The 57,058-nt window shown below is 72.1% G+C and carries 54 protein-coding genes and 1 riboswitch (1 of these 55 cut by a window edge); of the genes, 33 read left to right on the forward strand and 21 right to left on the reverse strand.

The features are described 5' to 3' along the window. The first annotated feature begins 178 nt into the window (after positions 1-178). Positions 179-499, forward strand: coding sequence for a divalent-cation tolerance protein CutA (cutA, locus tag AB0A74_RS17365; RefSeq protein WP_358250468.1), 321 nt, complete (start codon positions 179-181; stop codon positions 497-499). Here the strand turns inward: cutA and AB0A74_RS17370 are convergent. After that, on the reverse strand, positions 480-3,230 hold the full coding sequence (locus AB0A74_RS17370; RefSeq protein ID WP_358250470.1) for an FAD-linked oxidase C-terminal domain-containing protein: 2,751 nt from the start codon (positions 3,228-3,230) through the stop codon (positions 480-482). The genes cutA and AB0A74_RS17370 overlap by 20 nt on opposite strands. A gap of 94 nt (positions 3,231-3,324) precedes the next feature. Between AB0A74_RS17370 and fabG the strand changes: the two genes are divergently transcribed. The 11 genes from fabG to AB0A74_RS17425 all read left to right on the forward strand — a co-directional run bounded on the left by fabG (position 3,325) and on the right by AB0A74_RS17425 (position 14,719). Next, on the forward strand, positions 3,325-4,029 hold the full coding sequence (fabG, locus tag AB0A74_RS17375) for a 3-oxoacyl-[acyl-carrier-protein] reductase (RefSeq protein ID WP_358250472.1): 705 nt from the start codon (positions 3,325-3,327) through the stop codon (positions 4,027-4,029). Positions 4,030-4,066: 37 nt separating this feature from the next. Then, on the forward strand, positions 4,067-4,834 hold the full coding sequence (gene fabI / locus AB0A74_RS17380; protein WP_358250474.1) for an enoyl-ACP reductase FabI: 768 nt from the start codon (positions 4,067-4,069) through the stop codon (positions 4,832-4,834). Positions 4,835-4,940: 106 nt separating this feature from the next. After that, positions 4,941-5,957, forward strand: a complete 1,017-nt coding sequence (locus tag AB0A74_RS17385) for a ferrochelatase (RefSeq protein ID WP_358250476.1) — start codon at positions 4,941-4,943, stop codon at positions 5,955-5,957. Beyond that, entirely contained in the window at positions 5,912-6,448 is a 537-nt protein-coding gene (locus AB0A74_RS17390) for a YcxB family protein (protein WP_358250478.1), read from the forward strand. Before AB0A74_RS17385 ends, AB0A74_RS17390 begins: the two co-directional genes overlap by 46 nt. Before the next feature lie 49 nt (positions 6,449-6,497). Beyond that, complete coding sequence (locus AB0A74_RS17395) at positions 6,498-7,295, forward strand: hypothetical protein (RefSeq protein ID WP_358250480.1); 798 nt, start codon at positions 6,498-6,500, stop codon at positions 7,293-7,295. 279 nt (positions 7,296-7,574) lie between these two features. Beyond that, positions 7,575-9,383 (forward strand): glycoside hydrolase family 6 protein, encoded by a 1,809-nt coding sequence (locus AB0A74_RS17400; RefSeq protein ID WP_358250482.1) that lies wholly within the window; start codon positions 7,575-7,577, stop codon positions 9,381-9,383. Positions 9,384-9,446: 63 nt separating this feature from the next. Next, a complete protein-coding gene (locus AB0A74_RS17405) occupies positions 9,447-9,902 on the forward strand; it encodes a hypothetical protein (protein ID WP_358250484.1) in 456 nt (151 codons plus the stop codon). A 90-nt stretch (positions 9,903-9,992) separates the two neighbouring features. Then, positions 9,993-11,378, forward strand: a complete 1,386-nt coding sequence (locus AB0A74_RS17410; protein WP_358250486.1) for a sigma 54-interacting transcriptional regulator — start codon at positions 9,993-9,995, stop codon at positions 11,376-11,378. Beyond that, positions 11,375-13,309, forward strand: coding sequence for a VWA domain-containing protein (locus tag AB0A74_RS17415; protein WP_358250488.1), 1,935 nt, complete (start codon positions 11,375-11,377; stop codon positions 13,307-13,309). The genes AB0A74_RS17410 and AB0A74_RS17415 overlap by 4 nt, the downstream gene beginning before the upstream one ends. Positions 13,310-13,370: 61 nt before the next feature. Next, positions 13,371-13,937, forward strand: coding sequence for a hypothetical protein (locus tag AB0A74_RS17420; protein ID WP_358250490.1), 567 nt, complete (start codon positions 13,371-13,373; stop codon positions 13,935-13,937). A gap of 122 nt (positions 13,938-14,059) precedes the next feature. Further along, the gene (locus tag AB0A74_RS17425; RefSeq protein WP_358250492.1) at positions 14,060-14,719 is read left to right on the forward strand and encodes a lytic polysaccharide monooxygenase; all 660 of its coding nucleotides are present in this window, start codon (positions 14,060-14,062) and stop codon (positions 14,717-14,719) included. Here AB0A74_RS17425 and AB0A74_RS17430 read toward each other — a convergent pair. Then, complete coding sequence (locus tag AB0A74_RS17430) at positions 14,716-16,224, reverse strand: NAD(P)/FAD-dependent oxidoreductase (protein ID WP_358250494.1); 1,509 nt, start codon at positions 16,222-16,224, stop codon at positions 14,716-14,718. The two genes, AB0A74_RS17425 and AB0A74_RS17430, sit on opposite strands and share 4 nt — an antisense overlap. 51 nt (positions 16,225-16,275) lie before the next feature. On the opposite strand from AB0A74_RS17430, the gene AB0A74_RS17435 reads away from it, so the two are divergent. Beyond that, positions 16,276-16,875, forward strand: a complete 600-nt coding sequence (locus tag AB0A74_RS17435; protein WP_358250496.1) for a TetR/AcrR family transcriptional regulator — start codon at positions 16,276-16,278, stop codon at positions 16,873-16,875. Between the two features lie 3 nt (positions 16,876-16,878). Here the strand turns inward: AB0A74_RS17435 and ctaD are convergent, their stop codons facing one another. Together ctaD and AB0A74_RS17445 are read right to left on the reverse strand one after the other, a co-directional pair. Continuing rightward, positions 16,879-18,660: a cytochrome c oxidase subunit I gene (gene ctaD / locus AB0A74_RS17440; RefSeq protein ID WP_358250498.1), complete on the reverse strand. Its 1,782-nt coding sequence runs from the start codon at positions 18,658-18,660 to the stop codon at positions 16,879-16,881. Between the two features lie 74 nt (positions 18,661-18,734). Further along, complete coding sequence (locus AB0A74_RS17445) at positions 18,735-19,547, reverse strand: SPFH domain-containing protein (RefSeq protein WP_358250621.1); 813 nt, start codon at positions 19,545-19,547, stop codon at positions 18,735-18,737. A 98-nt stretch (positions 19,548-19,645) separates the two neighbouring features. On the opposite strand from AB0A74_RS17445, the gene mshC reads away from it, so the two are divergent. Further along, a complete protein-coding gene (mshC, locus tag AB0A74_RS17450; RefSeq protein WP_358250500.1) occupies positions 19,646-20,884 on the forward strand; it encodes a cysteine--1-D-myo-inosityl 2-amino-2-deoxy-alpha-D-glucopyranoside ligase in 1,239 nt (412 codons plus the stop codon). 313 nt (positions 20,885-21,197) lie between these two features. Here mshC and AB0A74_RS17455 read toward each other — a convergent pair whose 3' ends face one another. After that, a complete protein-coding gene (locus tag AB0A74_RS17455) occupies positions 21,198-22,979 on the reverse strand; it encodes a S8 family serine peptidase (RefSeq protein WP_358250502.1) in 1,782 nt (593 codons plus the stop codon). Between the two features lie 247 nt (positions 22,980-23,226). Continuing rightward, positions 23,227-23,712, reverse strand: coding sequence for a MarR family transcriptional regulator (locus AB0A74_RS17460; protein ID WP_358250504.1), 486 nt, complete (start codon positions 23,710-23,712; stop codon positions 23,227-23,229). Between the two features lie 92 nt (positions 23,713-23,804). On the opposite strand from AB0A74_RS17460, the gene AB0A74_RS17465 reads away from it, so the two are divergent. The 5 genes from AB0A74_RS17465 to AB0A74_RS17485 all read left to right on the forward strand — a co-directional run bounded on the left by AB0A74_RS17465 (position 23,805) and on the right by AB0A74_RS17485 (position 29,903). Continuing rightward, the gene (locus AB0A74_RS17465) at positions 23,805-24,704 is read left to right on the forward strand and encodes an ABC transporter ATP-binding protein (protein ID WP_358250506.1); all 900 of its coding nucleotides are present in this window, start codon (positions 23,805-23,807) and stop codon (positions 24,702-24,704) included. Then, positions 24,701-26,293, forward strand: coding sequence for an ABC transporter permease (locus tag AB0A74_RS17470; RefSeq protein WP_358250508.1), 1,593 nt, complete (start codon positions 24,701-24,703; stop codon positions 26,291-26,293). Before AB0A74_RS17465 ends, AB0A74_RS17470 begins: the two co-directional genes overlap by 4 nt. A gap of 43 nt (positions 26,294-26,336) precedes the next feature. Continuing rightward, on the forward strand, positions 26,337-26,894 hold the full coding sequence (locus AB0A74_RS17475) for a helix-turn-helix domain-containing protein (RefSeq protein WP_358250510.1): 558 nt from the start codon (positions 26,337-26,339) through the stop codon (positions 26,892-26,894). After that, entirely contained in the window at positions 26,891-28,129 is a 1,239-nt protein-coding gene (locus AB0A74_RS17480) for an MFS transporter (RefSeq protein ID WP_358250512.1), read from the forward strand. The genes AB0A74_RS17475 and AB0A74_RS17480 overlap by 4 nt, the downstream gene beginning before the upstream one ends. An 82-nt stretch (positions 28,130-28,211) precedes the next feature. After that, positions 28,212-29,903, forward strand: coding sequence for a prealbumin-like fold domain-containing protein (locus AB0A74_RS17485; RefSeq protein ID WP_358250514.1), 1,692 nt, complete (start codon positions 28,212-28,214; stop codon positions 29,901-29,903). On the opposite strand, the gene AB0A74_RS17490 is transcribed toward AB0A74_RS17485, so the two are convergent. Beyond that, on the reverse strand, positions 29,896-31,014 hold the full coding sequence (locus tag AB0A74_RS17490) for an MFS transporter (RefSeq protein WP_358250516.1): 1,119 nt from the start codon (positions 31,012-31,014) through the stop codon (positions 29,896-29,898). The genes AB0A74_RS17485 and AB0A74_RS17490 overlap by 8 nt on opposite strands. Before the next feature lie 109 nt (positions 31,015-31,123). Next, positions 31,124-31,954 carry a PAC2 family protein gene (locus tag AB0A74_RS17495; RefSeq protein WP_358250623.1) on the reverse strand — a complete coding sequence of 277 codons (831 nt, stop codon included), beginning with the start codon at positions 31,952-31,954 and terminating at the stop codon, positions 31,124-31,126. A gap of 115 nt (positions 31,955-32,069) precedes the next feature. Between AB0A74_RS17495 and metH the strand changes: the two genes are divergently transcribed. Continuing rightward, complete coding sequence (metH, locus tag AB0A74_RS17500) at positions 32,070-35,609, forward strand: methionine synthase (RefSeq protein ID WP_358250518.1); 3,540 nt, start codon at positions 32,070-32,072, stop codon at positions 35,607-35,609. A gap of 25 nt (positions 35,610-35,634) precedes the next feature. Beyond that, positions 35,635-36,300: an HAD family phosphatase gene (locus AB0A74_RS17505; RefSeq protein ID WP_358250520.1), complete on the forward strand. Its 666-nt coding sequence runs from the start codon at positions 35,635-35,637 to the stop codon at positions 36,298-36,300. A gap of 54 nt (positions 36,301-36,354) precedes the next feature. Here the strand turns inward: AB0A74_RS17505 and AB0A74_RS17510 are convergent, their stop codons facing one another. From AB0A74_RS17510 to AB0A74_RS17520, 3 genes are all read right to left on the reverse strand, one after another. Further along, a complete protein-coding gene (locus AB0A74_RS17510; protein ID WP_358250522.1) occupies positions 36,355-37,107 on the reverse strand; it encodes a CbtA family protein in 753 nt (250 codons plus the stop codon). An 11-nt stretch (positions 37,108-37,118) separates the two neighbouring features. After that, positions 37,119-37,304 carry a CbtB-domain containing protein gene (locus AB0A74_RS17515; protein WP_358250524.1) on the reverse strand — a complete coding sequence of 62 codons (186 nt, stop codon included), beginning with the start codon at positions 37,302-37,304 and terminating at the stop codon, positions 37,119-37,121. 30 nt (positions 37,305-37,334) lie between these two features. Then, positions 37,335-37,519: riboswitch (cobalamin riboswitch) on the reverse strand. Between the two features lie 308 nt (positions 37,520-37,827). Next, complete coding sequence (locus tag AB0A74_RS17520; RefSeq protein ID WP_358250525.1) at positions 37,828-38,490, reverse strand: (2Fe-2S)-binding protein; 663 nt, start codon at positions 38,488-38,490, stop codon at positions 37,828-37,830. Positions 38,491-38,509: 19 nt separating this feature from the next. Between AB0A74_RS17520 and AB0A74_RS17525 the strand changes: the two genes are divergently transcribed. Continuing rightward, on the forward strand, positions 38,510-39,118 hold the full coding sequence (locus AB0A74_RS17525; protein ID WP_358250527.1) for a LysE family transporter: 609 nt from the start codon (positions 38,510-38,512) through the stop codon (positions 39,116-39,118). A 29-nt stretch (positions 39,119-39,147) separates the two neighbouring features. Here AB0A74_RS17525 and AB0A74_RS17530 read toward each other — a convergent pair whose 3' ends face one another. Beyond that, complete coding sequence (locus AB0A74_RS17530; protein WP_358250529.1) at positions 39,148-40,329, reverse strand: GNAT family N-acetyltransferase; 1,182 nt, start codon at positions 40,327-40,329, stop codon at positions 39,148-39,150. A gap of 113 nt (positions 40,330-40,442) precedes the next feature. Between AB0A74_RS17530 and AB0A74_RS17535 the strand changes: the two genes are divergently transcribed. Beyond that, positions 40,443-40,880, forward strand: coding sequence for an N-acetyltransferase (locus AB0A74_RS17535; RefSeq protein ID WP_358250531.1), 438 nt, complete (start codon positions 40,443-40,445; stop codon positions 40,878-40,880). An 84-nt stretch (positions 40,881-40,964) separates the two neighbouring features. Here AB0A74_RS17535 and AB0A74_RS17540 read toward each other — a convergent pair whose 3' ends face one another. After that, positions 40,965-41,591 carry a TetR family transcriptional regulator gene (locus AB0A74_RS17540; RefSeq protein WP_358250533.1) on the reverse strand — a complete coding sequence of 209 codons (627 nt, stop codon included), beginning with the start codon at positions 41,589-41,591 and terminating at the stop codon, positions 40,965-40,967. Positions 41,592-41,692: 101 nt separating this feature from the next. Here AB0A74_RS17540 and AB0A74_RS17545 point away from each other — a divergent pair, with 101 nt between their 5' ends. Together AB0A74_RS17545 and AB0A74_RS17550 are read left to right on the forward strand one after the other, a co-directional pair. Beyond that, positions 41,693-41,956 (forward strand): phosphoribosyl-ATP diphosphatase, encoded by a 264-nt coding sequence (locus AB0A74_RS17545; RefSeq protein ID WP_209619835.1) that lies wholly within the window; start codon positions 41,693-41,695, stop codon positions 41,954-41,956. Between the two features lie 16 nt (positions 41,957-41,972). Beyond that, on the forward strand, positions 41,973-42,881 hold the full coding sequence (locus AB0A74_RS17550; protein ID WP_358250535.1) for an AEC family transporter: 909 nt from the start codon (positions 41,973-41,975) through the stop codon (positions 42,879-42,881). On the opposite strand, the gene AB0A74_RS17555 is transcribed toward AB0A74_RS17550, so the two are convergent. From AB0A74_RS17555 to AB0A74_RS17565, 3 genes are read right to left on the reverse strand one after another with little or no spacing between them, the layout of a single operon-like run. Continuing rightward, positions 42,855-43,487, reverse strand: a complete 633-nt coding sequence (locus tag AB0A74_RS17555; protein WP_358250537.1) for a phosphoribosyltransferase family protein — start codon at positions 43,485-43,487, stop codon at positions 42,855-42,857. The genes AB0A74_RS17550 and AB0A74_RS17555 overlap by 27 nt on opposite strands. A gap of 20 nt (positions 43,488-43,507) precedes the next feature. Continuing rightward, positions 43,508-44,281, reverse strand: coding sequence for a thioesterase family protein (locus AB0A74_RS17560; RefSeq protein WP_358250539.1), 774 nt, complete (start codon positions 44,279-44,281; stop codon positions 43,508-43,510). Further along, a complete protein-coding gene (locus AB0A74_RS17565; RefSeq protein ID WP_343939546.1) occupies positions 44,282-45,151 on the reverse strand; it encodes a RecB family exonuclease in 870 nt (289 codons plus the stop codon). A 118-nt stretch (positions 45,152-45,269) separates the two neighbouring features. Between AB0A74_RS17565 and AB0A74_RS17570 the strand changes: the two genes are divergently transcribed. Then, on the forward strand, positions 45,270-46,397 hold the full coding sequence (locus tag AB0A74_RS17570; RefSeq protein WP_358250541.1) for a M50 family metallopeptidase: 1,128 nt from the start codon (positions 45,270-45,272) through the stop codon (positions 46,395-46,397). Here AB0A74_RS17570 and AB0A74_RS17575 read toward each other — a convergent pair. Both AB0A74_RS17575 and AB0A74_RS17580 read right to left on the reverse strand, forming a co-directional pair. After that, positions 46,394-47,023: a response regulator transcription factor gene (locus tag AB0A74_RS17575; RefSeq protein ID WP_358250543.1), complete on the reverse strand. Its 630-nt coding sequence runs from the start codon at positions 47,021-47,023 to the stop codon at positions 46,394-46,396. The genes AB0A74_RS17570 and AB0A74_RS17575 overlap by 4 nt on opposite strands. Continuing rightward, positions 47,020-48,123 carry a histidine kinase gene (locus AB0A74_RS17580; RefSeq protein WP_358250545.1) on the reverse strand — a complete coding sequence of 368 codons (1,104 nt, stop codon included), beginning with the start codon at positions 48,121-48,123 and terminating at the stop codon, positions 47,020-47,022. Before AB0A74_RS17580 ends, AB0A74_RS17575 begins: the two co-directional genes overlap by 4 nt. 110 nt (positions 48,124-48,233) lie before the next feature. Here AB0A74_RS17580 and AB0A74_RS17585 point away from each other — a divergent pair, with 110 nt between their 5' ends. From AB0A74_RS17585 to AB0A74_RS17595, 3 genes are all read left to right on the forward strand, one after another. Beyond that, the gene (locus AB0A74_RS17585; RefSeq protein WP_358250547.1) at positions 48,234-48,776 is read left to right on the forward strand and encodes a hypothetical protein; all 543 of its coding nucleotides are present in this window, start codon (positions 48,234-48,236) and stop codon (positions 48,774-48,776) included. Next, the gene (locus tag AB0A74_RS17590) at positions 48,777-48,980 is read left to right on the forward strand and encodes a hypothetical protein (protein WP_358250549.1); all 204 of its coding nucleotides are present in this window, start codon (positions 48,777-48,779) and stop codon (positions 48,978-48,980) included. 69 nt (positions 48,981-49,049) lie between these two features. Beyond that, complete coding sequence (locus tag AB0A74_RS17595; RefSeq protein ID WP_309110710.1) at positions 49,050-49,877, forward strand: tRNA (adenine-N1)-methyltransferase; 828 nt, start codon at positions 49,050-49,052, stop codon at positions 49,875-49,877. A 112-nt stretch (positions 49,878-49,989) separates the two neighbouring features. Here the strand turns inward: AB0A74_RS17595 and AB0A74_RS17600 are convergent, their stop codons facing one another. Beyond that, positions 49,990-50,769, reverse strand: a complete 780-nt coding sequence (locus AB0A74_RS17600; RefSeq protein WP_358250551.1) for a hypothetical protein — start codon at positions 50,767-50,769, stop codon at positions 49,990-49,992. A gap of 239 nt (positions 50,770-51,008) precedes the next feature. Between AB0A74_RS17600 and arc the strand changes: the two genes are divergently transcribed. Beyond that, positions 51,009-52,805, forward strand: coding sequence for a proteasome ATPase (gene arc / locus AB0A74_RS17605; protein ID WP_358250553.1), 1,797 nt, complete (start codon positions 51,009-51,011; stop codon positions 52,803-52,805). Positions 52,806-52,889: 84 nt separating this feature from the next. After that, the gene (locus AB0A74_RS17610) at positions 52,890-53,864 is read left to right on the forward strand and encodes a hypothetical protein (protein WP_358250555.1); all 975 of its coding nucleotides are present in this window, start codon (positions 52,890-52,892) and stop codon (positions 53,862-53,864) included. Here the strand turns inward: AB0A74_RS17610 and AB0A74_RS17615 are convergent. Both AB0A74_RS17615 and AB0A74_RS17620 read right to left on the reverse strand, forming a co-directional pair. Continuing rightward, positions 53,818-54,468, reverse strand: coding sequence for a response regulator transcription factor (locus tag AB0A74_RS17615; RefSeq protein ID WP_358250557.1), 651 nt, complete (start codon positions 54,466-54,468; stop codon positions 53,818-53,820). The two genes, AB0A74_RS17610 and AB0A74_RS17615, sit on opposite strands and share 47 nt — an antisense overlap. Beyond that, positions 54,465-55,571, reverse strand: coding sequence for a histidine kinase (locus AB0A74_RS17620; RefSeq protein WP_358250559.1), 1,107 nt, complete (start codon positions 55,569-55,571; stop codon positions 54,465-54,467). The genes AB0A74_RS17615 and AB0A74_RS17620 overlap by 4 nt, the downstream gene beginning before the upstream one ends. Positions 55,572-55,679: 108 nt before the next feature. Here AB0A74_RS17620 and AB0A74_RS17625 point away from each other — a divergent pair, with 108 nt between their 5' ends. Both AB0A74_RS17625 and AB0A74_RS17630 read left to right on the forward strand, forming a co-directional pair. Continuing rightward, on the forward strand, positions 55,680-56,582 hold the full coding sequence (locus tag AB0A74_RS17625) for an ATP-binding cassette domain-containing protein (RefSeq protein ID WP_358250561.1): 903 nt from the start codon (positions 55,680-55,682) through the stop codon (positions 56,580-56,582). After that, a protein-coding gene (locus tag AB0A74_RS17630; protein WP_358250563.1) for an ABC transporter permease crosses the window boundary here: on the forward strand, positions 56,579-57,058 show its 5' portion. The gene runs 288 nt beyond the window's last position; only the first 480 of its 768 coding nucleotides appear in the window; its start codon is at positions 56,579-56,581; the stop codon falls past the right edge of the window. The genes AB0A74_RS17625 and AB0A74_RS17630 overlap by 4 nt, the downstream gene beginning before the upstream one ends.

The raw sequence follows: 57,058 nt of genomic DNA on the forward strand, positions 1-57,058 counted from the left end.
GCCAAGAACCCCAAAGGGTGGTTGCCTCCGGCAGGCCGTACGGGGAACGAACCGACGCCCTTCCACCCCCGGGGGCCTGCCGCGCGGCGAGCGCCTCTTTTAGCTCTTCGCTTTCGCTTTCGATCTTTTCGCTCTCCGCTTCCGAGAGCGCGACCCACCCGCCGGCTAGTCTGGCTGGATGACCGACAACCACGTAGTCGTCATCACCACCACCGACCGCGAAGACGCCGCCACCACCCTCGCCCGAGCCCTGGTCGAACACCGCCTGGCCGCCTGCGTCCAGATCAGCTCCCCGGTCCGCAGCATCTACCGCTGGAACGATGAGATCCACGAGGACCGCGAGTGGCAACTCTGGATCAAAACCACCTACGACCGCCTCAACGACCTGACCGACTTCATCCAGGCCAACCACTCCTACGACACCCCCGAGGTCCTGGCGCTCCCCGTCCTGGCCGGCAGCCCCGACTACCTCACCTGGATCACCGAGCAGACCCGTTGAACCACCGAGCAGACCCGTTGAGCCACCGAGCAGACCCGCTGAGCCCCAACGCCCGAGCCACCAACGTCGCCGTGTGCACCGGCTCCACCCCGGCCCCCTGCCGCACCTGCGTCCGACAACTGAACCCGTCCGCCACCACGGCCGCACCCTCCGCGGCCCCTCCCTCCGCGGCCCCACCCTCCGCCGCCCCACGCACAGCCGGCAGCAACTCCAACTCCGCCACCGCCATCGACACGTCGTAGTGCCCCTTCTCGAACCCGAAGTTGCCCGCCAACCCACAACACCCGGACACCATCGACGCGCTCACCCCGGCCCGCTCCAACAACTCCCGATCGGCAGCCGTCCCCGACTCCGCGTACTGGTGACAGTGCGGCTGGACCACCGCAGACCCTTTACCGGACAACGGTTCCAACAACGGCGACACATGCTCGGCGAACGTGCGCACCGACCGCGCCAACCGCCTCACCTCCGGATCATCACCCGCCACCTCCAACGCGTCCGACCGCAGGAACGCCGTACAACTCGGCTCCAACCCGACCACCGGCACGTTCGCCCGCGTCCACGGCCGCAACACCCGCGCCGTCCGCCGGACAACCCGACGCGCCACATCCAGTTGCCCGGTCGAGAACCACGTCAACCCGCAGCACACCGCCCGACGCGGCACCTCCGCCGCCTGCCCCACATGCCCGAGCACAGCCGCCGCGTCATGCCCGATCCCGGGCTCGAAGAAGTTCGTGAACGTGTCCGGGAACAGCAACACCCGATCACCTTCACCACCACCACCACCGAACGTCCGCTGGAACGTGCGCCGAGCGGGCGTCGGCAACGGCCGCTCCGCCGCCACCCCGGCGAACCGGGCGAACCGCGCCGTCACCCCGTTGACCAGCCCCATCCGCAGCCACAGCGGCAACCACCCCATCGAGTAGTGCGACAACGGCCGCACCCGCCGCTTGTAGTGGTGGTGCAGGAACTCCGCCTTGTACGTCGCCATGTCCACGTCCACCGGGCAGTCCCGCTTGCACCCCTTGCACCCCAGGCACAGGTCCAGCGCGTCCCGCACCTCCTCCGAGCGCCACCCGCCGCGCACGACCTGTCCGCCCAGCATTTCGAACAGCAATCGCGCCCGCCCCCGCGTCGAGTGCTTCTCCTCCCGCGTCACCCGGTAGCTCGGGCACATCACGCCGCCAGACGTGTTCAGGCACTTCCCCACCCCGACACACCGCCGCGTCGCCGCCGCCAGGTCACCGCCGTCGGCACGCAGCGCCAGGGCGGCCCGCGTCGGGATCACCGGGGGAGCGACCACCACCCGCAGGTCGGCATCCAACGGCAACGGGTCCACCACCCGCCCCGGGTTCATCAGGTTGTCCGGGTCGAACGCCCGCTTGAACCGCCCGAACGCCTCGATCGCGGCCTTCGGGTACATCCGGGTCAACAACTCCGACCGAGCCTGCCCGTCACCGTGTTCCCCGGACAACGACCCGCCATGCGCCACAACCAGGTCAGCCGCCGCCTCCAAGAACTCCCTATACCCCCTGGCCCCGCCAGATCCGCTCCCGAGATCAAAGTCGATGCGGACGTGCAGACACCCCTCCCCGAAGTGCCCGTACGTCACGCCCCGCCGCCCATGACCAGCCAACAGCGCGTCGAACGAACGCAAGTACGCCCCGAGCCGATCCGGCGGCACCGCCGCGTCCTCCCACCCCGACCAGGCCTCGCTGCCATCGGCCATCCGGGTGGCCAACCCGGCCCCGTCCTCCCGCACCCGCCACAGCGCCCGCTGCCGAGCCGGGTCGGTGACCACCACCGAGTGCGGGGCCAGCGCCGCCGCCGCGTGCGCGCTCTCCTCGTCGGCGGTCTCGACGAACAACCAGCTCACCCCGCGCGGCAGCAGGAACCGCGAGTCACCCGCCGCTTCCGCCAACTTCACATCGATGCCCTCGACGGCCAACACCGGCAGCGAACGCACCATCGGCGCGTGGTCGGCAGCGTCATAGGGCCCGTCGAACCCGAGCACGGCGAGCACCCGTCGCTCCGGCGCGTCCACCAGCTTCAGGGAAGCGCCGAGCACGGTCACGCACGTGCCCTCGGTGCCCACCAGCGCCCGGGTCAGGTCGGGCAGGGCGTCCAGCCGGTACCCCGACACCCGGCGGTCCAGCGCGGGGAACCACGACGGGTCCACCGGGGGCAGGTCCAGCGCCGGCGGCGTCCGGGTGTCGAACCGCCGGCCGTCGGGCAGCAGCACGTCGAGCCCGGCCACGTTGTCGCTGGTCTTGCCCCACGCCACCGAGTGCGCGCCGCACGCGTCGTTGCCGATCATGCCGCCGACCGTGCACCGCGAGTGCGTCGACGGGTCCGGCCCGAACACCAGGCCGAACGGGCGGGCGGCGGCGTTGAGCCGGTCCAGCACCACGCCCGGCTGCACGACGGCCACCCGGGCGTCGGGGTCGATCGAGATCACCCGGTCGAGGTACCGGGAGAAGTCGATGACCAGCCCCGACCCGGCCGAGTTGCCCGCGACCGAGGTCCCCGCGCCCCGGTTGGTGATCGGCACGCCGAACTCCGCGGCGACCCCGACCGCCGCCACCACCGCGTCCACCGTCCGGGGGCGCACGACCACGCGCGGCACGTGCCGGTAGTTGGAGGCGTCCACCGAGTACAGCGCGCGGGTGGCGGGGTCGGCGAGGACGTCGCCGTCGACGGCGACACGCAGTTGTTCCACGAAACCGGTCACGCGGCCGATTGTGATCCACCCCGGCCCGTGGTGGGCTACCTGGCGGTAGGGGATAGCCTCGCCCCGCACCAACCAGCAGCGATGGGAGCAGGGCGTGTCGAGGTCCGTACTGGTCACCGGCGGGAACCGGGGAATCGGTCTGGCGATCGCGCAGGCGTTCGCCGCACAGGGCGACAAGGTCGCCGTGACCCACCGGGGCTCGGGCTCCCCCGAGGGCCTGCTCGGCGTCAAGTGCGACGTCACCGCCGCCGCCGAGGTGGACGCCGCGTTCGCCGAGGTCGAGGCCGCGCACGGCCCGGTCGAGGTGCTGGTCGCCAACGCCGGCATCACCGACGACACCCTGTTGCTGCGGATGACCGACGAGCAGTTCACCCGCGTCCTGGACGCCAACCTGACCGGCGCGTTCCGGGTGGCGCAGCGCGCGTCCAAGGGCATGCTGCGCAAGCGCTACGGCCGGATCGTGTTCATCTCCTCCGTCGTGGGCCTGATGGGCAGCGCGGGCCAGGTCAACTACGCGGCCAGCAAGGCGGGCCTGGTGGGCGTGGCGCGCTCCATCGCCCGCGAGCTGGGTTCGCGCAACATCACCGCGAACGTCGTCGCGCCCGGCTTCATCACCACGGACATGACCGACGCGCTGCCCGAGGAGCGCCGCAAGCAGATCCTCGCCCAGGTGCCCGCCGGCCGGTACGGCACCACCGAGGAGATCGCGTCCGCCGTCACGTTCCTGGCCTCCGACGCCGCCGCCTACATCACCGGCGCGGTGCTGCCGGTCGACGGCGGCCTCGGCATGGGCCACTGACCCACCCCCTTTCGCACAACTTCCGGAGGAAACACACGTGACGGGTCTGCTCGAAGGCAAGCGGCTGCTGGTCACCGGGGTGATCACCGACGCGTCGATCGCCTTCCACGTGGCCAAGGTCGCCCAGGAGCAGGGCGCCCAGGTGGTGCTCACCGGGTTCGGCCGGCTGAGCCTGGTGGAGCGGATCGCGAAGCGGCTCCCGCGGCCCGCGCCCGTGGTCGAGCTGGACGTGCAGAACCAGGAGCACCTGGACACCCTCGCCGACCGCGTCCGCGAGCACGTGGACGGCCTGGACGGCGTCGTGCACGCCATCGGCTACGCCCCGCCGTCGTGCCTGGGCGCGCCGTTCATGGACGCGCCGTGGGAGGACGTCGCCACCGCGATGCACGTCTCGGCCTACTCGTACAAGTCGCTGGTCCAGGCCACGCTGCCGCTGCTGGGCCGGGGCGCGTCGGTCGTGGGCCTGGACTTCGACGCCCGCCAGGCGTGGCCCGCCTACAACTGGATGGGCGCGGCGAAGGCGGCGTTCGAGTCGATCAACCGCTACCTGGCCCGCGACCTGGGCCCGCAGGGCATCCGGGTGAACCTGGTCTCGGCCGGCCCGGTGCGCACGATGGCGGCGAAGTCCATCCCGGGCTTCGCGGACCTGGAGGCGATGTGGGGCGAGAAGGCCCCGCTGGGCTGGGACGTCAACGACCCGACGCCGGTCGCGCAGTCGGTGTGCGGCCTGCTGTCCGACTGGTTCCCGGCCACCACCGGCTCCATGGTCTTCGTGGACGGCGGCGTGCACTTCCTCGGGCTGTAGTCAGACCGGCCCAGACCGGTCCGGGATTCGCCCGACCGGGTCGGCGTGCGGTTGATCACGCCGACCCGGTTGTGCACCGTCCAGCGGGCAGCGCGAGGATGGGCCCGTGAGTTACGACGCGCTGCTCTGGCTGTCCTTCGGGGGACCGGAAGGGCCGGAAGACGTACGGCCCTTCCTGGAGAACGTGACGCGGGGCCGCGGTGTCCCGCCGGAACGGTTGGACGAGGTCGAGCAGCACTACCTGCACTTCAGCGGCGTGTCGCCGATCAACCGGCTCAACCGCGAGGCCATCGCCGCCGTGGAGCCGCTGGTGGACCTGCCGGTCTACTTCGGCAACCGCAACTGGCACCCGCTGGTCGAGGACACCCTGGCCGAGATGAAGGCCGCCGGGGTGCGGCGGGCGCTGGTGTTCCCGACCAGCGCCTACGGCGGCTACTCGGCCTGCCGGCAGTACGACGAGGACATCCTGCGCGCCCGCGCCGCCGTCCCCGACGCACCCGAACTGGTGAAGCTGCGGCAGTTCTTCGACCACCCGCTGTTCATCGAGTCCTTCGCGGAGTCGGTCCGGGTGGCGGGCGAGGCGTTCGAGGACTACCGGCTCGTGTTCACCGCGCACTCGGTGCCGGTGTCCGCGGACAAGGCCGCCGGGCCGCCGGCCGAGGGCGGGCACCGGTACTCCCGGCAGGTCGAGGAGGCGTCGCGGCTGGTGGCCTCCGCCCTGTCGATCGCCGAGTACGACGTGGTGTGGCAGTCGCGGTCCGGGCCGCCGCAGATCCCGTGGCTGGAGCCGGACATCGTGGACCACGTCGAGGCGTTGCACGCCAAGGGCGTCGCCAACGTCGTCGTGTGCCCGATCGGGTTCGTCAGCGATCACCTGGAAGTGGTGTGGGACCTCGACACCGAGGCCCGGGACCGCGCCGCCGAGCTGGGCATGGGGTTCGCGCGGGCGGCCACGCCCAACGGCGACCCCCGGTTCGCGCGGTTGGTGGCCGAGCTGGTGGCGGAGATGACCTCCGGCGTCCCCGCGCGCAAGTTGTCGTCCTTCACCGCCGCCGGGTGCACGGTGAACGGGGAGCCGTGCGCGCCGCTGTGCTGCGAGCCCGCGAAGAGGCCGGCGCGGTGAGCGCGGAGACCGGCGCGACCAGTGTGGACTTCGCCTGGTCGCCGCGGCCGTCGGACTGGCGGCACGCGCTGCGCACGGCCGTTCCGCTCTACCGGTGGGCTCCGTGGTTCGGGTTGGCGCTGGGCGTGTTCGGCGCGGTGGTTCTGGCGATGGGCATGACGTGGGCCGGCGTGTTCGGCTTGGCGCTGGCTGTGATCATCGTCGCACTGGTGCCCATCGGCACCGCGGTCAACTTCCACAACCACCCGTTGGCGGCCAAGACCGTCACCGGGTCGGCGGACGCGCACTCGCTGCGCATGTCGGTGGGGGAGGCGGCGCGCAGCGAGGTGGACTGGTCGGACCTGCCGGGCTGGTCGGAGACCGGCGGCGTGTTCGTGCTGAAGACCGCGACGACCGCCATGTACGCCGTGCCGCACCGGGCGTTCACCGGTTCGGACGACGTCGACCGGTTCCGCTCCCTCCTGGTGGACCACGTCGGTCCGGCCGCCTGAGCCGGCCGGCTCACCGGATTGTCGGGGGGCGCGCGTAGTGTTGAGTGCCGTGTCCTGTGCGAGTGCGACGATGGTCGTGTGGACGTCCGCCTGGCTGAACGGCTCGGCGGCGGCCGACGACGTCCTGGACGCCCTGGGGTTCTGGGCGGAGCTGCACGAGGTGGTCGCCGACGACGACGGCACCGCCACCGCCCTCGACCTGCCGGGGCCGGACGAGTCGCCGGTGGGCGCCGCCCTGTTGCTGGCGGCCCTGCGGCGGGCGTCGGTCCGCACGGCGCGGCTGGTGCTGCCGGTCGCCGGTGACGTCCGGGGCCTGGGCGGGCGCGGTCCGCTCAGCGCCGGCGCCCTGCGCGCGGGGCAGGCGGTCGTGCTGCCCGAGGTCGGCGTCGGGCTGGTGCCGCGCCTGGTCGCCGAGGGCGTGCTGCGCTGGACGGTGTTCGACCTGCCCACCGCGACCCCGTCCGAGCACGTGCCGATCGGCGAGGCCGAGCACGGCCTGGCGTCGGCGATGCGCGAGGCGGCCACGGCGCTGGTGACCCTCGACGTCGCCCGCCACCGGCCGAACGTGCGCGAGGAGATCGCCGAACTGTCCAACCTGCACACCAAGCTGCGCTGGCCGTCGGGCATGCCGCCGCGCGCGTTGCGGGTGCTGCAGCGGGCGGCCGAGGTCGCGGCGATCCTCCAGGTGGCCGCGTCGGACGCCCCGGGCGGAGCCGTGTCGGCCTCCGCGCAGGCCGCGCGCGACGAGGCGCTGCGGCCGTTGTCGGAGGCGGTCCGGCGGGCGCGGCACGCGGCGGTCGACGAAGCGGTGCGCGTGCTGTCCGACCAAGCGGCTGGACGGCACTAGTCCTTCCGCGCGTCCGCCTGGGCTTTTCGGTCGCGCGCCATTCCGGTGCACCATCCCGACACTCGTCTAACGGTCCGTGAACAACCCCTGGTAACGGGCTCGTAACCGGCGCAGTCGCGCACGCACTGTGAATGAACCCCTCGTCAACGTGATGTGTCGTGGGTTACGGTATTTCTGGGAGCGCTCCCAGTCCTCATCCCCGGTTCCGGCTCACCGTTGAGCGCGGACACCCATCTGGGAGCGTTCCCAGACGACGATTTGCTCGCAAGGAGGCGATGCATGAGTCCGCGCACATTCCTCCGGTCCCGCAAGACGGCCGGAGCGATGGCGATGGTGTCGGTGGCCGCCATGTCCGCGGCGGCGGTCGTGGCCGGAGGCACCACCGCCAGCGCCGCGCCCGGTTGCCGGGTCGACTACACCATCACGAGCCAGTGGCAGGGCGGTTTCGGGGCCACTGTCACGGTCACCAACCTCGGGGACGCGATCTCCGGCGGCTGGACGTTGGACTGGGACTTCGCCGCGGGGCAGACGGTCCAGCAGGGGTGGAACGGCCGGTTCAGCCAGTCGGGCGCCAAGGTGACGGTCCGCAACCCCGAGTGGTCGGCGGCGCTGGGCACCGGCGCCTCGGTCACCCCGGGCTTCAACGGGTCCTGGAACGGCTCGAACCCGAAGCCGACCCAGTTCCGGTTGAACGGGACGGTCTGCACCGGCACGGTGACGACCACGACCACGACCACCACCACGACGACGACCACGACCACGACGACCACCGACACGAACCCGAACCCGGGTACGCGGGTGGACAACCCGTACGTGGGCGCCGGCGTGTACGTCAACCCGCAGTGGCAGCGGCAGGCCGCCGCCGAGCCGGGTGGTTCGCGCGTCGCCAACCAGCCGACCGGCGTCTGGATGGACCGGATCAGCGCGATCGACGGCAACGGCTCGCCGACCACCGGCAGCATGGGCCTGGCCGACCACCTGAACGAGGCGGAGCGCCAGCGCGCCGCGTCGCCGACCGGTGAGCTGGTCTTCCAGGTCGTCATCTACAACCTGCCCGGTCGCGACTGCGCGGCGCTGGCGTCCAACGGCGAGCTGAAGGCCGACGAACTGCCGCGCTACAAGGCCGAGTACATCGACAAGATCGCGGGCATCCTGGCCCGGCCGGAGTACGCGCGGCTGCGGATCGTGGCGGTCATCGAGATCGACTCGCTGCCCAACCTGGTCACCAACGTCACGCCGCGGGCGACGGCCACGCCCAACTGCGACGTGATGAAGCAGAACCAGAACTACCAGAACGGCGTGGCGTACGCGGTGTCCAAGCTCGGCGACATCCCGAACGTCTACAACTACCTCGACTCCGGCCACCACGGCTGGATCGGGTGGGGCGACACCGTTCCCGAGTACGACAACTTCTTCGCCTCGGCGAAGATGATGGCCTCGATCCTGGGCCGCGAGGGCGCGACCAAGTCCGACGTGCACGGCTTCATCACCAACACGGCGAACTACTCCGCGCTGGAGGAGCCGTACTGGACGGTGGACGACGTGGTCGGCGGCCAGCAGGTGAAGCAGGCTTCCAAGTGGGTCGACTGGAACGACTTCAACGGTGAGCTGGGCTTCGCCACGGCGATGCGGGCCGAACTGGTCAAGCAGGGCTTCGACAGCGGCATCGGCATGCTGATCGACACGTCCCGCAACGGCTGGGGCGGCGCGAACCGCCCGACCGGCAAGTCGACCTCGACCAACGCGGCCGAGTACGTCGACCAGTCCCGCATCGACCGCCGCTTCCAGAAGGGCAACTGGTGCAACCAGGCCGGTGCGGGCCTCGGCGAGCGCCCGAAGGCCGCGCCGAAGCCGAACATCGACGCCTACGTCTGGATCAAGCCGCCGGGCGAGTCCGACGGCGCGAGCACGGAGATCCCGAACAACGAGGGCAAGGGCTTCGACCGGATGTGCGACCCGACGTACACCGGCAACCCGCGCAACGGCAACAACATGTCGGGCGCGCTGCCCAACGCGCCGCTCTCGGGCCACTGGTTCTCGGCCCAGTTCCAGGAGCTGATGCGCAACGCCTACCCGCCGCTGTCCTGACGGGTTGAGCGATCTCCCGTGGGCGGTGTCCTCCAGGCACCGCCCACGGGCTATAACGGGGGCGTGACCGACGACCGCACGAACTGGTGGCTGGGCCTCGCCCAATCGCTCAACGCCCGCGTCTACGACACCAAGCGCGACCCGGTGGAGCGGGTCGTGTGGGCGGACATCAGCGCGGGCGCGCTCGACATCGCCCTCGACTCGGGCGGTCTCGACGAGCGCGAGGTCACCCTCCGGCTCATCTCCCTCTGCCACAACGCCGCGGCCCTCGCCGACCCACCTGCCAGCCTCGACCCGGACACCCTGGCCCGCCGCGGCCTGGCCCTGATCCCGCTGGCCCGCGACGAGGCGGTGCGCCGGGCGGCGAACTGGCGCGAGCGCCCGATCGAGGAGATCCGGATACTGCGCACCGCCAAGAACGTCGCCGGCCGCCTCGACCTCATCGCCGACCACATCCGCGACCCCGACCTCCAGCGCGAGGTCCGAGCCTGGGTGGCGGTCCGCGACCAACTGCCATGACCTCGGAAGTTCGGCTGTGGGCGAACAGGGAGCCGTTCTGGAGGAACTCCACGTCGACACGGTCGTGTGGACTTGCGTAGCGTCGAACGGGTGACGATCGGACTCCCCAAGACCGCGGGTGAGCTGAGGACCGCCGGGTACCTGCCGCGCAGCGTCAAGGTCGAGCTGCGGGACAACCTGGTGGCCGCCCTGCGGGAGAAGCGGAACCCCTGGCCCGGCATCGTCGGGTTCGAGCGGACCGTGTTGCCGCAGCTCGAACGGGCCATCCTCGCGGGGCACGACGTGGTGTTGCTCGGGGAGCGGGGGCAGGGCAAGACGCGGCTGCTGCGCACCCTGGTGACCCTGCTCGACGAGTGGACCCCGGTGATCGAGGGCGCGGAGCTGCACGAGCACCCGCTGGACCCCATCACCCCCGAGTCCAAGCGGCGCGCGCGCGAGCTGGGGGACGACCTCCCGGTCGCCTGGAAGCACCGGGACGAGCGGTTCGCCGAGAAGCTCGCCACGCCCGACACCAGCGTCGGCGACCTGGTCGGCGACGTGGACCCGGTCAAGGTCGCCCAGGGGCGCAGCCTCGGCGACCCCGAGACGATCCACTACGGCCTGCTCCCGCGCAGCCACCGCGGCATCATCGCGGTCAACGAGCTGCCCGACCTCGCCGAGCGCATCCAGGTCTCGCTGCTCAACGTGATGGAGGAGCGCGACATCCAGATCCGCGGCTACACGCTGCGCCTCCCGCTGGACGTCCTGCTCGTCGCCACCGCCAACCCCGAGGACTACACCAACCGCGGCCGGATCATCACCCCGCTCAAGGACCGCTTCGGCGCGGAGATCCGCACGCACTACCCGCTGGAGGTCGCCGCCGAGGTGGACCTGGTGCGCCAGGAGGCGAACCTGGTCGCGGAGGTCGGCGACCACCTGCTGGAGGTCATCGCCCGGTTCGTCCGCCACCTGCGCGAGTCCTCCGCGATCGACCAGCGCTCCGGCGTCTCGGCGCGGTTCGCGGTGGCGGCGGCCGAGACGGTCGCCGCGAGCGCCCTGCGGCGCGGCGCGCTGATCGGCGAGTCCCCGGCCATCGCGCGGCCGGTGGACCTGGAGTCCGTCCCGGCCGTGCTGCGCGGCAAGCTGGAGTTCGAGGCCGGCGAGGAGGGGCGCGAGCAGGAGGTGCTGACCCACCTGCTGCGGCGCTCGATCGCCGACACCGCGCGCTCGGCGTTCGCCGGGCTGAACCTGCGCCCGCTGGCCGAGCTGGTCTCCGACGGCCACCCGGTGGCCACCGGCGAACGCGTCCACGCGGGCGACCTGCTGGCCGCGCTGCCCGAGCTGCCGCTGCTGCACGAGGTCGCCAAGCGGGTCGGCGCGGGGCCGAAGGACCCGGTGGGCCGCATCGCCTCCGCCGTCGAGCTGGCGCTGGAGTCGCTCTACCTCACCCGGCAGCTGTCCAAGGACGACGACGACGACCGATCGGTGTACGGATGACCGGTTACCGCTACGGCCGGTACGTCGACGGCCCGGACCCGCTGGCCCCGCCCACCGACCTGCGGGCGGCGATGGACGAGCTGGGCCGCGAGGTCATGGAGGGCGCGTCGCCGGAGTCGGCGCTGCGCGAGCTGCTGCGCCGGGGCCTGCCCGGTCAGCGCGGGCTGGACGACCTGACCTCCCGGCTGTGGCAGCGCCGCGCGGCCATCCAGCGCCGGCACCGCCTCGACGGCACGCTCCAGGAGATCCGGCGGCTGCTGGAACGGGCGCTGGAGGCCGAACGGGCCGCGCTGTTCCCCGACCCGGACGACGAGGCGCGGTTCCGCGAGGCGCAGTTGGACGCGTTGCCGCAGGGCACGGCGGCGGCGGTCCGCGAGCTGGCCGAGTACGACTGGCGGTCCCCGCAGGCCCGCGAGGCCTACGAGCAGATCCAGAACATGCTCGGCAAGGAGCTGCTCGACCAGCGGTTCCAGGGCATGAAGCAGGCCATGCAGAACGTCCAACCGCAGGACGTCGAGCGCATCAAGGACATGCTCAACGACCTGAACGGGCTCCTCGCCGCGCACGCCCAGGGCCAGGACACGCCCGAGCAGTTCCAGGACTTCATGCGCAAGCACGGCGAGTTCTTCCCGGAGAACCCGCGCGACGTCGAGGAGCTGATCGACGCGCTGGCGGCCCGGTCGGCGGCGGCGCAGCGCATGATGAACTCGATGACCGAGGAGCAGCGGCAGGAGCTGAACGCCCTGTCGCAGCAGGCTTTCGGCAACTCCGGCATCGGGCGGCAACTGTCCACCCTGGACTCGCTCCTCCAGGGGCTGCGGCCCGGCGAGGACTGGACCGGCTCGGCCCGCTTCCGCGGCAACCAGCCGCTGGGCCTGGGCGAGGGCGCGCAGGCCATGGCCGACCTCGCCGAGCTGGACGCGCTGGCCGAGCAGCTCGCCCAGTCCTACCCCGGCGCGCGGCTGGAGGACATCGACCTGGAGGCCCTGGTCCGCCAGCTCGGCGACGAGGCCGGGGTGGACGCGCGGCGGCTGGCCGAGCTGGAACGCGAGCTGCGGCAGCAGAACCTGCTCGAACGCGCGCCCGACGGCTCGCTGCGGCTGACCCCGAAAGCGTTGCGGCGCTTGGGGGAGACCGCGCTGCGCGGGGTGATCGACAGCGTCCGGGCGCAGGGTCGGCGGGACAACACGCGGGCCGGCGCGGCGGGCGAGCTGCTCGGCAGCACCCGGCCGTGGGAGTTCGGCGACACCGAGCCGTGGAACGTCCCCCGGACGGTCACCAACGCGGTGCTGCGCGGCGGGACCGGCGAGATCGGCCTGGACGTCGTGGACGTCGAGGTCAGCGAGACCGAGCAGCGGTCGCGGGCGGCGGTCGCGCTGTGCGTGGACACGTCGTGGTCGATGGTGCAGGACGGCCGGTGGGTGCCGATGAAGCGCACCGCCCTGGCCCTGCACCACCTGGTCCGCACCCGGTTCCGCACGGACGCGTTGCAGCTCATCACGTTCGGCCGGCACGCCGAGGCCGTCGACATCGGGCAGCTCACCGCGTTGGAGGGCGTCTGGGAGCAGGGCACGAACCTGCACCACGCGCTGCTGCTCGCGTCCCGGCACGTCCGCCGCCACCCCGACGCCCAGCCCGTGGTGCTGGTGGTGACCGACGGCGAGCCGACCGCGCACCTGGAGGCCGATGGCGAGGCCGAGTTCTTCTACCCGCCGCGGCCGCGCACGCTGGCCAAGACGATCGCCGAGGTGGACGGCCTGGCCAAGCTGGGCGCGGCGATCACGGTGTTCCGGCTGGGCGACGACCCGCGGCTGGCCCGGTTCGTGGACATGGTCGCCCGGCGCAGCGGTGGCCGCGTGGTCGCGCCCGATGAGGACGGCCTGGGCGCGGCCGTGGTCAGCGACTACCTCCGGTCGCGCCGCCGGCGGTGATGCAACCCCCGGTGCTGTCGCTTCCGTCCTGGGAGCGACAGCACAAACGGGAGGTCGTGACGTGATTCGGGTCGTACCCGCGGTCCTGCTGGCGGTGGCGCTGGGCGGCTGCGCCGGCGCGGAACCGGGCACCCCGCCGCCGGCGTCGCCGACCACGACGTCCGCCGCGCCGGACGCGCGGGTCAACGACCCCGCGCTGCAGGCCGCCGCGCAGGCGTTGGAGCCGCTGTTGCAGTCGAAGTTCCGGGGCACCTACTCCGGGCTTGAGGTGGACAGCGCGAAGGGGGCCGTCGTGGTCCACCGGGTGCCCGACGAGGCGTTGGACGACGCCGCCCGCGCGGCCGCGCCGGACGTGCGGCTGGAGTTCGTGGACGCCGCGTACCCGCTGGCGAAGATGGAAGACGTGGTCGAACGGCTCAACGCCGACGCCGACCACTGGAAGGCCCAGGGCGTGCAGCTCACGACGTGGGGACCCGCGCCCGACGGGTCGGGCGTGAACGTCACGACCGTCGCGGGCGAGGTGGACCGGGCCAAGCTGGTCGAGCGGTACGGCGACATCATCCGCGTGACGCGGGCCGACTTCCCCGTCCCGGTGCCGAAGTCGATCCCGGCCACGCCGACGCGGTGACCAGTCCGGACGATCACGGAAAGTTTCGTTGAAGTTTCGTTCTGTAACGGATAGGCTGAACCTTGCTCTGGGAGCGCTCCCAGGATCCGCCGTCGAATCCTTCGGAGAACGGAGGCCCTTCCATGCGCGTGCGCAGTTCCTCCAGGTCCGTCCGCCCGCGGAACGTCATCGCACTGGTCGTCGGCATGTTCGCCTGCTTGGTCGTCTGGGCCCCGACGGCCTCGGCGCACGGCACGATCGTCGGTCCGCCGACCCGTGCCTACCAGTGCTGGCAGACGTGGGGCAGCCAACACACCAACCCGGCCATGCAGCAGCAGGACCCCATGTGCTGGCAAGCCTTCCAGGCCAACGCCGACACCATGTGGAACTGGATGAGCGCGTTGCGGGACGGCCTGCGCGGCAACTTCCAGGGTTCCACGCCGGACGGGCAGCTGTGCAGCAACGCGTTGTCCCGCAACAACGCCCTGAACACGCCCGGGGCGTGGAAGACGACCAACGTCGGCAGCAACTTCACGATGCGGCTGTACGACCAGGCCAGCCACGGCGCGGACTACTTCCGGGTCTACATCAGCAAGAACGGGTTCGACCCGACCACGCAGCGCCTCGGTTGGGGCAACCTGGACTTCGTCCTCCAGACCGGCCGGTACGCCCCCGCCAAGGACATCTCGTTCAACGTCCAGACCAACGGCACCTACCGGGGACGCCACGTGGTGTTCACGATCTGGCAGGCCTCGCACCTGGACCAGACCTACATGTGGTGCAGTGACGTGAACTTCGGCTAGCGGTGCGGCCCGGCGTCGATCCCGGCGCCGGGCCTCGTCCGCGGGTCCACCGGCTCCGGAGTCGCCGACGCGGTGAGGTAGTCGGCGGGGGAGAAGTCCTTGATGCGCTTGGTCATCCGCACCGTGGACCAGGGCCACAGCGTGCTGTTGCGGCCGTTCTTGTCGATGTAGTAGCTCATGCAGCCGCCCGCGTTGTAGACGGTGGTCCGCAGGGCTTCCTGGACCTCGGTGTTGAACACCTCCTGCACCGGCCGCCGCACCTCGACGCTGTGCCACCCGTTGCGGCGCATGGTCCTCAGCGCGTCGAGCAGGTAGCGGAGCTGGGCCTCGACGATGGTGAACGCCGACGAGTGGCCGGTGCCGAGGTTGGGGCCGAGCAGCAGGAACAGGTTCGGGAAGCCGTGCACGGCGGTGCCCAGGTAGGCCTGCGGGCTGCCCTGCCACACCTCGTCCAGGCTGCGGCCGTCCGCGCCGTAGACGTGCCTGGCCACCGGCGGGTCGCTGAAGTGGAAGCCGGTGCCGAGGATGATCGCGTCCACCTCACGCCGGGTGCCGTCCCGCGCGATGACCTCGTTGCCCTCGACGCGGGCGATGGCCTGGGCGAGGACTTCGACGTTCGGCCTGGTCAGCGCGGGGTAGTAGGTGTTGGACATGAGCAGGCGCTTGCAGCCCAGGACGAAGTCCGGGGTCAGCGCCGCACGGAGTTGCGGGTCCTTGACCGACCGGTGCAGGTTCCACAGACCGGCCTTCTGGACGACCTGCATGACCTTCGGGTGGCGGAACGCGAAGCTGAACACCTCCAGGCCGCCGTAGAACGCGTTGCGGTACCACCGTTGGGTGATCGGAAGGTACCGGAAGAGTGCTCGTTCGATCCACGGCATGCGGTGGTCCACTTTGGGCAGCACCCACGGCGCGGTGCGCTGGAACAGGTGGAGTGCAGCCACTTTCGGCTGGATCCTGGGCACGAACTGGATCGCGCTGGCTCCCGTGCCGACGACCGCGACCCGTTTGCCGGTCAGGTCGTAGTCGTAGTTCCAGCGCGAGGAGTGGAAGATCTCGCCGGGGAAGTCCGCTAGGCCGGGCAGGTCGGGCAGGAGCGGTTCGTGCCACGGTCCCGTGCCCGAGACCAGCACGCGGGCCGTGTAGTGGCCGTTCGAGGTGGCGACCTGCCAGTGCTCGCCGTCCCAGCGCGCCTCGGTGACCGCGGTGTCGAACCGGATCAGCGGCGTGAGCCCGAACTCCGCCGAGGTCCGTTCCAGGTAGGCCCGGATCTCGGGCTGCTCGGCGAACACGCGGCCCCAGTCGGGGTTGGGCGCGAACGAGTACGAGTACAGCGACGACGGGATGTCGCACGCGCAACCCGGGTAGGTGTTGTCCCGCCAGGTCCCGCCGACCGAGCCGCCCTTCTCCAGGACGAGCAGGTCGAACCCGGCCTCCTTGAGCTTGATGGCCGCCCCGATGCCCGAGGCTCCCGCACCCACCACCAGAACGTCCACCGTCATCATGGATACCGACGGTATTTCGATACCGGTGGTCTGTCAACGTAGGCTGAACGGGTGCCCAGACTGACCCGCGCCGAAAGCCAGGCCCGGACCCGCGACCTGCTCACCGACACCGCCCAGCGCCTGTTCCTGCGCGACGGCTACCACGCCACGTCGCTGGACAAGGTCGCCGAGGCGGCCGGCTTCTCCAAGGGCGCGGTGTACTCGAACTTCCGCAACAAGGACGAGTTGTGCCTGGTCGTGCTCGACCGGCTCTACGCGGAGCGGATCGCCGAGATCGGCAAGGCGTTCTCCGGCGGGACGCTGGAGGAGCGGTTCCGGGCGTTCGAGGAGTACGCGGAGGGCATGCTGGGTGACGCGCCGCGGACCCAGTTCGAGGTCGAGTTCGCGTTGCAGGCGCGGCAGAACCGGGAGCTGCAAGCCGACCTGGGGCGGCGGGACGTGCTGGTGGTGACGGCCCTGGAGCGGCTGGTGCAGTCCCAAGTGGACGAGTTCGGGCTCCGGCCGTTGCTGCCGGCCCGGGAGCTGGCGCGGACGCTGCTCAGCCTGGGCATCGGGCTGGGGGTGCAGCGGTTCGTGGTGCAGGACGTCCTGCCGGTGCGGGTCCTGACCGACACCGTGCGGGTCCTGCTGGGGATCGGGCGCGAGACCTGAGATCTACTCCTGGTCCTCCTTGTCGGTGGTCCTGACCTCGCGGTTCGTCGACGCCAGCGCCGCCTCGGTGGCCGCGTCGGGCTTGACCCGGTGCTTGCCGGGCCTGGTGATGGAGAAGTGGGCCTCGTCCCGCATCCGCTCCACCATGTGCGGGTAGTGCAGCTCGAACGCCGGCCGCTCGGACCGGATGCGGGGCAGCTCGGTGAAGTTGTGCCGGGGCGGCGGGGACGACGTGGCCCACTCCAGCGAGTTGCCGAAGCCCCAGGGGTCGTCGCGGTCGGCCGGGTCGCCGAACCGGTAGCTGCGGAACACGTTCCACACGAACGGCAGCACCGACGCGCCCAGCACGAACGCGCCGATCGTGGAGATGGTGTTCATCGTGGTGAAGCCGTCGTCGGGCAGGTAGTCCGCGTACCGGCGGGGGAAGCCGATGTTGCCCAGCCAGTGCTGGATCAGGAAGGTCAGGTGGAAGCCGATGAACGTGGTCCAGAAGTGCAGCTTGCCCAGCGGCTCGTTGAGCATCCGGCCGGTCATCTTCGGGAACCAGAAGTAGATGCCCGCGTAGGTGGCGAACACGATGGTGCCGAACAGGACGTAGTGGAAGTGGGCGACCACGAAGTAGGTGTCGGTGACGTGGAAGTCCAGCGGCGGTGACGCCAGGAGGATGCCGGTCAGTCCGCCGAGCAGGAACGTGATCAGGAAGCCGATGCTGAACAGCATCGGCGTCTCGAACGACAGTTGCCCCCGCCACATGGTGCCGATCCAGTTGAAGAACTTGATGCCGGTCGGCACGGCGATCAGGAACGTCATGAGCGAGAAGAACGGCAGCAGCACCGCGCCTGTGGCGAACATGTGGTGCGCCCACACGGCCACCGACAACGCGGCGATGGCGAACGTGGCGAACACCAGTCCCTTGTAGCCGAACAGCGGTTTGCGGCTGAACACCGGGAAGATCTCGCTCACGATCCCGAAGAAGGGCAGCGCGACGATGTAGACCTCGGGGTGGCCGAAGAACCAGAACAGGTGCTGCCACAGGATCACGCCGCCGTTGGCCGGGTCGAACACGTGCGCGCCGAGGTGCCGGTCGGCGGCCAGGCCCATCAGGGCGGCGGTCAGGATCGGGAACGCCAGCAGGATCAGGATGCTCGTGACGAAGATGTTCCAGGTGAAGATCGGCATCCGGAACATCGTCATGCCCGGCGCGCGCAGGCAGCACACCGTGGTCACCATGTTCACGCCGCCGAGGATGGTGCCCAGGCCACCCACGGTCAGGCCCATGATCCACAGGTCCGCGCCGACGCCGGGGGAGTGGACGGCCGAGGTCAGCGGCGTGTAGGCGGTCCAGCCGAAGTCCGCCGCGCCGCCGGGGGTCATGAAGCTGGCCACGACCATCGTGCCGCCGAACAGGAACAGCCAGTACGAGAAGGCGTTGAGGCGGGGGAACGCGACGTCCGGCGCGCCGATCTGCAACGGCAGGATGTAGTTGGCGAAGCCGAACAGGATCGGCGTCGCGTAGAGCAGCAACATGATCGTGCCGTGCATGGTGAACAGCTGGTTGTACTGCTCGTTGGACAGGAACTGCAGCCCCGGCCGGGCCAGCTCGCCCCGGATCAGCAGCGCCATCAGGCCGCCGATCATGAAGAACGCGAACGACGTGACCAGGTAGAGCAGCCCGATCTGCTTCGGGTCGGTGGTCTTGAACAGCGCGAGCAGCGCGGCGCCCTTGGGCCGTCGCCGGGCGGCGCCCGGATGGGTGATGACGGGTTCCGGCTTGAGCGCGGTCATGACCGCCTCCCTCGTCCGACGGTGTCCCGGGAGCCACGCTCATGGTCCACCCGCCGGGGCGCTCCGGCAATCGCTCAGCCGGGCAGCTGTTCCGCCGCCTCACCCGGTTGAGCGGGTTCGACCTGCTGCGTCAGGTGCGCCGACGCCCGTTCGAGGAACCTGAGCAGCTCGACCGGGAAGGGCAGGACCAGGGTCGAGTTCTTCTCCGCCGCCACCTCCACGATGGTCTGGAGCAGCCGGAGCTGGAGCGCGGCGGGCGTGTCCGCCATCCGGGCCGCCGCCTCCGACAGCTTCAGCGACGCCTGCAGTTCGCCGTCGGCGGTGATGATGCGGGCCCGCCGCTCGCGCTCGGCCTCCGCCTGCCGCGACATCGACCGCTTCATGCTCTCCGGCAGGGCGACGTCCTTGATCTCCACCCGGTCGATGTCGATGCCCCACGACACGGCCGGGTTGTCGATCATCAGCTCCAGGCCCTGGTTGAGCCGCTCGCGGTTGGAGAGCAGGTCGTCCAGCTCGCTCTTGCCGATGATCGAGCGCAGGGAGGTCTGCGCGACCTGGAGCATGGCGAACCGGTAGTCCTCGACGTTGACGACGGCCCGCACCGGGTCGACGACCTTGAAGTAGACGACGGCGTCCACCCGCACGGTGACGTTGTCGCGGGTGATGCCGTCCTGCGCGGGGATGGGCATCGTGACGATCTGGAGGTTCACCTTCTTGAGCCGGTCCACGCCCGGCACGATCATGGTCAACCCCGGCCCGCGCAGCTTCTGCCGCACCCGGCCGAACCGGAACACCAGGCCTTGCTCGAACTGCTTGACCACCCGGGCCGAGGACGCCAGACCCAGCGCGGCCAGTCCGAGGACGCCGATGACGATGTCGAGGATCATCGCGATCATCTCCCACGACCATCTCCCACGGCCCAGGGTACGCCCGCGGGTCCCGCCAGGCGGACGTCCGCTTGAGCGGTCGGGTTAGGGTCGATCCCATGCAGACCTGGTCATCGATCCCAGTCCCGCGCCTCGCGGGGGAGCCGCGCCCGCTGCGGCTGTACGACACGGCCACCGGCGAGGTCCGACCCACCGCCCCCGGTGACACCGCCAGGCTGTACGTCTGCGGCATCACGCCCTACGACGCGACCCACCTGGGCCACGCCGCGACCTACCTGACGTTCGACCTGGTGCACCGGGTGTGGCTGGACAACGGCCACGACGTGCACTACGTGCAGAACGTCACCGACATCGACGACCCGCTGCTGGAGCGGGCCGAGCGCGACCAGGACGACTGGGTGGTCCTGGCCATGCGCGAGACGGCGCTGTTCCGCGAGGACATGGTGGCCCTGCGCGTCCTGCCGCCGCGCCAGTACATCGGCGCCGTCGAGGCGATCCCCGAGGTGGTGGAGGCCGTGGCGAAGCTGCTCGCCGACGGCGCCGCCTACCGGGTGGACGACCCGGAGCACCCGGACGTGTACTTCGACCACACGGCGACCGGGCGGTTCGGCTACGAGTCGAACTACGACCAGGAGACGATGGCGAAGTACTTCGCCGAACGCGGCGGCGACCCGGACCGCCCGGGCAAGCGGCACCCGCTGGACGCCCTGCTGTGGCGGATGGCCCGGCCGGGTGAGCCGTCGTGGCCGTCGGAGCTGGGCGACGGGCGTCCGGGCTGGCACATCGAGTGCAGCGCGATCGCGTTGAACCGCCTGGGCGCGGGCTTCGACGTGCAGGGCGGCGGCTCGGACCTGATCTTCCCGCACCACGAGTTCAGCTCCGCGCACGCCGAGGCGCTGACCGGCGAGCACCCGTTCGCGCGGCACTACGTGCACGCGGGGATGATCGGGTTGGACGGCGAGAAGATGTCCAAGTCGCGCGGCAACCTGGTGTTCGTGTCGAAGCTGCGGGCGCAGAAGGTGGACCCGAACGCGATCCGCCTGGCACTGCTGGCCGGCCACTACCGCAGCGACCGGCCGTGGAGCGACGACCTGCTGGCCGGCGCGGTCGAGCGCTTGGGCACGTGGCGTCGGGCGGCGGCGCTGTCGACCGGTCCTTCGGCGGCCGAGACGGTCGCGCGCCTGCGCGACCACCTTGGTGACGACCTGGACACGCCGAAGGCGTTGGCGGCTCTGGACGCGTGGGCGGACGCGGCCTTGTCCTCGGGCGGTTCGGACGCGGCGGCCCCCGGGTTGTTCCGCGACGCCGTGGACGCTCTGCTGGGCGTGGAGCTGTAGCTCTCCCCTGTAGTTCCCCGCGTGGTCGGGTGGCGCGGCCGGTGCCACCCCGATCCGCGCACCGCGAGGCCCTCGCGACCGTCGTCCCGCGCGCCGCTGACCCGGCGGTCCCGGGTGCGCACTTCCGGCCCGTCCCGCCGCGCTCCCTGTTCACGGGACGCGCGAGGGGCGCGAATCGGGCCCGGGACGACGAAACACGATCGGGTGATCCTGGTTCCAGCCGCGTCCGGTGATCATCCTACACCGGCCACGACCTGCGGAAAGGCCGCCCGCGCGAGGAGCGGACGGCCTTTCCGGGTCGAGCTGGCTCAGGTCACGCGTCGAGCGTCCAGGAGTCGATGCGGCCCGTGTCGATGGCCGCCTGGTCGCGGACGCGCAGCTTCCACGTGCCGGCGGCCGTCTCCGCGGAGGCGTTCACCGTGTACGTGCGGTTGATGTTGTCGGCGCTGCCGCCCGAGCGGTTGTGCAGGTTGTAGACCGTGCCGTCCGGCGCCACCAGGTCGACGATCAGGTCGCCGATGTAGGTGTGCACGATCGCCACCGTCACCTGCGTGGTCGCCGAGGCGTTGCCCGCGCAGGTCAGCGCGATCGGGCTGTTGACGTCGGAGAAGTCGCCGATCGCCACGTCGGTCCCGTTGGTCACGGGGTCGCAGCCGGTGCCGGGCTCGCGGATCGTCCACGTGAACGAAGCGCTACCGGTGCGCGACGCCGAGTCCGTCACGGTCACGGTCACGTTGTAGGTGCCGGCGGTGGTCGGGGTGCCCGAGACCGTGCCGTTCGACGCGCCGGTCAGGCCCGGGGGCAGGCCGGTGAAGGAGAACGTGTACGGCGCGGTGCCGCCGGACGCGGTGACGGTCAGGTTGACCGCGGTGCCCACGGTGCCGGTCTGGTTGCCCGGGTTGTTGACCGTCGGGCCGCTGGGGGTGCCGGTGCCGACGAACAGCAGCTTGTTGGCCGAACCGGTGCCCGGGCTGGTGATCTTGTCCGACGTCGCCGCGTTGACCAGCGCGGTCTGGACGGCCGACGGGGTCGCCGACGGGTTGTCCGCCAGGTACAGCGCCGCCGCGCCCGCCACGTGCGGCGAGGCCATCGACGTGCCGGAGATCGTGTTGGTCGCCGAGTCGCTGGTGTGCCACGCCGAGGTGATGTTGTTGCCCGGCGCGAAGATGTCGGTGCAGGTGCCGAAGTTCGAGAACGACGCCCGCGCGTCGGTGTTCGTGGACGCGTTGGTGCTGATCGCCTCGGCCACGCGCGCCGGCGAGTAGTTGCACGCGTTGGCGTTGGAGTTGCCCGACGCGACCGCGTAGGTGATGCCGGAGGCGATGGAGTTGCGCACCGCGTTGTCCAGCGTGGTGTCCACGCCGCCGCCCAGCGACATGTTCGCCACGGCCGGCTTGACGGCGTTCTGGGTCACCCAGTTCACGCCGTTGACCACACCCGCGGTGGTGCCCGAACCCTGGCAGTTGAGCACCTTCACCGCGATGAGCTTGACCTCCTTGGCCACGCCGTGAGCGGTACCGCCGACCGTGCCCGCCACGTGGGTGCCGTGGCCGTTGCAGTCGGTGTTGTTGCTGTCGACGGTGTTGGTGCCCCAGGTGGCGCGTCCGCCGAAGTCGGCGTGGGTGGTCCGGATGCCGGTGTCGATGATGTAGGCGCGGACGTTGCTCGCGGTGTTGGGGTAGGTGTAGCTGTTGTCCAGCGGCAGGTTGCGCTGGTCGATGCGGTCCAGGCCCCACGAGGGCGGGTTGGTCTGCGTGCCCGTGGCCTGCACGGGCAGGTCGGCCTGCACGTACTGCACGCGCGGGTCGGCGGCGAGGCGGCGCGCCTGGGTGGCGGACAGGCCGGTCGCGTGGAAGCCGTTGAGGGCGTGCTGCCAGGCCACCTGGACCTTGCCGCCGTACTTGCCGACCAGGGCGCCGGCGGTGTCGGCGGACGCGGCGCGCGGCGAGGCGCTGTCGCGCAGGACCACCACGTACGAGCCGGCGATCGCGTCGGCGCGGTCCGCAGCCAGCACGTCGGCTTCGGCCGCGGCCACACCGGCGGTGCTGAACGCGAGGGCCATGGCGGATATGCCGGCCAGACCGAGGACGGCCATTCTTCTGGTTGTGCGGGCGTCTCCCATGACAGGGTTCTCCCTAAGGGCAGGGTCGCCCCTCCGTGCCGGCGGGTGTGCCGGACGGCGGAGCGGTGCAGGGTTGGGGACGTTCGCGCGAACGGTGTGGAGCCGACCTGGTCACATGCATGGTCGGGACAAAACCCGGTGGCGAACAGCGCCGCCTGGCCTAATTGCCCCTGCTCGCAATCGGTGTCCCGTGGAAAACCCCAGGTACACAGGTTGACCGTCAGGTGTTAAAGCGCTCGTCGCGGTAGGCGCGCCACCGTTCGAGCATGCCGGGCAGCTCGCGGTGGAAGAACTGGAAGAACGCCAGGGTCTCCTCGATGCGCCGACCGGCCGCGGTGTCGCCGAGCACCTCGATGCCCTCCTTGAGCGGACCCTCCCACCGGGCCAGCTGCTGGTCGCGGCGGAAGATCGCCTCGTACCAGACGTCGTCGTAGACCCGGTAGACGTCGCGGCGGGTGCCGGTCTCGCGCTCGCGGCTGACCAGCCCGACCTGGGTCAGGTAGCGCACGGCCCCGGAGATCGCGGCGGGGGAGACGCGCAGGAGCTCCGCGAGTTCGGCGGCGGTGAGCGTGCCGTCGTCGGCGGCGAGCAGGGAGACGAAGACGCGCGCGGGCATCCGGGGCATGCCCGACTCCGCGAACGCCGCCGCGAAGCGCTCGATGAACCGCAGCACCGCCTGTTCGTCCCGCTCACTCACCTGGGTCACCGCCGCATCTTGCTACACCGTCCACGGACGGGCGGCAGTTTATACGCTTCCTTAACTTCACGACTTTGTGAAATGACTGTAGCTTACCGGCCATGACACCAGCGATATCCGTGTCGGGCCTGGTCAAGGCCTTCGGACCGACACGCGCACTGGACGGGTTGGACCTGACCGTCCGCGAGGGGGAGGTGCACGGCTTCCTCGGCCCCAACGGGGCGGGCAAGTCGACCACCATCCGGGTCCTGCTGGGCCTGCTGCGCGCCGACGCCGGCGCCGCCACCCTGCTCGGCGGGGACCCGTGGCGTGACGCGGCGGCCCTGCACCGCAGGCTGGCCTACGTGCCCGGCGACGTGAGCCTGTGGCCGAACCTGACCGGCGGCGAGGTCATCGACCTGCTCGGCCGGCTGCGCGGCGGCCTGAACGAGAAGCGCCGCAAGGCCCTGCTCGACCGGTTCGAGCTGGACCCGCGCAAGAAGGGCCGCACCTACTCCAAGGGCAACCGGCAGAAGGTGGCGCTCGTCGCGGCGCTGGCCTCGGACGTGGAGCTGCTCATCCTCGACGAGCCCACCTCCGGCCTCGACCCGCTGATGGAGGCGGTCTTCCAGGAGGCGGTCAACGAGGAGCGCGGCCGGCGGACCGTGCTGCTGTCCAGCCACATCCTCGCCGAGGTCGAGGCGCTGTGCGACCGGGTCAGCATCATCCGCAACGGCCGCACCGTCGAGTCCGGCACCCTGGCCGACCTGCGGCACCTGACCCGCACCAGCGTGTCCGCCGAGCTGGCCGGCGCGCCCAACGGCCTGGCGGCCCTGCCCGGCGTGCACGACCTGGTCGTGGAGGGGCGGCGGGTCCGGTTCGAGGTGGACACCGACCACCTCGACGGCGCGCTCAAAGCCCTGGTCTTGACCGGCGTGCGGACGCTGACCAGCCAGCCGCCCACGCTGGAGGAGCTGTTCCTGCGCCACTACGAGGACGAGCTGCCCAGGGTGACGTCATGACCGGCACGTTCGCGCTGGTCCGGCTCGCGTTGCGGCGCGACCGGCTGCTCATCCCGGTGTGGGTGCTCGGCCTGGCCGGGATCACCCTGGCCACGGCCTCGGGCATGGACGAGCTGTACGGCACGGAGGCGCTGCGGCGGCAACTCGGCGTGACGGCCGGGTCGAACCCGGCGTTCCTGGCCATGCTCGGGCCGATCCACGACTACTCGACCGTCGGCGGCATCCTCGCGTGGCGGTGGGGCGTGTTCGGCGGCCTGCTCACCGGTCTGATGGCGATGTTCCTGGTCACCCGGCACACCCGCGCGGAGGAGGAGACCGGTCGGCTGGAGCTGATCGGGTCCACGGTCACCGGGCGGCACGCGCCGCTGGCCGCCGCCGTGGTGGTGTCGGCGCTGGCGAGCCTGCTCATCGGGCTGTTCATCGCCCTGGGCCTGGTCGGGCTGGGCGAGGACGCCGCGGGCTCGTTCGCGCTGGGATTGGCGTTCACCGGGGCGGGCTGGGTGTTCACCGGGGTGGGCGCGGTCGCCGCGCAGCTCACCGAGAGCGCCCGCACCGCCAACGCGATCGCGGGCGGCGTGCTCGGCGCGTCCTACCTGCTGCGCGCGGTGGGCGACGCGGCCGGCGACCAGGGGCCGCAGTGGCTGACCTGGCTGTCGCCGCTGGGGTGGCTGGAGCTGGTGAAGGCCTTCGCCGAGGACCGGTGGTGGGTGTTGGGGCTGTCGCTCCTGCTCACCGTGGTGCTGGTGGGGGTGGCGGCGGTGCTGGTCGCGCGGCGCGACCTGACCGCGGGTCTCCTGCCGACGCGGCTCGGACCGGCTCGCGCGCCGGCGTCGCTCGGCAGCGCGTTCGGCCTGGCGTGGCGGTTGCAGCGCGGGATGCTGCTGGGCTGGACGCTGAGCCTGTTCGTGCTGGGCGCGGTCTACGGGGCGGTGGCGCGGGCGGTCGAGGACATGCTGAACGCCAACCCCGCGTTGGAGGAGGTGATGTCCCAGCTCGGCGGGTCGGGCGCGATCGTGGACGTCTACCTGGCGTCGATCCTGGGCATCATCGGGCTGTTCAGCGCGATCTACGTGGTGCAGGCGACGCTGCGGCTGCGCGCGGAGGAGGCGGAGTTCCGCGCCGAACCCGTGCTGGCCACGTCCGTGCGGCGGGTGTCGTGGGTGGGCAGCCACCTGGTGTTCGCCACGCTCGGGGTCGTCGTGGTGCTGGCCGCCGCCGGTCTGGGCGCGGGGCTCGTGCACGGGGCCCGGGTCGGTGACGTGGGCGGGCAGGTGACGCGGCTGGTGGGGTCGGCGTTGGCGCACGTGCCGGCCGTGTGGGTGGTCGCGGGGATCTCGCTGCTGCTGTTCGGGCTGGTGCCGAAGCTCGCGTCGGTGAGCTGGGCGTTCCTGGTGGTGTTCCTGGTGCTGGGGCAGCTCGGGCCGTTGCTGGACCTCGACCAGTGGGCGATGGACCTCTCCCCGTTCACCCACGTGCCGAAGGTGCCCGGCGCGGACCTCACCGCGACGCCGCTGGTGTGGCTCACCGTCGTGGCGGTGGTGCTGGTGGTCGTCGGGATCGGCTCGTTCCGCCGCCGGGACATCGGCTGAAAGAGCTCTTTCGAAAGTACTCTTTCAGGTATACCGTCGGGGCGTGGACCTACCCCAGCCCCGACGGGTCACCGACGTCGACGCCCTGAAGGCACTGGCCCACCCGCTGCGGGTGTCGCTGGTGCAGCACCTTCTCGCGGTCGGGCCGCGCACGGCCAGCGAGTGCGCGGCCGAGGTCGGCTCGACCGCCTCCAACTGCAGCTGGCACCTGCGGCAACTCGCGAAGTTCGGTTTCGTGGAACGGGTCGAGGCCGCCAGCGGCCGGGACCGGCCCTGGCGGGCCACCGACGTCGGCCTGGACGTGGGCGCGTTCGACGACGACCCGGCCGTGCGGACCCAACAGGACGCGCTGGTCGCGTTGCAGCTCAACGAGGACAACCGGCTCGCGCAGCGGTTCCTGGACCGGCAGCACGAACTGCCCGGGGAGTGGCGGCGGGCCGCGGCGATGCACGGCTACTCGGTCAACGTCACCGCCGAGGAGCTGGTGGGTCTGCTCGGCATGATCGACGACATCCTGCGGCCCTACCTGACGCCGCTGCGCGCCGACGCGCCCGAGGGCGCGCGGGCCGCCCACATCGGACTGCGGGCGTTCCCGCGATGACGGGGCCGCTGGGGGTGCCCGCGTTCCGGCGGCTGCTGCTCGCCGCGTTCGTGTCGGAGATCGGGGACTGGGTCCTGCTGGTCGCCCTGCCGGTGTACGTCTACCAGCGCACCGGGTCGGTCGGCTCGACGGCGACCACCTTCGTCGTGGCGTTGTTACCGGGCCTGGTGCTCTCGCCGCTGGCCGGGGTGCTGGCGGACCGGTGGGACCGGCGGCGGCTGATGCTGGTGGTGACCCTGGCCCAGGCGGTGGCCCTGCTGCCGCTGCTGACCGGCGACCTGGTGCTGGTCAACGTCGTGATGGCGGTGCAGGCGGCATTGGCGTCGCTGTTCGAGCCGGCGCGCAACGCGCTGCTGCCCGAGGTGGTGGGGCGCGACCGGGTGGCCGCCGCGAACGGGCTGGCGGGCCTGAACGCCAACCTCGCGCGGCTGATCGGCGCGTCGCTCGGCGGCCTGGTCCTGGCCTGGGGCGGCTTGCCGGGCGTGCTGTGGGTGGACGTGGCGTCGTTCGTGCTGGCGGCGGCGTTGCTGGCGCGGCGGTTCCCGGTGGAGTCGGCGCCTGCCACGGCGACCGGTCACCCGTGGCGGGCGTGGCTCGAAGGGTTGCGCGCGATCCGGGGACCGCTGCGCGGGATGGTCGCCGTGATCGGGCTGGTGGCGGTCGGCCAAGGCCTGTTCATGGTGCTGTTCGTGGTGTTCGTGACCGAACGGCTGGGCGGCGGCGAGGCCGAGGTGGGGCTGCTGCGCGGCGTCCAGGCGGTCGGCGGGCTCGTCGGCGGCGCGGCCGTGGGGTGGCTCGCGCGGCGGCTCTCGGCGTGGTCGCTGCTGGGCTGGTCGCTGGTGGCCTTCGGGGCGGTCGCGGCCACCGCGTGGAACGGCGTGCACCTGACCACGGTGTTCGCCTTCTACCTGGGGGTGTTCGCGCTGTGCGGCGCGCCGGGCGTGGTGGCCGGCGCGGGCACGATGTCGGTGCTGCAACTGCACACCCCGGACACGGTCCGTGGTCGGGTGCTGGCTACCTTTCTCAGCCTCTACGACGCCTTCCAGGCACTGGGCATGGTGTTGGCCGGCGTCCTCGCGGTGCCCGTCGGGCTGACCACCCTGTTGAACGCGCAAGCGGCGCTCTACCTGGGCGCGGGCCTGCTGGTGCTACTGGGAGTAGGCGTGGTGGGGTCGAACGTCCTTGATGGAAACAGCACGTCAGTCGTCGGTGGGAACCGAGCTTACGATCCGTGAGTTCGGCTAGCTCGACCGCCGCCCTGCCACGACTCTCCCGCCGGCCGATCACTCCCAGTGACTAGCGGATGTGGAGAGTGCCATGCGCAGACGTGTCGCGATCGCCGCCGCGGCGGTGTCGGCCTTGTTCATCGGCGTGCTCGGACCGACGGGTCCCGCGCTCGCCGGCCAAGTCGGCGTCGCCGCCGGCTTCGAAGACGACGACGGGAACCTCGCGGTCGACGCGACGTTCGACTGGAACGGCTTCGACCCCACCACCTGGACCGGCGCCGCGCCCGCGCGGTCCTCGACCGGGGTGACCGCCGGCTGGGCGTTCACCGGCCTGGAGGACGCGCAGGCGACCACCTCGGACAGCGGGTTCGCCGGCGGCACCAAGCAGGACACCACCTGTCCCACCGTGACCGGGCAGAAGGCGGCCAACAAGGACGACCTCAAGCGCGTGTACGTGGCGAGCAAGACCGTCGGCACCGACGTGTTCCTGACCCTGGCGTGGGTGCGCATCCCGCAGAACACCACCTCGCCGTCCGCGCACGTGGCGTTCGAGTTCAACAAGGGCACGACCGCGTGCGGCGGCTCGTCCGGCTCGCTGGTGCGGCGCACCGCCGGCGACATGCTGATCGTCTACGACTTCGAGGGCGGCGGCGGCAACACCCCGACGCTGCGGCTGTCCCGCTGGGTCACCTCCGGGCCGTGCGAGGTCGGCAGCAACACCGCCCCGTGCTGGGGAACTGCCGTCGCGCTCGCGGCGGGCGTCGCCGAGGCGCGGGTGAACACCGGGGCGAGCGCGCTCGACACGATCGCGCCCGCCAACGAGACGTTGGGGCTCAACGAGTTCGGCGAGGCGGGCATCAACCTGACCGCCGCCGGCGTGTTCGCGCCCGGCGTGTGCGAGGGCTTCGGCAAGGCTTACGCGGTGAGCCGCTCGTCCGGCAACTCCTCCACCGCGCAGATGAAGGACCTGGTCGGGCCGGGCAACGTCAACATCCGCAACTGCGGTTCGGCCGCGGTCGCCAAGACCGGGTCCGACGGCGGCAGCCAGGCCGGCGCGGTCTTCACGCTGTACTCCGGCGCGAACACCTCCGGCCCCGTCATCGGCGCCTGCACCGTCGACGGCAACGGCACCTGCTCGCCGACGTTCGTCGACCTGCCCGTGGGCACGTACACGATCGACGAGACCACCGTGCCCGCCGGGTACGACAAGGACCCGACGCTGCCGTTCACGTTCACCATCGCGGCCGGTGAGGCCAAGTCACTGCCGTTCGTGGACGTCGCCCGGCCCGCCAACGTGAACGTCACCAAGACCAACGACGCCGGCGCGTTCGTGCCGGGGGCGCAGTTCACCCTGTACGCGGGCACCGGCACCGGTGGCACCGCCGTGGGCACCTGCACGACCGACCTCTCCGGCGTGTGCCAACCGCCGTTCACCGGCCTGGCGGCGGGCACGTACACGATCGACGAGACGTTCACCCCGGCCGGCTACCTGGAGGACCCGGACCTGCCCGAGATCTTCACCGTGGGCCGGGGCGAGACGAAGAACCTCGCCTACACCAACGCCCGCACGTTCAAGGTGATCGTCCTGGTGTGCCGGGAGAGCGACGGCACGCTGTACCCGAGCCCGGTCAGCATCGACGGCCAGGCCGCGGGGAGCACGCTGTCCGGGGCGCAGGCGTCGGCGGCCGGGTTGTCCGAGGCGGCCCTGTGCGGCATCGGCACCGGTCAGCGCGGTGGCCTGACCACCGGCGACCACAACGCCAACCCCATCGGCGTCAACTAGGCGCTCGCGGTCGCCCCGCCGCCAGCAACGGCGGGGCGACCGCGGCGACCAGGGCGGCCGGGACCAGGAACGCCGTCGTCGGGTCCAGGTGGTACAGCGGCACGAACGCCAGCGGCGAGGCCGCGCCACCGAGGAACCGGAACGACTGGAGCACCGACACCGCGCCGCCCCGGTTCTCGCCCCGCAGGACGAGCGCGTTCAGCCCGACGATCACCTGTTGGCTGAACGCGCCCGCCAACGCCCACAGCAGCCCGACCGCGACCAGGCTCGGCAGCACACCCACCGACGCCACCAGCGCCGCGCCGGCGAGCGCCCCGAGCAGCACGCACCGCCGCGCGCCGACGTGGTCGATCAACCACCCGGTGAGCCGCGCGTTGACGATCGCGACCACGCCGAACCCGGTCAGCACCAGCCCGCGCGCCCCGGAGCCGAGCCCGAAGTCGTCCCCGAGCCGGAGCGCGACCAGGAACGACAGCCCACCCAGGCACCCCCAGCCCACGAGCCCGACCGCGGCGAGCCGGAGCACCTCGGGCCGCCACGCCTCGCGCAGCCGGGGCTTGTCCTGACGCGGCGGGTCGGCCGGCAACCCGGCGACCGTCAACGCCCCCGCCACCACGGCGGCCCCGACGAACGCCCACCGCCAGGAGGCTTCGGCGGCCAGCCCGCCGACGAGCGGCGCGGACGTCTGCCCGGCGGCCTGCATGGAGGCGAAGACGCCCAGCGCGCGACCGAGGCGTTGCCGGGGCGTGACGGCGGCGATCGTGGCGAGGAGGAGCGGCGTGGTGAACGCGTTCGCCGCCCCTTGCACCGCGCGTGCGGTGAGCAGCAGCGGGAAGGTCCACGAGATCGCGCAGAGGACCGACGCGGCGGTGTAGACGACGTAGGCGGCGCGGACCGTGCGGCGGGCGCCCCAGCGTTCGCCGAGGGTCCCGGAGACCAGCATGAAGGCGGCGAAGGGGAGGAGGTAGCCGGTGAGGGTGGCGGCGGCGGTCCCGGCGGAGACGCCGAAGTCGGCGCCGATCTCGGGGAGCACGGAGGAGGTCATCGCGCCGCCGAACGGTCCGAGGAACCCGCCGGCGTACAACCCGCCGACCGCCAGCCGCCTGTTCACACCAACCCCCGAGGTCACCGGCCCGGGGTGCCCCGAACGTCCTCATCAGACACTTGAGCGGGGCGCGCCGGCGCGGGTCGGGCGCGTCCGCCCGACCCGACGCGGGTCCTCAGAGCCCGGTCGGCCCGCGCCCCGGTCCGCGTCCGCGCCGCCGCAGGTACCGCTCGAACTCGGCCGCGATCGCGTCGCCGCTCGCCTCGGTGATCTGGATCTCCGCGTCCCCGCGTTCCTCCAGCGCCCGGACGTAGTTGCGCACGTCCTCGTCCTCGTCGGCCATCTCGCTGACCGTGCGCTCCCACTCCTCCGCCTGCTCGGGCAGCGCGCCCAGCGGCACCTCGACGTCCAGCACCTCCTCCACCCGGTGCAGCAGCGCCAGGGTGGCCTTGGGCGACGGCGGCTGGGAGACGTAGTGCGGCACCGCCGCCCAGAACGAGATCGCCGGCACGCCCGCCTGCACGCACAGGTCCTGGAAGACGCCGACGATCCCGGTCGGGCCCTCGTACCGCGACCGCTCCAGCCCGTACTTGGCCGCCGCGGCGGCGTCGTAGGCGGTGCCGGTCACGGGCACCGGGCGGGTGTGCGGGGTGTCCATGAGCAGCGCGCCGAGGGTCACCACGGTGGTGATGCCCAGGTCCTCGATGTGGCCCAGCAGTTCGCCGGCGAACTTCCGCCACCGCATGTTCGGCTCGATGCCGTGCACCAGCACCACGTCGGTGGACGACCCCGGCGGGCGGCACACCGTCAGCCGGGTGGTCGGGAATTCAACCCTTCGGGTGACACCGTCCACCATGCGGACCGTGGGCCTCGTCACCTGGAAGTCGTAGTAGTCGTCCGGATCGATCTCCGCGAGCGGTTGCGCGTCCCAGGTCAGTTGGAGGTGCTCGATCGCCGTGCTGGCAGCGTCTCCAGCGTCGTTCCACCCCTCGAACGCCGCCACCATGATCGGGTTGGTGAGCGGTTTCGTGGGGTCGAAGGGGGTCTTGGCGGCCTGGTCCGGATCGGTCACCGGGTCAGCCTACGACCACCGGCGCGCACCCACGCCGTAGGCTTGGCCCATGCCCGATCGTGTCTCGTCGCCTTTCCTGGACGCCTTGGCCGACCGCGTGGTCGTGGCGGACGGCGCGATGGGCACGATGCTCCAGGCCGTCGACCTCACCCTGGACGACTTCGCAGGTCACGACGGGTGCAACGAGATCTTGAACGTGACCCGGCCGGACGTCGTGCGGCAGGTCCACCGGGGCTACCTGGAGGCCGGCGCGGACGCGGTGGAGACCAACACGTTCGGCGCGAACCTGGCCAACCTCGCCGAGTACGGCATCCAGGACCGGATCTTCGAACTGTCCCGCGCGGGCGCGCGGTTGGCCCGCGAGGCGGCCGACGAGTTCGCCGAACCCGGCCGGCCGCGGTTCGTCCTGGGCTCGGTCGGCCCCGGCACCAAGCTGCCCACCCTCGGCCACGCCCCGTTCGCCACGCTGCGTGACGCCTACGTCGAGCAGGTGCGGGGACTGCTGGCCGGCGGCACCGACGTGGTGATCGTCGAGACGTCCCAGGACCTGCTCCAGACCAAGGCCGCGATCATCGGCGCGAAACGGGCGATGGCCGCCGAGGGCGTCACCGTCCCGATCATCGCGCAGGTCACCGTCGAGACCACCGGCACGATGCTGCTCGGCTCCGAGATCGGCGCGGCCCTCACCGCCCTGGAACCGCTGGGCATCGACCTGATCGGCCTGAACTGCGCCACCGGCCCGGCCGAGATGAGCGAGCACCTGCGGCAGCTGGCCAAGCACGCCCGCGTCCCGCTGTCGGTGATGCCCAACGCCGGCCTGCCCGAACTCGGCCCGCGCGGCGCGGTGTACCCGTTGACGCCCGAGGAGTTGGCCGCCGCGCTGTCCGGGTTCGTGACCGAGTTCGGCGTGCGGCTGGTCGGCGGCTGCTGCGGCACCACCACCGAGCACGTCCGCCAGGTCGTGGCCGCCGTGCGCGACCTGGGTCCCGCCGCGCGCCGCCCGCGTCCCGAGCCGGGCGTGTCGTCGCTGTACCAGGCGGTGCCGTTCCGCCAGGACGCCTCCGTGCTGATGATCGGCGAGCGCACCAACGCCAACGGGTCCAAGGCGTTCCGCGAGGCCATGCTGGCCGACCGGTTCGAAGACTGCGTCGAGATCGCCCGCGACCAGACCCGCGACGGCGCCCACCTGCTCGACCTGAACGTCGACTACGTGGGCCGCGACGGCGCGGCGGACATGCGCGCGCTGGCCTCCCGCCTGGCCACGGCCTCGACGTTGCCGATCATGCTCGACTCGACCGAACCCGAGGTGCTCCAGGCCGGCCTGGAGTGCCTGGGCGGGCGGTGCGCGGTCAACTCCGTCAACTACGAGGACGGCGACGGCCCGGACTCCCGGTTCCAGCGCATCATGCGGCTGGTCGCCGAGCACGGCGCGGCGGTCGTCGGGCTGTGCATCGACGAGGAGGGCCAGGCCCGCACCGCCGAGTGGAAGGTGCGCGTCGCGGTCCGGCTCATCGAGGAGCTGACCCGCGACTGGGGCGTGCGGACCAGCGACATCATCATCGACTGCCTGACCTTCCCCATCTCCACCGGCCAGGAGGAGGTGCGTCGGGACGGCCTGGAGACCATCAACGCGATCCGCGAGCTCAAGCGCCGCTACCCGGACGTGCAGACCACGCTGGGCATCTCGAACGTGTCCTTCGGCCTGAACCCGGCCGCGCGGCAGGTGCTGAACTCGGTGTTCCTGCACGAGTGCGTGCAGGCCGGGCTGGACACGGCGATCGTGCACGCCTCCAAGATCGTGCCGATGGCGCGCATCCCCGACGAGCAGCGCGCGGTGGCGCTGGACCTGGTCTACGACCGCAGGCGTGCGGGCTACGACCCGTTGCAGCGGCTCATGGAGCTGTTCGAGGGCGTCAGCACGTCCTCGTCCAAGGCGTCGCGGGCCGAGGAACTGGCCGCGCTGCCGCTGTTCGCGCGGCTGGAGCGGCGCATCGTCGACGGCGAGCGCAACGGCCTGGAAGCCGACCTCGACGCCGCGCTGCGCGAGCGCCCGGCGTTGCAGATCATCAACGACACCCTGTTGTCGGGCATGAAGACCGTGGGCGAGCTGTTCGGCTCGGGGCAGATGCAGTTGCCGTTCGTCTTGCAGTCCGCCGAGGTCATGAAGGCGGCCGTGGCCCACCTCGAACCGCACATGGAGCGCTCGGACGACGGCGGCAAGGGCCGGATCGTGCTGGCCACGGTCAAGGGCGACGTGCACGACATCGGCAAGAACCTGGTGGACATCATCCTGTCCAACAACGGCTACGAGGTCGTGAACATCGGCATCAAGCAGCCGATCAACGCGATCCTGGAGGCCGCCGAGGAGCACCGCGCCGACGCCATCGGCATGTCCGGCCTGCTGGTCAAGTCCACGGTGGTCATGAAGGAGAACCTGGAGGAGATGAACTCGCGCGGTGTCGCCGCGCGGTGGCCGGTCCTGCTCGGCGGCGCGGCCCTGACCAGGGCCTACGTCGAGAACGACCTGACCGAGACGTACCTGGGCGAGGTCCGCTACGCGCGTGACGCGTTCGAGGGCCTGCGGCTGATGGACGCGATCATGGCCGCCAAGCGCGGCGAGGCCCCGCCGGTGGACCCGGAGGCGGAGCGGAAGGCCGCGGAGCGCAAGGCCCGGCGCGAGCGGTCGCTGCGCATCGCCGCCGAACGCAAGGCCGCCGCGCCCGAGGAGCCGCCGCCGTCCGGGCGGTCGGACGTGGCGGTGGACGTGCCGATCCCGACGCCGCCGTTCTGGGGCACGCGGGTGGTCAAGGGCGTGCCGGTCGCGGAGTACTCGGCGATGCTGGACGAGCGGGCCACGTTCATGGGGCAGTGGGGCCTGCGCGGCGCGCGCGGCGGCGGCCCCACCTACGAGGAACTGGTGGAGACCGAGGGCCGGCCGCGCCTGCGCTACTGGCTGGACCGGCTGGCCACCGAGGGCGTGCTGGCGCACGCGGCCGTCGTCTACGGCTACTTCCCGTGCGTGTCGGAGGGCGACGACGTGGTGGTGCTGACCGAGCCGTCGCTCGACGCCCCGGAACGCACCCGGTTCACGTTCCCGCGCCAGAAGCGCGACCGGCGGCTGTGCCTGGCCGACTTCTGGCGGCCCCGGTCGGCGGGCGAGGTGGACGTGATCGCGTTCCACCTGGTCACGATGGGTCAGCCGATCGCCGACTACGCGGGCGAGTTGTTCGCCAAGGACTCCTACCGCGAGTACCTGGAGGTGCACGGCCTGGGCGTCCAGCTGACCGAGGCGCTGGCCGAGTACTGGCACCGCCGCATCCGCGAGGAGCTGCGCTGGCCCGACGGCGGGTCGGTCGCGGCGGAGGACCCGGCGGACGTGGAGGAGTTCTTCAAGCTCGGCTACCGCGGCGCCCGCTACTCGCTGGGCTACGGCGCGTGCCCGAACATGGAGGACCGGGTCAAGGTCGTGGACCTGCTGGAACCGGGGCGGATCGGGGTCGAGCTGTCCGAGGAGCTGCAACTGCACCCGGAGCAGTCGACCGACGCGTTCGTGGCGCACCACCCCGAGGCGAAGTACTTCAACGCGTGAAGGCGTACCTGTGGAGAGGGGCGGCATGACCGTCGAGGCCGTGCTGTGGGACATGGACGGCACCCTGCTGGACTCGGAGAAGCTGTGGGACGTCCCGCTCTACGAGTTCGCCGAGAAGCTGGGCGGGTCGTTGTCGTTGGCCACCCGGCAGGCGATGGTCGGGTCCAACGTGCCGACGACCATGGCGTTGCTGTTCGCCGAGGTCGGCGTGGTGCCGACGCCGGAGGAGACGGCCGACGGCGCGGCGTGGATCCTGCGGCGCACCGAGGAGCTGTTCCGGGCCGGTCTGCCGTGGCGGCCGGGCGCCCAGGACGCTTTGCGCGCGGTGCGTGCTTCCGGCGTGCCGATGGCGCTGGTGACGTCCACGGAACGCGGCTTGACCGAGGTCGCGCTGGACACGATCGGCCGCGAGCTGTTCGACGTGACCGTGTGCGGCGACGAGGTGGAGGGCCGCAACAAGCCCTTGCCCGACCCGTACCTGAAGGCAGCACGCATGCTCGGTGTAGACGCTGGGCGTTGCGTGGCGATCGAGGACTCGCCGACCGGTGTCGCTTCCGCCGTGGCGGCGGGCTGCACGGTCCTGGTCGTGCCGTGCGACGTGCCCGTGCCGGCGGGGGAGCGGCGGGTCTTCCGTGACTCCCTGGTGGGCGTGGACCTGGATGTGCTGGCCTCGTTGCCGGGCCGGGTCTGACCGTTCCGACTCCGGGCGGGCGCGGCATCCCGCGCCCGCCCGGAACCGTCGCGCTCAGGCCGCCAGGGCCGGGGACTTGGCCGTGGCCCCGCGGACCGACGGGTCGATCAGCAGGCCGAACACCACGCCCAGGCCCAGCCACAGCGTGGCCGTCTCCGCCAGTGACGCGAGGCGGAAGTCCCACAGGACGTCGCTGGGCATGTCCGCCGGGATCGCGTCCGGCGGCGCGGGGAAGGCCAGCAGCACCACCACGACGCCGGCGATCGCCGCCAGGGCGACCACCGTCGAGCGGACCGGGGTGGCCAGGTGGGTCAGGCGGGACGCCAGGAAGCTCGCCCCGTAGACCACCGCCAGGCCGGCCGCGATGACGCCCAGGTAGAGCACCGTCCGGTAGTCCACCGTGTCCGGGTTGCCCACCGCCGGCGGGTTGGCCGGGTACTTCACCGCGGGCAACAGGGCCGCCGCGCCGAACGCCGCCGCGGCCAGGGTGACGCTCCGGGTGAACGGCGGGCGGTGGACGAACCAGCGGCGCGCGCCCGCGTAGGCGGTGGCGAACAGCGCGCCGACCGCCAAGCCGACGATCACCGCGGCCAGCACGCCGCCGACCATCTGGGTGCCACGGCCGAACAGCTCACCGTGGTCGTGTCCCGCTTCCGCCGCGGGTTCCGCGGCGGCACGCGCCTCCTCGACGGCCAACGCCGCCCGGATGGGCACCTCCACGACGACGAGCCCGACGAGTCCCGCCAGGAGTCCGGCGATGCCGCCCGCGCCGATCCCGCGCAGCAGCACGCCCTTGTACGTGGTCATCGGTCGGGCGCCTAGTGGCACGGGACGCCGAGCGCGTGGCGCCCGTCGTGGAAGAACTCGTGCAGCGACTCGGCGGCGTGGCCGAGCGCGATGCCGTTCTCCTGGAGGACGAGCCAGGTCACCATCAGCGCGACCAGCGCGACGGCGTAGGCCCACCGGGGGATGGGAAGGGGAAGGTGGTGCGCGGGGCTCGTCATGACGGCCTCCTCCATACCTCGTGGAAGGTCAACAACAACTCGTGCCGCAGCCGGTCTCCTGACTCCCGGATCGACACCGTCCCCGCGTCTTCCCAGCCGCACCGTGCGACCAGTGACGTTCTCGGCGGGTTGGCTCCCCGGTCACAGTGGCGAGGACCGCGCCGGATTCCCACCGGCTTCCCGTCCACTGCGGCGCTGGAACCGTAAAGGTCCACTCCGCCCCGGCACAACCGACCAGACGAGTTGTCATTCACCTCACGTCCGCAACGCGCGGTGCGCCACAGCGGCTAGACCCGGCGCTCGGGAAGACGACAACGGACCGCTCGCGGCTTGGGGCGGGCGGAAGGGGCGCTGGTCGGGCGGCGCTGGTCGGCCGGGTGAGTTGGCAGTTCGCGGGTGGGCCGCTTGCGCCCGGTGAGCCGCGCGCGCCGGGTGGGCCGCGTTCGCCGGGTGGGCCGCGTTCGCCGAGTGGGCCGCCCACACCACAGCCCGCCGCGCGCCGGGTGGGCCGCGTGCGTCGCGCTCAGCGGGTGGGGAGGGGGCAGTCGCCGCAGGTGCCGCCGCCGTCCAGGCGGTAGTACAGGCAGCAGCTTCGGCGGCGGAAGGCCACCTCGCCCGGGAACGGGATGAAGTCGCCCGTGCCCTTGAGCGGTGGTTCGGAGAGCAGGTGTTCGCCTACCGCCACGCAGTGTTCCGCCGGTGCTGTGCCGCTGCGGGCGACCGTCTTCAGCGCGCCGGCGATCGAGGAGGCCGCGTTGCCCCACAGCAGTCCGCGTGCCACCGGCACGATCGCCCGCACCGCCTCGACCACCGGTTCCAGCGACTCCGCGATGCCCAAGCCCGGGTCGGCTCGATCGATCCGCACCCGCAGCCCGTCCGGGCCGTAGTGCCACCACAGGTTGCCGGGGCGGATGTCGGGCGCGACTCCCTCGACGGCGTGGGCGGCGGCGGTCGGGCAGAGCAGGCGCGCGGTGTAGCTCAGGAAGAACAGCGAGGCCGCTACCCGCCGCTCGCCCGTCCGGTAGCGCTCGGCGATGGCGTCGAGGGTGCGGGGGAGCGCGGGGCCGTCGAGCAGGTCCGCGCCGGGGAGCCAGTCGTCACCGGGACGGCCCAGGTCCAGGGCGAAGAACGGGCTGAGACCGCGGACCTGGCGCAGGGTGGAGAGCACGGCGGCGTAGTCGGACACGTGTCCTAGTCTGCCGCCCGTGGACGCACTGGGGCTCGGACTCACCTTCGGCTTGGCGGCGAGCATCAGCCCCGGTCCGTTGTTGGTGCTGGTCGTGACGTCGGCGCTGCGGTCGGGATGGCGGGCGGGCGCGTTGGCGGCCTGCGCGCCCCTGCTCTCGGACGCGGTGGTGGTCGGCGTGACCGTCCTCGTGCTGGACCGCCTCCCGGCGCGGGCGTTGGGCGTGCTCGGGGTCGTGGGCGCGGTGTTCGTGGTGTGGAGCGGGGTGCGGACGGTGCGCGAGGCCCGGACCGCCACCCTCGACGCTTCCGGCGAGGCCGGCGGTGACGCCCTGCGCCGGGCCGTGCTGGTGAACCTCCTCAGCCCGCACCCGTGGGTCGCCTGGGCCACCGCCCTCGGACCGCTGACGATCACCACGTGGCGGGCGTCGGCGGGCGCGGCGGTGGCCCTGCTGGTCGGCTTCTACCTGATGCTGATCGGCGGCAAGGCGGTCATCGCGGTCCTGGTCGCGCGCGGCCGTCGCCGGTTGGGCGACACCGGTTACCGGCGCGCCCTGACCTGCGCGGGCGTGCTGCTCGCGTTGGCGGGCGTGGCGTTGGGCGTCGAGTTCGCCGGCTACGGCACCTGACCGGCCCCGGTCAGGGGACCGCGTGCCGGTCAGGGCATGTAGAACGTCATGAGGTCGGAGCGGACCGGCGGGAACAGGGTCTGCATCAGGTCCGCGTTCGGGCCCGGGTAGACGTCCGGCTGGCGTGCGGTCAGGCCGCGCAACCCGTGCGGGCCGAACAGCAGCGACGCCAGCATGTCCGGCGCGACGCCGCACCCGCCCGCCGCACCCGGCGCCTGCATGGTGCCGCCCGCGACCACCGCGCCCACCTCGCCCGCCCGGTACGGCAGGCGCACGTGGGAGCGGTAGAACGACACCACCGCCTCGCCCTCCGCGTCGGCGAACGACGACTTGGCCAGCCGCCGCCCGAACACCGGACGCAGGTGGTCCAGCAACGCCACCGGGTCGGGAACGCGCACGTAGTACGAGTTCGCCTCCTCCGGCGCGGGGCCCAGGAACGGTTCCAGCGCCTCGCCCGCGACCGTGCCCGGACGCTCGTTCGCCGTCGTCGCACCGGTGTGCGCCAACAGCGCGTGCACCGCGCCCGCCTCGGTCGCCGCGACCTCGGCCAGGCGCACGCCCTCGTCCGGCGGCGTCGAGCGGCCGGTGCCGACCGGCACGCCGTCCCGTTCCACCAGCCACTGCGTGCTGCCGTCCCGCGCGATCAGCCACCGCCACAGGCCGGGCGAGTGCGGCATCGACAGGTCCGCCCGCGCCTGCTCGGCCTCCTGGAGCCGGTGCAGGGTCGGGATGTCGTCGAACGTCGCCTCGCGCACGGTGTAGCCGTCGGCGGACGCCGTGCCCACCACGGGCCGGACCGGCGCGATGGGGATCGCGTACGTGTACCCGAACAGCCGGTAGAAGTACGGGATGCCCAGCATCACCTGCACGAGCTGCCCACGCGCGGCGGACCGCTCGTGCGCCCAGCCCATGAGCGCCCGCACCAGGCCGCGCCCCTCGTAGTCGCGGTCGGTGGCGACCAGTTCCACCTGCCCCGCCGGGATCTCGACGCCGTCGAGGAACAGCGTCTCGTCCAGCAGGGTCGCGGTGGAGACCACCCGGTCACCGTCCACGACGACCGCGCACGCCTCCCACCCGGCGTCCGGGTCCTCGACCACCAGCCGGTGGTCGACGGCGTCCTCGGGTTCGCCGCGTTCGGCCAGCAAGGCGCCGATCTGGTCGAGGTCCCGCGGTTCGGCGGTGCGCAGCACCAGCCCGTCGGACAACGTCATCCGCGCAGTGTCGAGCCTCACCTCCCTTCCCAGCCACTGGTTTTCCGGCCGCCGTTCCTCCTGCCGGCGAACCGGTTTGGCGCACGACCTCCCGCTGATCGACAATCCCGCCCATGTCCTGGCTGCCGTCCGACTTCGTCCACCCCACCCGCGTCGAGCTGGGCACGGGCCACCACCTGCGCCCGATCCGGGAGTCCGACGCGGACCGGGACTACCCGGCGGTCATGGGCTCGCGAGAACGTCTCTGGTCCCTCTTCGGCGAGCAGTGGGGCTGGCCGCCGGCCACCATGACCCCCGAGGCGAACCGCCTCGACCTCGCCCGGCACGAGCGCGAGGCCGAAGCCCACGAGTCGTTCAACTACGCCCTGTTCGACGCGGACGAGACGGCGCTGCTCGGGTGTGTCTACATCGACCCGGCCGAGGACGCCCTGATCACCTGGTGGGTGGTGGACGAGTACGCGGGCACCGACCTCGAACGCGCCCTCGACGCCTTCGTGCCGGAGTGGATCGCCCGGGACTGGCCGTTCGCCAGCCCGCGGTTCGGGTTCTGACGCGGGTCGGGCGGCCGAAGGCGACGGCCACGGGACCGGTGGCGCGGGGGTCGGCAGCGTGGGTGTGGGGTGCGTGAGTGGTGGTCATGGTCGGGCTTCCTCTCCGGGGCGTGCGGTGGTGGCGGGTTCGGGGAGGCCCGCGGCGACCTGGCTGATGGCCTCGCGGACCAGGGGTGTCAGCGGCGCGGGCGGGGTGGTGTGGACCCAGCGGTCGGTCGCCACCTGGATGGCCGCGCCCACCGAGGCCGCCACCAGGCGCGGGTAGAGCTGCTCCACGTCGGTGCCGGTGCGCTCGGCGACCGCCTCGGCCAGCTCGCGCTCGACCGCGGAACTGGCGCGGTGGAACTCGCCGATCAGGGCCGGCTCGCTGAGCAGGAGCCGGACGCCGGTCGTCCACTCCGGCTCCTCCGCGACGTCGTACTGCTCCAGCGCCGCTTCGAGGATCGCCTCCCAGAGGGATTCGCCCCGGGGGCGTCGGCGCACCTCGACCGCCAGCCGCCGCGCTCTGTCCACCTGCGGGGACGTGATCGCCTCCGCCTTGCTGGAGAAGTAGTTGTTGAAGGTGCGCGGGGACACCCCGGCCGCCGCGGCGATGTCCTCCACCAGGACGTTCTCCAGGCCGCGCTCGACCGCCAGCCGCAGTGCCGCCCTGCTCAACGCCTGGCGGGTCGCCAGCTTCTTGCGTTCTCTCAAGCCCAGTTCCTCGTCCATGCGATCAAGGTACCAGAACTTGCGGTCCACGCATGTTTTCGGAGCACGCAACTTTGGGGTGATTGTGTGCCACCGTTCGGGGGATGGGAGGATGGGCCCCCGTGAAGACCTTCGACGAGCTGTTCGCCGAGCTGAGCGAACGCGCCCGCACCCGCCCCGAGGGCTCCGCCACCGCAGCGGCCCTGGAGGCGGGCGTCCATGCGCAGGGCAAGAAGGTGCTGGAGGAGGCGGGCGAGGTCTGGATCGCCGCGGAGCACGAGTCCGACGAGCGGCTGGCCGAGGAGATCTCCCAACTGCTGTACCGCGTCCAGGTGCTCATGCTCGGTCGTGGGCTGACCCTGGAAGACGTCTACAAGCACCTGTGACCTGACCTTGGGCGGGGTGCTCAGCGGGTTCGTGCCCATCTGGGTGCTCACGGCGGTGGGTTTCGCCGCCGCGCGCACCAACGTCCTCGGCGACCGCGCCGAGACGGTGCTCGGCCGGTTCGCGTTCTACCTCGCCATGCCGGCGGTCCTGTTCACCACCCTGCTCGACGGCGAACCGGGCGCGCTGGCCAACAAGGGCGTGCTGGCGTTCGTCATCGCAACGTTCGTCGTGGGTGCGATCGGTCTGGTCGTGCACTGGAAGGTGTTCCGCAGGCCGCTGCCCGACCGGACGCTCGCCGCGATGGCGGGCGCCTACGTCAACTCGGGCAACCTGGGCATCCCGGTGGCGGTCGGCATCCTCGGCGACTCGTCGTTCATGGTCGCCGTGCTGCTGTTCCAGCCGGTGGTCGTGATGCCGATGGTGCTCGCGGCGGTCGAGGTCGGCTCCGGCAAGCGCGGCGGGACGTTGAAAACGCTGGTCACGCTGCCCGTGCGCAACCCGATCATCCTGGCCTCGCTGCTGGGCGTGACGGTCGGCGCGACCGGGTGGCGGCCCCCGGACCTGGTGCTCGAACCGCTGGCGGCACTGGGTTCCGCGGGCGTGCCGACGGCGCTGGTGGTGCTCGGCATGTCCCTGGGCGGCATGCGCCTGCCCGACCGGGAGAGCCGCGCCCAGCTCGGCGTCACGGTGCTGCTCAAGCTCCTGCTGCACCCGCTGGTGACGTTCCTGGGCTGCCTCGCGCTGGGCGTCGACGGGCCGCTGCGCCTGGCCGCCGTGGTGTGCGCCGCGCTGCCCACCGCGCAGAACGTGTACGTGTTGGCCCGCCAGTACCGCCCGGACGCGCGGCTGCCCCGCGACGCCGTGCTGCTGTCCACGGCCCTGTCCATGATCACGCTGTCAGTGGTGACGGTGCTGCTCAAGTAGGGCCAGCACCTCGGCGTCCGTGGTCTGGTCGAACCGCCGGTAGAACCGCCCGACCGAGCGGAAGTCGGCGCGCTCGCGCGGGCACACCACCAGGTCGGCCACCGCCGCCAGGTCCCGCACGGCCTCCGCCGCGCCCACGGGCACGGCCAGCACCAACCGGCGCGGGTCACCCCGCCGCGCCTCGCGCAACGCCGCCCGCGCGGTCACGCCCGTGGCCAGGCCGTCGTCCACGACCAGGACGTCCCGCCCGGCCAACACGGGCCGCCCGGCCCGGTACACGTCGAGCCTGCGCCGCGCCTCCCGCCGCTCCTCCTCCACAACGCCGGCCAGGTCCGCGACCGACACGCCGAGGTACGCCAGCGCGCGGCCGTCGAAGATCGGCTCGCCGTCCGCCGTGACCGCGCCGACCCCGAACTCCGGCCGGCCCGGCGCGCCGATCTTGCGCGCCACCGCCACGTCCAGCTCCGCGCCCAGCGCGAGCGCGACCTCGTGCGCCACCGGCACGCCGCCGCGCGCCAGCCCGAGGACCAGCGGATCGGTCCACTCGATGCGCCGCACCGCGCGGGCGAGGACCCGGCCGGCGTCGGCGCGGTCCGCGAACTTCACCCGACCATCGTGGCGTCGGCTCAGCGTTCCCGCACGTACAGGGCCTGTGCGGTGCGGCCGACCGGCCCCAGCTCGTCGTGCAGCACGCTGCTGGCCATTCCGACGCCGGTCGGCCCCACGACCGTCTCCGCGTCCAGCGCGAACCACTCGCCGACCGGCTCCCGGTGCAGGTGCACGGTCAGGTCGGTGTTGATCGCGTACCACTTCGAGATGTCCAGCCGGGACGACACGCCGCTGGCCGAGTCGGCCACCGTGAACAGCCGCTGCGCCGTCGAGGCGTCCTCACCCGCCACGACCCGCGCCAACGGCCGCGCCCACACCGCCGCGTCGCCCGGGGTGAAGATGCCGCCGGACACCGAGCGCCACTCCATCGCCGCCAGGTACCCGCACTGCCAGTCGTCCGGGATCGCCATCGGCGCGCACCCCTGCGCGGGCACCAGCGGCTCGCCCTCGCCGGACGCGACCGTGGCCGTGTCGCCGCCGACGATCCGCCACGCGTGCGCCCGCAGCACCGCCCGCCCGTCGTGGCACAGCGCGGCCGACAGCAGCTCCACCGACCGCCCCGGCCGCTCCAGCGCCGCCTCGACGGTCAGCTCCGCCACCGGCACCGGCCCCAGCACCTCGAAGGTCACCCGGGACAGCACCGTGCCCGCGCGCGGGGCGCACCGCTCCAGCTCGCGCACCAGCAGCGCCGAGGGCGGACCCAGGTGCTGGTGCTGGTCGGTCCACGGCCCGGCGGTGTGCTCGGTGGCCCGGAACCGCTGCTCGTCCAACTGCTCGTAGAACGCCGTCATCTAGTCCGCCCTGTCCAGTGCCGTCTCCACGCCCGCGTCCGGCTCCGGCCACCCCGGGTAGGGCGGCGGGGTGCCGTCGAACGCCGGGCACAGCGCCTTGTGGTCGCAGTAGTCGCACAACCTGCTCGGGTTGGGCCGGAAGTCGCCCGACTTCGCCGCCCGCAGGATGGCCTCCCAGATGGCCTCCAGGGTGCGCTCGAACCGCGCGAGCTCCGCCTCGTCCGGTGTGTACGCCAACGCCTGCCGATCCGCCAGGTACATCAGCCGCAGCTGGCGCGGCACCACGCCGCGCAGCCGCCACAGCACCAGGGCGTAGAACTTCATCTGGAACAGCGCCTTGGCCTCGCCGACCTCGCGCGGCGCGGCCCCGGTCTTGTAGTCGACCACCCGGATCTCGCCGGTGGGCGCCACGTCCACGCGGTCGATGTAGCCGCGCAGCAGCACCCCGGACGGCAGTTCCCACTCCACCAGCAGCTCGCGGGCGTCGGGGTCGAACCGGCGCGGGTCCTCCAGGCCGAAGTAGCCCTCCAGCAGGCCTTCCGCCGAGGCCAGCCACTCGGCCTGCTCGGCGGCGTCCTCGGCGGTGAACAGGTCGGCGAACTCGGGGCGCTCGGCGCGCACCCGGTCCCAGGCCGGGCCGATCAGCTCGCGGGCGCGCTCGGGCAGGCGCTCGGCGGCGGGCAGGCCGAACAGGTCCTCCAGGACCGCGTGCACGACCGTGCCGCGCACCTGCGCTCTGGTCGGCTTCTCCGGCAGCCGGTCGACCGCCCGGAAGCGGTACAGCAGCGGGCACTGCTTGAAGTCGCCCGCTCTCGACGGGGACAGCGCGGGCCTGCGCACTGGGCGTTCGGAGATCGTCGGCACTGCCATGCCGAAAACCATAGGGGACAGCACCGACAAGATCGGCTCGCCGTGGGTGGTCGCGACCAGCCGGCGGGGCTTCCCGCGGGTCACAGCGCCAACACACCGCAACCCCTAGGCTTCCTCCGTGGTGACCGAGCAGAGCTGGCGACGGGTCGGGCGGGACGGTGGGCTGCCGTTGTTCCGCGTGGCCGGTATCCCGGTGCTGCTCGCGCCTTCCTGGTGGCTCGGCTCCGCGGCGATCGTCGTGCTGTACGCGCCGATGGTCGAACGGCTCGTCCCGGGCCTGAGCGGAACGGCGAGCGTGCTGCTCGCGGCCACGCTCGCGGTCCTGTTGGGGCTGTCGGTCCTGGCCCACGAGCTGGGGCACAGCCTGGTCGCGTTGCGGCTGGGCATGCCGGTGCGGCGGTTGCGGCTGTTCCTGCTCGGCGGCGTGTCCGAGATGATGCGCGCGCCGGACAACCCGCGTCACGAAGGGCTGATCGCCGCCGGTGGGCCGGTGGTCTCGACGTTGCTCGCGGGCGCTTTCGCGCTGGGCGCGTCCGCCATCCCGTACCGGGACGCGGTGTGGCTGCTGATCGCGCAGACCGCGTTCGCCAACGCCGCCGTCGCCGTGTTCAACCTGCTCCCGGGCCTGCCGCTGGACGGCGGGCGCATCCTGCGGGCGGGCGTGTGGGCGGTCACCGGCCGGCGCGCGACGGGCACCAAGGCGGCCGTCGTGGGTGGCGGCGTGGTGGCGGCGGCGCTGGTCGTCTGGGCGGTCATGGGGCTGCTCGACGGGGCCGAGGACCGGTGGCTGGTGTTCGGCGTGTGCCTGATCACGGCGTGGGTCGTGGTCGCGGGCGCGCGCGGTGAGCTGACCGCCGAACGCCGGCGGACCTGGCCGGAGGGCCTCACCCTCAGCCAGCTCATGCAACCGGTGCTGCAACTGCCCGCCGAGAGTCCCGTGTCGGGCGCGCTCACCGCGTCCGCCGGGCGGGGCGTGGTGCTGGTCCGCGCGGACGGCGTCGCGGCGGGGCTGCTGGACCGGGGCATGGCCGAACGCCTGGCCACCACCTCCCCGCACGCGCCCGCCGAGCAGGCCGCCGTCCCGATCCGGCCGGAGACCGTGCTGCTGGAGAACGAGACCGGCGACGAGCTGGCCGAACGCGTCATGGGCACGCCCGCCTGGGAGTACCTGGTGGTGGACCTCGAAGGGCGGCCCTCGGGCGTGTTGCGGCGCGAGGACCTCAAGGCGGCCCTCGACCGCGGCTAGAGCAGCCCGGCGTCCTGCGCGAGGATCGCCGCCTGCACCCGTGAGCGCAGGTCCAGCTTGGTCAGCACGCGCGACACGTGCGTCTTCACGGTCGTCTCGCCGATGTGCAGCTTTCGCCCGATCTGGTGGTTCGACAGGCCTTCGCCGAGACACCGCAGCACCTCGACCTCCCGCTCGGTCAACGCGTCCAGCGCCGCCGGCCGGGACTTGGGCGGCGCCGCCGCGAACTCGGCGATCAGCCGCCGCGTCACGCTGGGCGCGAGCACGCCGTCCCCGGCCGCGACCTGCCGCACCGCGTCCACCAGCGCCGCCGCCTCGACCGACTTGAGCAGGAACCCGGCCGCACCCGCCCGCAACGCCCCGTGCACGTACTCGTCCAGGTCGAACGTGGTCAGCACCAGCACGTGGCACACTCCGGCGAGCTGCCGGGTCGCCTCGATGCCGTCCGTGCCGGGCATCCGGATGTCCATCAGCACCACGTCCGGCCGCAGCTCGCGCGCCATCCGCACGGCCGCGCCGCCGTCCGCCGCCTCGCCGACCACCTCGACGTCCTCGGCCCCGTTCAGGATCAGCACCAGGCCCGCGCGGATCGCCGCGTGGTCGTCGGCCACCAGCACCCGGATCACAGCGGCAGCTCCGCCCGCACGACCCACTGTGCCCCGTCCCGGCCCGCCGCGAACGTCCCGCCCACCGCGTGCGCGCGTTCCGCCATGCTCACCAAACCCGTCCCCGATCCGTCCCCGGCGGTGCGCACCGCGTTGCGCACGACCAGCACCAACCGCCTGACCTGCCGTTCCACCCGCACGGACGCGTCCGCCCCGTGCTTCAACGCGTTCGTCAGCGCCTCCTGCAGGATGCGGTAGGCGGCCAGGTCCACCGCCACCGGCAGCCCGTCCACGTCGTCCGCCGCGAACTCCACCGCCAGCCCGCCCGCGCGCGCCGACTCCACCAGCCGCGCCGCGTCCGCCAGCCGCACGGTGACCGGCTCGTCCACCGGGTCGTCGGCCCGCAGCACGTCGATCATGGTGCGCATCTCCGCCAGCGACTGGAGGCTGTTCTCCCGGACCGACTTGAGCACCGTGCGCACGGTCGCGGAGTCCGCCGGCATGGACAGCACCGCCTCGGACTGGATCGCGATGGCCGACAGGTGCCCGGCGACCACGTCGTGCAGGTCGCGGGCCATGCGGGTGCGCTCGGCGTTCACCGCGGCCCGCCGGTCCAGCTCGACGATGCGGGCCAGCTGCCGGGCGCTCTCCCGGTGCTGCCGGACGTTGGTCGCCCACCACACCGGCACCACGACCAGCGAGAACATCTGCAGGCCCGCGTAGAGCGACTCGCGCCAGTCGGTGCTGAGCACCCCCACGGTCAGCGTCAGGCCCAGCGTCGCCACCGCCACGATGGCGATCAACGCCCGGTGCAGCCGCCGCGGACCGTCCAGCGACACCACGAACAGCACGTCGATGAACACCATGACCACCGGGATGCCGATGCTGGTCAGGTCGAGCAGCACCGCGCCGAACGCCAGGGCCAGCGCCAGGCCCGGCAGCACGCGGCGGAACAGCGTCCCCAGGCAGCCGACGGCCAGCACCGCCAGGCGCGTCCACAGCGGGGTCGGCCCGTCGTCGTCGCCGAAGACCAGGTCGAGGTCGAGCAGGTAGATGACCGTCCCGAGGGCGAAGAACCCGAGCGCGACCAGCACTTCTCGGCGTTTCGGGCGGATCTGCACCCCCGCATCACAACACACGTCCGGCGCGGGGTGCGTCCTACGAAGTGATGACGCCCGGTCGATCCGGTCGCCGACGCGGCGGACCCGGTCCCACCAGCACGCTTGTCGTCGTGGTTGATCCGTTGGTCGTGGTGATCGTGGCGTGTGAGGTCGGGTTCTGGGTCGTGCTCGGCCTGGGGCTGTTCGCCCGGTACGTGCTGCGCATGCGCAGGGTGGGCGGCGTGCTGCTGGTGTGCACGCCGTTGGTGGACGTGGTGCTGCTCGTGGCGACCGTCCTGGACCTGAGGAACGGGGGAGAGGCGAAGTCGGCGCACGGGCTCGCGGCGATCTACCTGGGCGTGAGCGTGGCGTTCGGGCACAGCATGCTGCGGTGGGCCGACCAGCGGTTCGCCCACCGGTTCGCCGGTGGGCCACCGCCGTGGCGACCGCCGAAAAGGGGGCGCGCGAGGGTGCGCTACGAGTGGCGCGAATGGGGCAAGTTCGCTCTCGCGTGGGCGGTCACCGCGGCGGTGATCGGGCTGTTGGTGCTGGTCACGGGGGACCCAGAGCGTACTCAGCCGCTCTGGGGGCAGATGGGTGGCATGACCGTCGTGGGGCTGGTCTGGCTGGTGGGCTGGCCGGTCTACCACTCGGTCACGGAGAAGGGGGAGTAGATGCGGGAGGTCGTGGGGATCATCCTCGCGGTGCCGCAGGGGGTGGTGCCGCTGGTGCTGATGGCGCTGGACGTGGACAGCAAGAGCTGGTTCCTGGTCCGGTACCTGCCGGAGTGGGCCCAGTTGCCCGCCGCGGTGGTGTTCGTGGTGGTCGGCGCGCTGCTCGCGGTGTCCGGCAGGCGGGCCGAAGGACGAGGCCGCTGAGGGGGCGGCGCGGGGCTTCTGCGACCATCGTGCGCTGTTGTTCCGCATTTAAGCAGGAGGTTCGCCGCGGTGAGCACCGCCAGTGGTCCGTTCCAGCCGGGAGACCGGGTGCAGTTGACCGACCCGAAGGGACGGCACTACACGATCGTGCTCGAACCGGGCAAGGAGTACCACACCCACCGCGGCGCGCTGTCGCACGACAAGCTGATCGGGCAGCCCGAGGGGTCCGTGGTGACGTCCGTGGGCGGCACGTCGTTCCTGGCCCTGCGGCCCCTGCTGGCCGACTACGTGCTGTCCATGCCGCGTGGCGCGCAGGTGATCTACCCGAAGGACGCCGCGCAGATCGTCATGTACGGCGACGTCTTCCCCGGCGCGCGGGTCCTGGAGGCCGGGGCCGGGTCGGGCGCGCTGACCTGCTCGTTGCTGCGGGCGGTGGGGGAGAAGGGCAGCGTGACCTCGTACGAGGTGCGCCAGGACCACGCCGACCACGCGGTGCGCAACGTGGAGCAGTTCTTCGGGGAGCGGCCTGGTAACTGGTCGTTGACCGTTGGTGACGTCGCGTCGCACGAGGGCGAGGTGGACCGGGTCGTCCTGGACATGCTCGCGCCGTGGGACGTGCTGCCGGCGGTCTCGCGAGCCTTGATCCCCGGTGGTGTCCTGGTGGTGTACGTCGCGACGACCACGCAGCTTTCGAAGGTGACCGAGGCGATCCGGGAGCAGCAGCACTGGACCGAGCCGCACGCCTGGGAGACCTTGGTGCGGCCGTGGCACGTGGTGGGGCTGGCGGTGCGGCCGGAGCACCGGATGATCGGGCACACGGCGTTCCTGTTGACCACCCGGCGGCTGGCGGACGGCGTCACGCCGCCCCGGCCGCAGCGGCGTCCTTCAAAGGGCTGACCTGCGGAAACGGCCCGTGTGCCTGGTGTGCGCACGGGCCGTTCGCGGTCGGTGGGTCGGGCCTGCGGCCCCCGGTTCGATCATCGCACGGGGGACCGACAGGCCGGGCGGGTCAGCCGCCGATGCCCTCCAGGTCCTTGAACATGCCGCAGACCTTCCAGTCGCCGTCTTCCTTCACCAGGTCGATCGTGTAGTCCTTGTCCTTGATGAAGTCCTTGTAGTCGTCCGGCACGCCCGAGTACGCGACCCGCGCCTTGGCCGTCGCCTTGTCGCCGTTCTCGGTCACCTCGCCGAGCGTGTGCTGGGCCTTCATGTTCTTCAGCTCGCTGCTGCCCGGCGTGTCGCCCTCGGACTCCTTGGCCTTCTTGCGGAGCTCGTCGAACTTGGTCACGTCGCCCTTGCAGAGCAGGCCGCGGACCGACTCGGCGTCGGCGTCGGAGTCGGAGTTCTTGTTGAGCAGGGCGACGTAGGACTCGGCGGTGTCCTTGGGCGAGCCGCCGCCCACGAGCGTGACCAGCAACACCGCCACGACGGCGATCACCACGACGCCGACGCCCCCGAGGATCCACGGCAGGGGGCTCTTCTTGCGCGGCGCGCCGTAAGGATCACCGAAACCACCCGGTTGGCCGTAACCGGGCTGACCGAACTGGCCTTGCTGACCGTACGGCTGCGGCCCGGGACCCGGCGCGCCCGGCTGACCGGGCGGCGGGAAACCACCCGGCGGCGGCCCGTAGGGCGGCTGCTGCCCACCCTGTGGGAAACCCTGCGGCGGCGGCGGGAACCCGCCCGGTTGCCCGCCGAACCCCTGCTGCGGACCGGGCTGACCTGGTTGTTGACCGAATCCACCAGGCTGCGGACCGTACGGTCCCGGCTGCTGAGGGGGGACGGACATCACGTTCTCCTAGAACTTTGCGCTGGTGACGGGCGAGGATGCCCGGAACACGAAAGGTGACTCGAACTAGGACGCACGGTAGCGGGCGAGGGGTTCCGTCAGACACCGGTATGGAGCAGTTCATCCGGCCGAGCGGGCGGAATGTGTGATCACACGACCGCCGGGAACCCGGTCGATGGCCGCTTTTGTCGGTGATCGCCGGTACCGTTGTCGTACGAACACGGGAGGAGGGTGCCGACATGCAGCACGGTCATCCCGGCAGCCAGCCCGATGAGGGTGGCGAGCTGAACAAGGGCAACAACTCTGGTGAGCTGACAGCGCAGATCAGGTTCCTGGAGGACGAGATCGCGTTGTTGCGCCGCAAGCTGACCGAATCCCCCCGGCACGTCCGCTTGCTGGAGCAACGGCTCGCCGAGGCAACCGAGCGCGTCAGCCAACTGACCGAGCGCAACACCAAGCTCATCGACACCCTTCGAGAAGCACGGAGCCAACTGCTCGCCCTGCGCGAGGAAGTGGACCGCCTGGCGCAGCCGCCGAGCGGTTACGGCGTTTTCCTGGCGCGGTTCGAGGACGGCACGGTGGACGTGTTCACCTCCGGCCGGCGCATGCGGGTCTCGGTGTCGCCCGCGGTCGAGACGGCGTCGCTGGTGCTGGGCCAGTCGGTCCGGCTCAACGAGGCGCTGACCGTCGTCGAGGGCGGCGGCTTCGAGCGGACCGGCGAGGTCTGCACGTTGCGCGAGGTGCTCGAATCCGAGGAGGAGGCCTCCATCGGGCGCGCGCTGGTCGTCGGCCACGCCGACGAGGAGCGCGTGGTGTGGCTCGCGCAGCCGCTGATGGACTCGCCGCTCAAGGCCGGCGACTCGCTGCTGGTCGACTCCAAGGCGGGCTTCGCCTACGAGCGGGTGCCCAAGGCCGAGGTCGAGGACCTGGTGCTGGAGGAGGTGCCCGACGTCAAGTACGAGGACATCGGCGGCCTGTTCCGGCAGATCGAGCAGATCCGCGACGCGGTGGAGCTGCCGTTCCTGCACGCCGACCTGTTCCGCGAGTACAAGCTGCGCCCGCCCAAGGGCGTGCTGCTCTACGGCCCTCCCGGGTGCGGCAAGACCCTCATCGCCAAGGCCGTGGCCAACTCGCTGGCCAAGCAGGTCGCGGCGGCCCGCGGCGACGACCGGCGCGAGGCCAAGAGCTACTTCCTCAACATCAAGGGCCCGGAGCTGCTCAACAAGTTCGTCGGCGAGACCGAGCGGCACATCCGGTTGATCTTCCAGCGGGCGCGCGAGAAGGCGTCCGAGGGCACCCCGGTGATCGTGTTCTTCGACGAGATGGACTCGATCTTCCGCACCCGCGGCTCCGGCGTGTCCTCCGACGTGGAGACCACGATCGTCCCCCAGCTGCTCTCGGAGATCGACGGCGTCGAGGGCCTGGAGAACGTGATCGTGATCGGCGCGTCCAACCGCGAGGACATGATCGACCCGGCGATCCTGCGGCCGGGCCGGCTCGACGTCAAGATCAAGATCGAGCGTCCGGACGCCGAGGGCGCCAAGGACATCTTCAACAAGTACCTCACGCCCGACCTGCCGATCCACGCCGACGACCTGGCGGAGTTCGGCGGCGACCCGGTGGCCTGCATCGAGGGCATGGTGCAGCACACCGTCGAGCGGATGTACGAGGAGTCGGAGGAGAACCGGTTCCTGGAGGTGACCTACGCCAACGGCGACAAGGAGGTCCTGTACTTCCGGGACTTCAACTCCGGCGCGATGATCCAGAACATCGTCGACCGGGCCAAGAAGGCGGCCATCAAGTCGCTGCTGGACACCAAGCAGCCGGGTCTGTCGGTGCGGCACCTGCTCGACGCGATCGTGGACGAGTTCGCGGAGAACGAGGACCTGCCCAACACCACCAACCCGGACGACTGGGCCCGGATCTCCGGCAAGAAGGGGGAGCGGATCGTCTACATCCGCACCCTCGTCACCGGCAAGAACCAGGAGTCCGGCCGGGCGATCGACACGGCCACCAACACCGGCCAGTACCTGTAAGAGGCACTCTCCCCGGGAAGCCCGTCCACCTCGTGTGGGCGGGCTTCCCGCATGGGCGCGCCCGGTCCGGGGTAGTCGTTGACCATGAACTGGTGGGCAGGGGCGCTCTTGTCCGTGTACGCGGCGGCCGTGTTCTTCGTGGCGCGCGACGCCGGGCACTTCTCCGCGTTGTCGATCGCGGTCGTCGTCGTGCTGGCGGCGGGCGCGGTGGGCACGTGGACCGGGCGGCGCGCCGGCCTGTGGGCCGGTTTCGGCGCGAGCGCGCTGGCCGGCGGGGCCCTGCTGGTCTCCGCCGTGCGCGACGCCGAGCCGTCGGGCTTCTGGCTGGCCGCGATCGCGTTGTTCCCGGCCGCGCTGCTGACACGGTCGCTGTTCGGGCGGCCCGCGGCCCAGCGGCCGCAGCGCCCGGACCGGCTGTGGCTGTGGTTCCTGGTCTTCGGCGCGCTCGGCGTGGCGGCCGGTGTGGTGCTCGCGGCGACGGCCCCGGTGTGGGCGGGGGTCGGCACGGCGGCGTTCGGCGTGGGGTTCCTGCTGTTCGGGGCGGTGCTCAGGCCGGCGCGCGAGCGGGGTGACGGCCGGGACTTCCCCGCGTCGTCGGCGCGGGTGGCGGCCCTGGCGGGGTCGTTCGCGGCGCTGGCGTTCGGCGCGGGCGTCCTGGCCGCGGTGTTCGCCTCGGGTCGGCAGTGGGGTGGCGTGGGCGCGTTCGGGCTGGCGGCGGTCGCGCTGGCGTGCGGCCTGGTGATCGTGCTGGTCCGCGGCGGCAGCGGGGTCCGCGTGGGCGGCGACGGTCTGGAGCTGCGGTTGGGTCGGCGGCACGCCGTGCTGGACTGGTCGCAGGTGGTCTCGGTGGACCTGGCGAGCGTCTCCGGCCAGCACTACCTGCTCGTCGAGCCGACCGACCCGGCGATCAGCGAACGCTTCGACGGGCTGCACCGCAAGTGGTTCGACCGCCGGTTCGTGGCGTTGCCGCTGCTCACCAACTCCGCGGACCCGGAGGCGGTGCACGCGGCGGTCAGCTCCCGCCTGCCGACACCAGACCGGACTCGTACGCCGCGATGACCAGTTGAGCCCGGTCGCGGGCCTGGAGCTTGTGCAGCAACCGGCCGATGTGGGTCTTCACCGTGCCCACCGACAGGTGCAGGGTCTGGGTGATCTCGGTGTTCGACAGGCCGCGCGCGATCAGCGCCAGCACCTCGCGCTCGCGGTCGGTGACGCCGTCCAGCCGCACCGGACGGGACTCCGGCAGGCGCGCGAACTCGGCGATCAGCCGCCTGGTCACCGAGGGCGACAGCAACCCGTCACCCTCCGCGACCACCCGGATCGCGGACAACAGCTCCGCCGGCGGCGTGTCCTTGAGCAGGAACCCGCTGGCCCCCGCGCGCAGCGCCGCGTAGACGTACTCGTCCAGGTCGAACGTGGTCAGGATGAGCACCCGCGACTCCGGCGAGGTCACCGAGACCTCGCGGGTGGCGGCGATGCCGTCCACGCCCGGCATCCGGACGTCCATCAGCACCACGTGCGGCCGGGTGCGGGTCACCACCGACACCGCCTCCGCCCCGTCACCGGCCTCGCCGACCACCCGCAGGTCCGGCGCGGAGTCCACCAGCACCCGGAAGCTGCCGCGCAGCAGCGCCTGGTCGTCCACCACCACGACGTCGATCACGCGAACGGCACCTCCGCCCGCACCCGGAACCCGCCGCCGCCGCGCGGCCCCGCCGCGAACGTGCCCCCGTACACCGCCACCCGCTCCCGCATCCCGATCAGCCCGTGCCCGCCACCGCCGGCGAGCACCCGTTCCCCCGGCCCGTCGTCGGTCACGTCGATCCGCACCGACGACTCCCCGACCGCCACCTCGACCCGGCACCGCGCCGGCGCGGCGTGCTTGACCACGTTGGTCACCGACTCCTGCACGATCCGGTACACGGTCAGCCCCAGCGCGTCCGGCAGCGGGCCGCCGGAGACCTCCAGCTCCACCGGCACGCCCGCGAGCCCCGCCCGTTCGACCAGGCCGGGCAGGTCCTCCAGACCCGGCATGGGCGCCAGTTCGACCGCGGAGTCCTCCGACCGCAGCACGCCCAGCAGCCGCCGCATCTCCACCAGCGTGCCCCGGCTGGTGGTCTCGATGACCGCCAGCGCCTCCCGCGCCTGCTCCGGCTGGGTCTCGGCGACGTGGTTGGCGATGCCGGCCTTCACCGTGATCAGCGACAGGCTGTGCGCGACCACGTCGTGCAGCTCGCGCGCGATGCGCAGCCGTTCGTCGGTGACCGCCTTGGCCGCCTGGTCGGCCGCGGCGCGCTCGGCGTAGGCGCGGCGCACCCGGGTCGAGTGCCCCAACGCCCACGCGCCCACGAGCAGCACCGCCACCACGATCGCCAGCCCCAGGTCGTCCGGCGAGGGCTCGGCGTAGAAGATCGCGGCGACGCCCGGCACCAGGGTGAGGAGCAGCACCGCCACGGACCGGTTGCGCGGCGCGGTCGCGGCGGCCATGTAGAGGGCGAAGGCGGCGGCCGAGTACGGCTCCCGCGTCATGTGCAGGAACGTGGCGAGGTTCAGCGCCGTGCCCACGACGACCACCACGCTCAGCGGCCACTTCCGGCGCACCGCCAGCGGCAGCCCGACCAGCCCGGCGACGGCGTAGCCCAGCCACCGCGGCCCGGTGACGTACTGGGCGAACTCCAGGTAGACCAGCGTCACCAGCACGCCCGCCAGCACGTCCAGCAGGTACAGGTAGACCGTGGGCAGCCAGGCGGGCAGACGTGATCGCACGAGCAGAAGGTAATCACGCGCGGCCCGCCGGACATCGGACCACGGTCCGACCCCGATCGCAGACCGCCGTCCGATCCGCCGGACCGCTCCACCGGCGACGCTCGTCCCGTGATCGAAGTACGCGAACTCACCAAGCGCTACGGCACCCACCGGGCCGTCGACGGGCTCAGTTTCCAGGTCGAACCCGGGTACGTGGCGGGCTTCCTCGGACCCAACGGCGCGGGCAAGTCGACGACCATGCGCACGATCCTCGGCCTGGACCGCCCCACCAGCGGCGAGGCCCTGGTCGGCGGCAAGCGCTACGCCGACATCCCCCAGCCGCTGCACCACGTCGGCGCGCTGCTCGACGCGAACGCCGTGCACGGCGGCCGCAGCGTCTACAACCACCTGCGGGTGCTGGCGCGCAGCAACGGCATCGGCGTCGCGCGGGTCGTGGCGACGTTGGAGCAGGTCGGGCTCGCGGGCGTCGCGGGCCGGCGGGTCGGGACGCTGTCGCTGGGCATGAAGCAGCGCCTCGGCGTCGCGGCGGCCCTGCTCGGCGACCCGGCGGTGCTGCTGTTCGACGAACCGGTCAACGGCCTGGACCCGGAGGGCATCCGGTGGATCCGCCACCTGATGCGCGGGCTGGCGGCGGAGGGCCGCACGGTGCTGGTGTCCAGCCACCTGATGAGCGAGATGGCGCTGACCGCCGACCGGGTCGTGGTGATCGGGCGCGGCCGGCTGATCCTCGAAGCCTCGATGCGGGAGCTGACCGAGCGCTTCCAGCGCGACGTCCTGGTCCGCACCGGCGCTCCGGGCGAGCTGGCGGCGGTCGTGGAACGGCTCGGCGCGACCGTCCGGCAGGAGGACGGCGCGCTGCTGGTGCACGGCCTGAGCGCCCACGACATCGGCGAGGCCGCCGCCCACCGGCGCATCGCGGTGCACGAACTGACCCCGCGCAGCGCGTCGCTGGAGGACGCGTACCTGGAGCTGACCGACGACAGCGTGGAGTACCGGACGGTGACCCGATGAGTGGTGTGCTGGCGTCGGAGTTCCTGAAGCTGCGCACGGTCCGTTCGACGTTCTACCTGCTGTTGGTGCTGGTCCTGGCGTGGTTGGCGGGCGTGCTGGTGTCGTACCTGATGACCGCCGACTACGACAGCCAGCCGCCCGAGGTGCAGGTGAACTTCGGCGCGGCGGACCCCGGGATGGTGGTGCTGCCGTTCGGGCAGTTCGTGCTGGGCGCGGTGGGCGCGTTCGCGGTGACCACGGAGTACGGCAGCGGCATGATCCGGACCGCGCTGACCGCCGTGCCGCGCCGGGGGTCGCTGCTGCTGGCGAAGACCGCCGTCGTCGGTGGGGTGTCGGTGGTCGTGGGCGGGGTGGCGACGTTGCTGGGGTTCCTGTCCGGTGAGTGGATCACCGGGGACCGGCCCAAGCCGATCTCGGCCTACGACTCGTTCGGCGAGGCGTTGCCGACGCTGCTGGCCAACACAGCGTCGTTGACG

This window comes from Saccharothrix sp. NPDC042600, from assembly GCF_040647305.1.
Taxonomy (GTDB): Bacteria; Actinomycetota; Actinomycetes; order Mycobacteriales; family Pseudonocardiaceae; genus Actinosynnema; species Actinosynnema mutabilis.

Coding starts and splice junctions, on each gene's coding strand:
- AB0A74_RS17445 (WP_358250621.1), bottom strand. CDS start 19,547: ATGATCCTCGACATCGTCATCGGCGTCCTCGGACTGGCCGCGCTGGGT.
- AB0A74_RS17400 (WP_358250482.1), top strand. CDS start 7,575: ATGAGTCCGCGCACATTCCTCCGGTCCCGCAAGACGGCCGGAGCGATG.
- AB0A74_RS17515 (WP_358250524.1), bottom strand. CDS start 37,304: ATGACGAGCCCCGCGCACCACCTTCCCCTTCCCATCCCCCGGTGGGCC.
- AB0A74_RS17510 (WP_358250522.1), bottom strand. CDS start 37,107: ATGACCACGTACAAGGGCGTGCTGCTGCGCGGGATCGGCGCGGGCGGC.
- AB0A74_RS17415 (WP_358250488.1), top strand. CDS start 11,375: ATGACCGGTTACCGCTACGGCCGGTACGTCGACGGCCCGGACCCGCTG.
- AB0A74_RS17480 (WP_358250512.1), top strand. CDS start 26,891: ATGACGGGGCCGCTGGGGGTGCCCGCGTTCCGGCGGCTGCTGCTCGCC.
- AB0A74_RS17495 (WP_358250623.1), bottom strand. CDS start 31,954: ATGGTGGCGGCGTTCGAGGGGTGGAACGACGCTGGAGACGCTGCCAGC.
- AB0A74_RS17560 (WP_358250539.1), bottom strand. CDS start 44,281: ATGACGGCGTTCTACGAGCAGTTGGACGAGCAGCGGTTCCGGGCCACC.
- AB0A74_RS17590 (WP_358250549.1), top strand. CDS start 48,777: ATGCGGGAGGTCGTGGGGATCATCCTCGCGGTGCCGCAGGGGGTGGTG.
- arc (WP_358250553.1), top strand. CDS start 51,009: ATGCAGCACGGTCATCCCGGCAGCCAGCCCGATGAGGGTGGCGAGCTG.
- ctaD (WP_358250498.1), bottom strand. CDS start 18,660: ATGACCGCGCTCAAGCCGGAACCCGTCATCACCCATCCGGGCGCCGCC.
- AB0A74_RS17430 (WP_358250494.1), bottom strand. CDS start 16,224: ATGATGACGGTGGACGTTCTGGTGGTGGGTGCGGGAGCCTCGGGCATC.
- AB0A74_RS17425 (WP_358250492.1), top strand. CDS start 14,060: ATGCGCGTGCGCAGTTCCTCCAGGTCCGTCCGCCCGCGGAACGTCATC.
- AB0A74_RS17610 (WP_358250555.1), top strand. CDS start 52,890: ATGAACTGGTGGGCAGGGGCGCTCTTGTCCGTGTACGCGGCGGCCGTG.
- AB0A74_RS17535 (WP_358250531.1), top strand. CDS start 40,443: ATGTCCTGGCTGCCGTCCGACTTCGTCCACCCCACCCGCGTCGAGCTG.
- AB0A74_RS17565 (WP_343939546.1), bottom strand. CDS start 45,151: ATGGCAGTGCCGACGATCTCCGAACGCCCAGTGCGCAGGCCCGCGCTG.
- AB0A74_RS17600 (WP_358250551.1), bottom strand. CDS start 50,769: ATGTCCGTCCCCCCTCAGCAGCCGGGACCGTACGGTCCGCAGCCTGGT.
- AB0A74_RS17465 (WP_358250506.1), top strand. CDS start 23,805: ATGACACCAGCGATATCCGTGTCGGGCCTGGTCAAGGCCTTCGGACCG.
- AB0A74_RS17505 (WP_358250520.1), top strand. CDS start 35,635: ATGACCGTCGAGGCCGTGCTGTGGGACATGGACGGCACCCTGCTGGAC.
- AB0A74_RS17455 (WP_358250502.1), bottom strand. CDS start 22,979: ATGGCCGTCCTCGGTCTGGCCGGCATATCCGCCATGGCCCTCGCGTTC.
- AB0A74_RS17540 (WP_358250533.1), bottom strand. CDS start 41,591: ATGGACGAGGAACTGGGCTTGAGAGAACGCAAGAAGCTGGCGACCCGC.
- AB0A74_RS17470 (WP_358250508.1), top strand. CDS start 24,701: ATGACCGGCACGTTCGCGCTGGTCCGGCTCGCGTTGCGGCGCGACCGG.
- cutA (WP_358250468.1), top strand. CDS start 179: ATGACCGACAACCACGTAGTCGTCATCACCACCACCGACCGCGAAGAC.
- mshC (WP_358250500.1), top strand. CDS start 19,646: ATGCAGACCTGGTCATCGATCCCAGTCCCGCGCCTCGCGGGGGAGCCG.
- metH (WP_358250518.1), top strand. CDS start 32,070: ATGCCCGATCGTGTCTCGTCGCCTTTCCTGGACGCCTTGGCCGACCGC.
- AB0A74_RS17530 (WP_358250529.1), bottom strand. CDS start 40,329: ATGACGTTGTCCGACGGGCTGGTGCTGCGCACCGCCGAACCGCGGGAC.
- AB0A74_RS17485 (WP_358250514.1), top strand. CDS start 28,212: ATGCGCAGACGTGTCGCGATCGCCGCCGCGGCGGTGTCGGCCTTGTTC.